46 protein-coding genes and 1 rRNA gene (1 of these 47 running past the window's edge) are annotated in these 57671 nt (G+C 69.1%); 27 read left to right on the top strand and 20 right to left on the bottom strand.

Annotation, left to right across the window (positions count from 1 at the left end):
- The 4 genes from AB0H76_RS28165 to AB0H76_RS28180 form a co-directional block, all read right to left on the bottom strand.
- A 16S ribosomal RNA gene (locus AB0H76_RS28165) occupies nt 1-313 on the bottom strand; the annotation flags it as partial.
- 444 nt (nt 314-757) lie between these two features.
- Complete coding sequence (bioD, locus tag AB0H76_RS28170; protein WP_357329957.1) at nt 758-1447, bottom strand: dethiobiotin synthase; 690 nt, start codon at nt 1445-1447, stop codon at nt 758-760.
- The gene (locus AB0H76_RS28175; protein WP_357329959.1) at nt 1444-2598 is read right to left on the bottom strand and encodes an 8-amino-7-oxononanoate synthase; all 1155 of its coding nucleotides are present in this window, start codon (nt 2596-2598) and stop codon (nt 1444-1446) included. The genes bioD and AB0H76_RS28175 overlap by 4 nt, the downstream gene beginning before the upstream one ends.
- Nucleotides 2599-2648: 50 nt before the next feature.
- Nucleotides 2649-3935, bottom strand: a complete 1287-nt coding sequence (locus AB0H76_RS28180; protein ID WP_357329960.1) for an adenosylmethionine--8-amino-7-oxononanoate transaminase — start codon at nt 3933-3935, stop codon at nt 2649-2651.
- Between the two features lie 245 nt (nt 3936-4180).
- Between AB0H76_RS28180 and AB0H76_RS28185 the strand changes: the two genes are divergently transcribed.
- The 3 genes from AB0H76_RS28185 to treY are packed head-to-tail and all read left to right on the top strand — an operon-like array spanning nt 4181 to nt 9723.
- Nucleotides 4181-5131, top strand: a complete 951-nt coding sequence (locus AB0H76_RS28185) for a helix-turn-helix domain-containing GNAT family N-acetyltransferase (protein ID WP_357329962.1) — start codon at nt 4181-4183, stop codon at nt 5129-5131.
- Nucleotides 5132-5182: 51 nt separating this feature from the next.
- Complete coding sequence (gene glgX, locus AB0H76_RS28190) at nt 5183-7303, top strand: glycogen debranching protein GlgX (protein WP_357329964.1); 2121 nt, start codon at nt 5183-5185, stop codon at nt 7301-7303.
- 5 nt (nt 7304-7308) lie between these two features.
- On the top strand, nt 7309-9723 hold the full coding sequence (gene treY / locus AB0H76_RS28195; RefSeq protein WP_357329966.1) for a malto-oligosyltrehalose synthase: 2415 nt from the start codon (nt 7309-7311) through the stop codon (nt 9721-9723).
- Here treY and AB0H76_RS28200 read toward each other — a convergent pair.
- Complete coding sequence (locus AB0H76_RS28200) at nt 9613-10935, bottom strand: DUF2235 domain-containing protein (protein ID WP_357329968.1); 1323 nt, start codon at nt 10933-10935, stop codon at nt 9613-9615. The genes treY and AB0H76_RS28200 overlap by 111 nt on opposite strands.
- A gap of 255 nt (nt 10936-11190) precedes the next feature.
- Here AB0H76_RS28200 and AB0H76_RS28205 point away from each other — a divergent pair, with 255 nt between their 5' ends.
- On the top strand, nt 11191-13905 hold the full coding sequence (locus tag AB0H76_RS28205; RefSeq protein ID WP_357329970.1) for an AAA family ATPase: 2715 nt from the start codon (nt 11191-11193) through the stop codon (nt 13903-13905).
- A gap of 4 nt (nt 13906-13909) precedes the next feature.
- Here AB0H76_RS28205 and AB0H76_RS28210 read toward each other — a convergent pair whose 3' ends face one another.
- Nucleotides 13910-14140: a hypothetical protein gene (locus tag AB0H76_RS28210; RefSeq protein ID WP_357329972.1), complete on the bottom strand. Its 231-nt coding sequence runs from the start codon at nt 14138-14140 to the stop codon at nt 13910-13912.
- Nucleotides 14141-14247: 107 nt separating this feature from the next.
- Here AB0H76_RS28210 and AB0H76_RS28215 point away from each other — a divergent pair, with 107 nt between their 5' ends.
- Nucleotides 14248-14682 (top strand): nitroreductase family deazaflavin-dependent oxidoreductase, encoded by a 435-nt coding sequence (locus tag AB0H76_RS28215; RefSeq protein WP_357329974.1) that lies wholly within the window; start codon nt 14248-14250, stop codon nt 14680-14682.
- 65 nt (nt 14683-14747) lie between these two features.
- Nucleotides 14748-16103 (top strand): threonine ammonia-lyase IlvA, encoded by a 1356-nt coding sequence (gene ilvA, locus AB0H76_RS28220; RefSeq protein ID WP_357329976.1) that lies wholly within the window; start codon nt 14748-14750, stop codon nt 16101-16103.
- Nucleotides 16104-16149: 46 nt separating this feature from the next.
- Here the strand turns inward: ilvA and AB0H76_RS28225 are convergent, their stop codons facing one another.
- On the bottom strand, nt 16150-17403 hold the full coding sequence (locus tag AB0H76_RS28225; protein ID WP_357329978.1) for a serine hydrolase domain-containing protein: 1254 nt from the start codon (nt 17401-17403) through the stop codon (nt 16150-16152).
- Between the two features lie 74 nt (nt 17404-17477).
- Nucleotides 17478-19208 carry a malto-oligosyltrehalose trehalohydrolase gene (gene treZ, locus AB0H76_RS28230; RefSeq protein ID WP_357329979.1) on the bottom strand — a complete coding sequence of 577 codons (1731 nt, stop codon included), beginning with the start codon at nt 19206-19208 and terminating at the stop codon, nt 17478-17480.
- An 88-nt stretch (nt 19209-19296) separates the two neighbouring features.
- Between treZ and AB0H76_RS28235 the strand changes: the two genes are divergently transcribed.
- Entirely contained in the window at nt 19297-19911 is a 615-nt protein-coding gene (locus tag AB0H76_RS28235; RefSeq protein ID WP_357329981.1) for a class I SAM-dependent methyltransferase, read from the top strand.
- Here the strand turns inward: AB0H76_RS28235 and AB0H76_RS28240 are convergent.
- Nucleotides 19908-21353: an ABC transporter ATP-binding protein gene (locus AB0H76_RS28240; protein WP_357329983.1), complete on the bottom strand. Its 1446-nt coding sequence runs from the start codon at nt 21351-21353 to the stop codon at nt 19908-19910. The two genes, AB0H76_RS28235 and AB0H76_RS28240, sit on opposite strands and share 4 nt — an antisense overlap.
- A 66-nt stretch (nt 21354-21419) precedes the next feature.
- Entirely contained in the window at nt 21420-24968 is a 3549-nt protein-coding gene (gene dnaE, locus AB0H76_RS28245; protein ID WP_357329985.1) for a DNA polymerase III subunit alpha, read from the bottom strand.
- 324 nt (nt 24969-25292) lie between these two features.
- Here dnaE and AB0H76_RS28250 point away from each other — a divergent pair, with 324 nt between their 5' ends.
- The 7 genes from AB0H76_RS28250 (at nt 25293) to acs (ending at nt 33832) form a co-directional block, all read left to right on the top strand.
- Entirely contained in the window at nt 25293-26492 is a 1200-nt protein-coding gene (locus tag AB0H76_RS28250) for a histidine kinase (protein ID WP_357329987.1), read from the top strand.
- A gap of 69 nt (nt 26493-26561) precedes the next feature.
- Complete coding sequence (locus AB0H76_RS28255) at nt 26562-27371, top strand: LytTR family DNA-binding domain-containing protein (protein WP_357329989.1); 810 nt, start codon at nt 26562-26564, stop codon at nt 27369-27371.
- A 74-nt stretch (nt 27372-27445) separates the two neighbouring features.
- Nucleotides 27446-27790 (top strand): hypothetical protein, encoded by a 345-nt coding sequence (locus AB0H76_RS28260; RefSeq protein WP_357330900.1) that lies wholly within the window; start codon nt 27446-27448, stop codon nt 27788-27790.
- Nucleotides 27791-27877: 87 nt separating this feature from the next.
- Entirely contained in the window at nt 27878-29626 is a 1749-nt protein-coding gene (locus AB0H76_RS28265; protein WP_357329991.1) for a cation acetate symporter, read from the top strand.
- A 163-nt stretch (nt 29627-29789) separates the two neighbouring features.
- A complete protein-coding gene (locus AB0H76_RS28270) occupies nt 29790-30152 on the top strand; it encodes a DUF485 domain-containing protein (protein WP_357329993.1) in 363 nt (120 codons plus the stop codon).
- Complete coding sequence (locus AB0H76_RS28275; protein WP_357329995.1) at nt 30149-31792, top strand: cation acetate symporter; 1644 nt, start codon at nt 30149-30151, stop codon at nt 31790-31792. Before AB0H76_RS28270 ends, AB0H76_RS28275 begins: the two co-directional genes overlap by 4 nt.
- A gap of 111 nt (nt 31793-31903) precedes the next feature.
- The gene (gene acs / locus AB0H76_RS28280) at nt 31904-33832 is read left to right on the top strand and encodes an acetate--CoA ligase (protein WP_357329997.1); all 1929 of its coding nucleotides are present in this window, start codon (nt 31904-31906) and stop codon (nt 33830-33832) included.
- A gap of 51 nt (nt 33833-33883) precedes the next feature.
- On the opposite strand, the gene AB0H76_RS28285 is transcribed toward acs, so the two are convergent.
- Entirely contained in the window at nt 33884-35359 is a 1476-nt protein-coding gene (locus tag AB0H76_RS28285; RefSeq protein ID WP_357329999.1) for an MFS transporter, read from the bottom strand.
- Nucleotides 35360-35722: 363 nt separating this feature from the next.
- On the opposite strand from AB0H76_RS28285, the gene AB0H76_RS28290 reads away from it, so the two are divergent.
- From AB0H76_RS28290 to AB0H76_RS28305, 4 genes are all read left to right on the top strand, one after another.
- A complete protein-coding gene (locus tag AB0H76_RS28290) occupies nt 35723-37204 on the top strand; it encodes an MDR family MFS transporter (protein WP_357330001.1) in 1482 nt (493 codons plus the stop codon).
- A gap of 216 nt (nt 37205-37420) precedes the next feature.
- Nucleotides 37421-38071 (top strand): hypothetical protein, encoded by a 651-nt coding sequence (locus AB0H76_RS28295; RefSeq protein WP_357330003.1) that lies wholly within the window; start codon nt 37421-37423, stop codon nt 38069-38071.
- Nucleotides 38061-38636 carry a DUF6529 family protein gene (locus AB0H76_RS28300; protein WP_357330901.1) on the top strand — a complete coding sequence of 192 codons (576 nt, stop codon included), beginning with the start codon at nt 38061-38063 and terminating at the stop codon, nt 38634-38636. Before AB0H76_RS28295 ends, AB0H76_RS28300 begins: the two co-directional genes overlap by 11 nt.
- Nucleotides 38637-38652: 16 nt before the next feature.
- Complete coding sequence (locus AB0H76_RS28305; protein ID WP_357330005.1) at nt 38653-39081, top strand: Rieske (2Fe-2S) protein; 429 nt, start codon at nt 38653-38655, stop codon at nt 39079-39081.
- On the opposite strand, the gene AB0H76_RS28310 is transcribed toward AB0H76_RS28305, so the two are convergent.
- The 3 genes from AB0H76_RS28310 to AB0H76_RS28320 all read right to left on the bottom strand — a co-directional run bounded on the left by AB0H76_RS28310 (nt 39078) and on the right by AB0H76_RS28320 (nt 41261).
- Complete coding sequence (locus tag AB0H76_RS28310) at nt 39078-39545, bottom strand: VOC family protein (protein WP_357330008.1); 468 nt, start codon at nt 39543-39545, stop codon at nt 39078-39080. The two genes, AB0H76_RS28305 and AB0H76_RS28310, sit on opposite strands and share 4 nt — an antisense overlap.
- 85 nt (nt 39546-39630) lie before the next feature.
- Nucleotides 39631-40323, bottom strand: a complete 693-nt coding sequence (locus AB0H76_RS28315) for a hypothetical protein (protein WP_357330010.1) — start codon at nt 40321-40323, stop codon at nt 39631-39633.
- Nucleotides 40320-41261 (bottom strand): hypothetical protein, encoded by a 942-nt coding sequence (locus tag AB0H76_RS28320; RefSeq protein ID WP_357330902.1) that lies wholly within the window; start codon nt 41259-41261, stop codon nt 40320-40322. Before AB0H76_RS28320 ends, AB0H76_RS28315 begins: the two co-directional genes overlap by 4 nt.
- A gap of 115 nt (nt 41262-41376) precedes the next feature.
- On the opposite strand from AB0H76_RS28320, the gene lspA reads away from it, so the two are divergent.
- From lspA to AB0H76_RS28335, 3 genes are read left to right on the top strand one after another with little or no spacing between them, the layout of a single operon-like run.
- Nucleotides 41377-41997: a signal peptidase II gene (gene lspA / locus AB0H76_RS28325; RefSeq protein WP_357330012.1), complete on the top strand. Its 621-nt coding sequence runs from the start codon at nt 41377-41379 to the stop codon at nt 41995-41997.
- Complete coding sequence (locus tag AB0H76_RS28330) at nt 41994-42920, top strand: RluA family pseudouridine synthase (protein WP_357330014.1); 927 nt, start codon at nt 41994-41996, stop codon at nt 42918-42920. Before lspA ends, AB0H76_RS28330 begins: the two co-directional genes overlap by 4 nt.
- Entirely contained in the window at nt 42913-43632 is a 720-nt protein-coding gene (locus tag AB0H76_RS28335; RefSeq protein ID WP_357330016.1) for a hypothetical protein, read from the top strand. The genes AB0H76_RS28330 and AB0H76_RS28335 overlap by 8 nt, the downstream gene beginning before the upstream one ends.
- A 121-nt stretch (nt 43633-43753) precedes the next feature.
- Here AB0H76_RS28335 and AB0H76_RS28340 read toward each other — a convergent pair whose 3' ends face one another.
- Nucleotides 43754-45805 (bottom strand): MMPL family transporter, encoded by a 2052-nt coding sequence (locus AB0H76_RS28340; RefSeq protein WP_357330018.1) that lies wholly within the window; start codon nt 45803-45805, stop codon nt 43754-43756.
- Between the two features lie 139 nt (nt 45806-45944).
- Between AB0H76_RS28340 and AB0H76_RS28345 the strand changes: the two genes are divergently transcribed.
- Both AB0H76_RS28345 and AB0H76_RS28350 read left to right on the top strand, forming a co-directional pair.
- Nucleotides 45945-47198, top strand: a complete 1254-nt coding sequence (locus AB0H76_RS28345) for a histidine kinase (RefSeq protein WP_357330020.1) — start codon at nt 45945-45947, stop codon at nt 47196-47198.
- A complete protein-coding gene (locus AB0H76_RS28350) occupies nt 47195-47851 on the top strand; it encodes a response regulator transcription factor (protein ID WP_357330022.1) in 657 nt (218 codons plus the stop codon). The genes AB0H76_RS28345 and AB0H76_RS28350 overlap by 4 nt, the downstream gene beginning before the upstream one ends.
- Before the next feature lie 42 nt (nt 47852-47893).
- Here the strand turns inward: AB0H76_RS28350 and AB0H76_RS28355 are convergent, their stop codons facing one another.
- Both AB0H76_RS28355 and AB0H76_RS28360 read right to left on the bottom strand, forming a co-directional pair.
- Complete coding sequence (locus tag AB0H76_RS28355; protein WP_357330024.1) at nt 47894-48712, bottom strand: PhzF family phenazine biosynthesis protein; 819 nt, start codon at nt 48710-48712, stop codon at nt 47894-47896.
- An 84-nt stretch (nt 48713-48796) separates the two neighbouring features.
- Complete coding sequence (locus AB0H76_RS28360) at nt 48797-51223, bottom strand: cation-translocating P-type ATPase (RefSeq protein WP_357330026.1); 2427 nt, start codon at nt 51221-51223, stop codon at nt 48797-48799.
- A gap of 106 nt (nt 51224-51329) precedes the next feature.
- Between AB0H76_RS28360 and rarD the strand changes: the two genes are divergently transcribed.
- Nucleotides 51330-52232, top strand: a complete 903-nt coding sequence (gene rarD / locus AB0H76_RS28365) for an EamA family transporter RarD (protein ID WP_357330028.1) — start codon at nt 51330-51332, stop codon at nt 52230-52232.
- Here rarD and AB0H76_RS28370 read toward each other — a convergent pair.
- Entirely contained in the window at nt 52229-53041 is an 813-nt protein-coding gene (locus AB0H76_RS28370) for a TIGR02452 family protein (protein ID WP_357330030.1), read from the bottom strand. The genes rarD and AB0H76_RS28370 overlap by 4 nt on opposite strands.
- A 188-nt stretch (nt 53042-53229) precedes the next feature.
- Between AB0H76_RS28370 and AB0H76_RS28375 the strand changes: the two genes are divergently transcribed.
- Both AB0H76_RS28375 and AB0H76_RS28380 read left to right on the top strand, forming a co-directional pair.
- Nucleotides 53230-53811, top strand: coding sequence for a CDP-alcohol phosphatidyltransferase family protein (locus AB0H76_RS28375; protein ID WP_357330032.1), 582 nt, complete (start codon nt 53230-53232; stop codon nt 53809-53811).
- A complete protein-coding gene (locus AB0H76_RS28380) occupies nt 53808-54980 on the top strand; it encodes a VOC family protein (RefSeq protein WP_357330034.1) in 1173 nt (390 codons plus the stop codon). Before AB0H76_RS28375 ends, AB0H76_RS28380 begins: the two co-directional genes overlap by 4 nt.
- 14 nt (nt 54981-54994) lie before the next feature.
- Here the strand turns inward: AB0H76_RS28380 and AB0H76_RS28385 are convergent, their stop codons facing one another.
- Complete coding sequence (locus tag AB0H76_RS28385) at nt 54995-55681, bottom strand: TetR/AcrR family transcriptional regulator (RefSeq protein ID WP_357330036.1); 687 nt, start codon at nt 55679-55681, stop codon at nt 54995-54997.
- A 95-nt stretch (nt 55682-55776) separates the two neighbouring features.
- Here AB0H76_RS28385 and AB0H76_RS28390 point away from each other — a divergent pair, with 95 nt between their 5' ends.
- On the top strand, nt 55777-56952 hold the full coding sequence (locus tag AB0H76_RS28390) for a serine hydrolase (protein ID WP_357330038.1): 1176 nt from the start codon (nt 55777-55779) through the stop codon (nt 56950-56952).
- Here AB0H76_RS28390 and AB0H76_RS28395 read toward each other — a convergent pair whose 3' ends face one another.
- A protein-coding gene (locus tag AB0H76_RS28395) for a glycosyltransferase family 39 protein (protein WP_357330040.1) crosses the window boundary here: on the bottom strand, nt 56953-57671 show its 3' portion. 841 nt of this gene lie beyond the right edge of the window; 719 of the gene's 1560 nt are visible here — the last part of the coding sequence; its start codon lies off the right edge, out of view; the stop codon is at nt 56953-56955.

Raw genomic sequence — 57671 nt, forward strand, 5'->3', positions numbered from 1 at the left:
TCCCAGTGTGGCCGGTCACCCTCTCAGGTCGGCTACCCGTCGTCGCCTTGGTAGGCCATTACCCCACCAACAAGCTGATAGGCCGCGGGCCCATCTCGCACCGATAAATCTTTCCACCACCGAACATGCATTCAATGGTCATATCCGGTATTAGACCCAGTTTCCCAGGCTTATCCCGAAGTGCAAGGCAGATCACCCACGTGTTACTCACCCGTTCGCCGCTCGTGTACCCCGAAGGGCCTTACCGCTCGACTTGCATGTGTTAAGCACGCCGCTAGCGTTCGTCCTGAGCCAGAATCAAACTCTCCGTTGAAGACTCTCAACCAACTCTCGAAAGAGCTAATCGGAAGAATAAACTAGAGTCCGAAAACCTAGCAAAGCCAAACACCAGCAAAAGTTTGCTGATATTTCAATGTCCAACCATCCCAACCGGGGGGTATGAAATGGCTGGCACCAATAAATTATTGGCACTGACATTCATCGACACACTATTGAGTTCTCAAAGAACACACGCACACACATCCGCCACTCGATCTCTCGGGGGTTTCAGTGAGGCAACTTTAAACAGCTTAGCTCAGCCTTCAACCCAGAACCAAATCCGGGCATCCAGTCGAGCTAGTGCGATCTGCCAGGCGCTCCTCGTACTACCTCGTTTCCCAGGCCCTTGGGCTCTAGGTCGGTGTCCGCGTCGCTCTGACTCGATAAAAGTTACGTGCCGGTGGACGCGAAGTCAAATCCGCTGGTCAGGGCACCTGTTTTAGTGAACGGCAGACAAGGTCCGGTCCACGAAGCCCGGTTGGAACCACTCCGGAGCCGTTGCGGTGAACCGTGCCCGGTCCCAACGGCCCGCGCCGGCCGGGACGGCGCCGACGAGATCGACTCCGGTCACCCGCGGCAGATCGGTCCGATTGCACTCGGCCGCCAGATCCGGTGCGTCCGGCCAGGATCCGATGACCAGCCCCGCGCAGGGAACCCCGGCCGAGGCCAGCATCCGAGTGGTGAGCTCACTGTGGTTGAGGGTGCCGAGGCCGGCGGCCGCGACCAGGAGCACCGGTGCGCCGAGTGCGCGCGCTACCTCGAGCAGCGTGAAGTCGCCGATCCGGACGAGCAGTCCCCCGGCGCCTTCGACCAGGGTGAGGTCGGCGTCACCGAGCGCCTTCACGCCGGTCACCGTCTCCTCCAGCGTGAGCAACGGCTGACCGCACCGACGGGCGGCCGTATCCGGCGCGAGCGGTTCGGGGTAGCGGGCGAATTCGACCAGCCGGCTGACACCGCTGAGCCGCTCGATCTCGGCCAGATCCCCGGGTTCACCCGGCGCGACACCGGTTTGCGCGGGCTTGCAGACCGCTACGGACAGTCCCGCGGCCGTCGCGGTCGCCGCGAGCGCGGCCGTCACGATGGTCTTGCCGACGTCGGTCGACGTGCCGGTGACCAGGAGGACGGTCATGCCGACACCGCTTCCAGGCCACGCGCCGCGGCCAGGACCTCGCCGAGCACGGCCGCGATCACGTCGAGTTCCGCCGCGGTCAGGTTGGCGCGGGCGGTGAGCCGCAGCCGGGAGGTGCCCTCCGGCACCGACGGCGGGCGGAAGCAGCCGACGTCGAGGCCACGGGCACGGCAGGCCTGGGCCGCGTCGAAAGCGACCTGTGCCTTACCCAGTACCACCGAGACCACGGCCGACGACGGTGCCGAAACCCCGGCGATGCGTGCGATATCGGCCGCGCGCTCCAGCACTCGGGCGGCCATCTCGGGTTCGCGCCGCAGCAGTCCCAGCGCGGCCCGCGCCGCGCCGACTGCCGCGGGCGCGAGACCGGTATCGAAGATGAACGTGCGCGCCGCGTCGATCAGGTGCGCGCGAACCCGCTCGCTGGACAGCACCGCCCCGCCTTGCGCGGCAAGCGCTTTGGACAGGGTCGCCGTGATGACCAGGTCGGGTTCGCCCGCCAGCCCCACCTCCTGCACCAAGCCGCGACCACCGTCGCCGCGCACGCCGATGCCGTGGGCTTCGTCGACGATCAGTACCGCGCCATTGGCCCGGGTAACCCGATGCAGCTCCGCCAGCGGAGCCAAGTCGCCGTCGGCGCTGAACACCGAATCGGTCAGCATCAGCGCCCGCTCCTCGGTGCGTTCCGCCAGCAGGCGGTCGACCGCGTCGACGTCGCAGTGCGCCGCGATCTCGACGCGGGCCCGCGACAACCGGCACGCGTCGACAAGCGAAGCGTGACTACCGGAATCGGAGACCACCAAGGCCCCGCGCCCCGCGAGCGCGGTGACGATCCCGAGGTTGGCGGTGTACCCGGAGGAGAAGACGAGCCCGGACTCCGCGCCGACGAACTCGGCCAGTTCCTTTTCGAGCTGCTCGTGCTCGGCGGTGCTGCCGGTCACCAGGCGCGAACCGGTCGATCCCGCGCCCCAGCGCCGCACGGAGTCGATCGCTCCCTCGACTACGTCGGGGTGGCGTACCAGCCCGAGGTAGTCATTGGATGCCAGATCGATCGACGGCGACAACGGGGGCCGCGGTCGCAGTTCCCGGCGCAGCCCAGCGCTCACCCGCGCGTCTGCGCGCTCGTCCAACCAGCTCAGCGGATCGGTAGTCACAGCTAGACACCTTACTTGAACGGCGTTCAGGTTGGCAGCCCGAACGGAAATCAGGCGGTAGGACCAGCTTGCGCGTCGACCGCGGCCAGCATCCCCGCGCAGAGCGCCGCGATGTCCTCGGTACTACTGATGAACGGCGGCATCGCGTAGATGTTGTTGCGGAACGGCCGGATCCAGACGCCTGCGGCGACCGCGGCGTCGGTGGCGGAGCGCATGTCGACCGGCTGTTCCAGTTCGATGACGCCGATCGCGCCGAGTACTCGCACCTCGTGGACGCCGGGCCGGTCACGTGCGGGAGCGAGGCCGGCGCGCAGTTCGGATTCGAGGCGGCCGACCTCGGCCCGCCAATCGCGTTGCAGCAGTAGTTCGATCGAGGCGACCGCGACGGCGCAGGCCAGCGGATTGCCCATGAAGGTGGGGCCGTGCATCAGGCCGCCGTGGCCGGCGCTGATGGTCTCGGCGATCTGCGAGGTGCACAGGGCGGCGGCCAGGGTCAGGTAGCCGCCGGTGATCGCCTTGCCGACGCACATCACGTCCGGACTGACCCCGGCGTGGTCGGCGGCGAAGAATTCGCCGGTGCGGCCGAAGCCGGTGGCGATCTCGTCGAAGATCAGCAGCACGCCGTGCTTGTCGCAGAGTGTGCGCAGGTCGGTGAGGTAGCGCGGGTCGTGCCAGCGCATCCCGCCCGCGCCCTGCACGACCGGTTCGACGATGACGGCGGCCAGTTCGTCGGCGTGCTCAGCGAACGCGCGCTCCAGCTCGGCCACGTACCCGGGCTGGTAGTAGGCGGGCGGCATGGGCACGAAGACCTGCTCGGCCAGCACGTCGGTCCACAGCGCGTGCATGCCGCCGTCGGGGTCGCAGACGCTCATCGGGCTGAAGGTGTCGCCGTGGTAGCCGCCGCGCCAGGTCAGCAGGCGGCGCTTGCCGGGCTTGCCGAGCGCGCGCCAGTACTGCAGGCACATCTTCACCGCGACCTCGACCGAGACCGAGCCCGAATCGCAGAGGAACACCTTGTCCAGGCCGGCGGGCGTGAGTTCGACGAGCAGTTCGGCCAGCCGCGCGGCGGGTTCGTGGGTGAGGCCGCCGAACATCACGTGACTCATCCGCTGGGACTGTTCGACCAGCGCCGCGTCCAGCACCGGGTGCCGGTAGCCGTGCACCGCGGCCCACCAGGAGCTCATCCCGTCGATCAGCTCGCGGCCGTCGGCCAGGGTGAGGCGCGTGCCCGAAGCGCTCGCGACCACCAGCGGTTCGGTCGTCGCGGGAAAGCCGCCGTACGGGTGCCAGACATGCTTGGCGTCGATGGCGGTGATCTCATCAGGGGTCAGTGCCACAGGAATCCTCGCGGTGCAAGTGACCCGCCCCGGCCTCCCGAGACGGCTTGAACGCCGTTCAAGTTACCACCGGAGCTCCGGGAACACGAGCGCGCCCGGCGGCTCCGGCGACCGGAATCGCGTGAAATATCAAGCCGCCCGGTCGAATTCGCGGGCCAGCCGCGAGGTCGAACACCTGGATTATCCAACGAGCTCTCCGTTCGCCGTTTATTCTTTGACCGAGTCAAACATCTGGGAGCCACACCATGACCGTCACCACGGGAGCCTCGGCCGCCGATATCGCCGCCGTGCGAGCCTTCAACCGCCGCTACACCGAGGTGATCGGCGTACTGCGTGAGGGTCTGGTCGACACCGAGTATTCCCTCACCGAGGCCCGAATCCTGTTCGAACTGGCTACATCCGGCTCGACCGAGGCCCTGCGACTGCGCAAGAACCTGGGCCTGGACCCCGGCTACCTGAGCCGCATCCTGACCCGGTTCAAGAAGCGGGGACTGATCGAGAGCAGTCGCTCGAGCAGCGACGCGCGCCGCCAGGAAGTGCGGCTCACCGACCGGGGCCGCGCCGAGTTCGCGATGCTGAACCAGCGTTCCGGCACCGACGTGCGCCGGCTGCTCGAACCGCACCTGCCCGCGGACCGCGCGAAACTGATCCGCGCCATGTCCACGATCCAGCAGATCCTGGACCGGTCCGAGGCACCGGCCGAGGCTCCCCCGCTCACGATCCGCGCACCGAAGCCGGGCGACTACGGCTGGGTGATCCAGCGCAACGCCGCCCTGTACGCGGCCGAGTACGGCTTCGACACCAGCTACGAGACGCTGGTCACCAAGATCGTGGCCGACTTCCTCGACGCACACGACGAGCAGCGCGAGCGCGCCTGGATCGCCGAGGCCGGCGGCACCCCGGTGGGCGCGGTGTTCTGCGTCGCCGACGACGCCGGCACCGCGCGGCTGCGGCTGCTGCTCGTCGAACCTTCCGCCCGCGGCCTGGGCGTCGGCTCGGCGCTGGTCCAGACCTGCCTGCGTTTCGCCACCGCGGCCGGGTACACCGAGATGGTGCTGTGGACCAACGACATCCTGACCGCCGCCCGCCAGATCTATCAGCGCGCGGGATTCGAGCTGGTCGAATCGGCGCCGCACCACAGCTTCGGCCACGACCTGATCGGCCAGACCTGGCGACGCGCCCTCGGCCCGAAGTGACGGCAACCACCCCGCACAACGACCGCTACCGCTCCAGATAGGGTCGAAGATATGTCCCAGCCCGACGCAGTTCCCGGTGAGGTGGCACCGCTGGGTGTCTGGCCGGGCACCGCGTATCCCCTAGGCGCCACCTTCGACGGCGCGGGCACCAATTTCTCGGTGTTCTCCGAAGTCGCCGACGCGGTCGAGCTGTGCTTGATCGCCAAGGACGGCACCGAGACACGGGTGCCCCTCGACGAGGTCGACACCTACGTCTGGCATGCCTATCTGCCGACCATCGGTCCCGGCCAGCGGTACGGGTTCCGGGTGCACGGCCCCTACGACCCGGACCGCGGCCTGCGCTGCGATCCGAGCAAATTGCTGCTCGATCCGTACGGCAAGGCGTTCGACGGCGAGTTCGGCAACGATCCGTCGCTGCACACCTACGGCCTGGATTCGCTGGGGCACACCATGACCGGCGTGGTGATCAACCCGTTCTTCGATTGGGGCGCGGACCGCCCGCCGAATCGGCCGTACCACGAGACGGTGCTCTACGAGGCGCACGTCAAGGGCATGACGATGACGCATCCCGACATTCCCGAGGAGCTGCGCGGCACCTACGCGGCCATCGCGCACCCCGCGATCGTGGCGCACCTGAAGGCGCTGGGCGTCACCGCGATCGAGCTGATGCCGGTGCACCAGTTCCTGCACGACCGGATCCTGCTCGATCAGGGGCTGCGAAACTACTGGGGCTACAACAGTTTCGGCTACCTCGCACCGCACAACGAGTATGCGGCCAGCCCGCGCGGCGGCGCGGCCGTCACCGAATTCAAGGCGATGGTGCGCGATCTGCACGCCGCGGGCATCGAGGTGATCCTCGACGTGGTCTACAACCACACCGCCGAGGGCAATCACTTCGGGCCGACCATCGGCTTCCGCGGCATCGACAACGGCGCCTACTACCGGCTCGACGAGAAGAACCCCGAGCACTACGTCGACTACACCGGCACCGGCAACAGCCTGAATGTGCGCCATCCGCACACCTTGCAGCTGATCATGGACTCGCTGCGGTACTGGGTGCTGGACATGCACGTCGACGGGTTCCGCTTCGATCTGGCCGCCACACTCGCCCGCGAACTGCACGACGTGGACCGGCTGTCGACGTTCTTCGATCTGGTGCAGCAGGATCCGGTGGTCAGCCAGGTCAAGCTGATCGCCGAGCCGTGGGACGTCGGCGAGGGCGGCTATCAGGTCGGCAACTTCCCCGGGCAGTGGACCGAGTGGAACGGCAAGTACCGCGACACGGTCCGCGACTACTGGCGCGGTGAGCCGGCGACGCTGGGCGAGTTCGCCTCCCGGCTGACCGGCTCCTCGGATCTCTACGAGGCGACCGGGCGCCGCCCCAGCGCCAGCATCAACTTCATCACCGCGCACGACGGCTTCACGCTGCGGGACCTGGTGTCCTACAACGAGAAACACAACGCGGCCAACGGCGAGGACAACCGCGACGGCGAAAGCCACAACCGCTCCTGGAACTGCGGCGTCGAGGGCCCGACCGAGGACGCGGAGATTCTGGCGTTGCGCGCCAAGCAGTCGCGGAATCTGCTGGCCACGCTGGTGCTCAGTCAGGGCACCCCGATGCTGGCGCACGGCGACGAACTGGGCCGCACGCAGCACGGCAACAACAACGTCTACTGCCAGGACTCGGAACTGGCCTGGATGGATTGGTCACTGGCGCAGACGAATGCGGAGTTGCTGGAGTTCACCCGGCGGGTGATCGCGCTGCGGACCGAGCATCCGGTGTTCCGGCGCCGCCGCTTCCTATCCGGCCGGCCCGCGCAATCCGGGGACGACGTGCACGACATCGCCTGGCTCACACCGGGGGCCGAGGAGATGACCGCCGCGGACTGGGAAAGCGGCTACGCCAGGGCTTTGACCGTGTACTTGAACGGCCAGGGCATCCGGGAGCCGGGCCCACGCGGGGAACGCATTACCGACGACTCCTTCCTGCTGTGCTTCAATGCCCACGACCACGACGTCGACTTCGTCATCCCCGGCGCCGACTACGGCGCCGAATGGTCTGTCGCACTGGATTGTTCGGTGCCCGACGGATACACCGAGGCCACCTATCCGGCGGCCGCCACGCTCGCCGTCCCTGCCCGCTGCTTGCTCGTCCTCGCCCGGCCCGCATAACGCCTATGACCAACAACACCGATCCGCTGCAACGCCCGCACAACCGGGCCCGGCCGACCTCGGTCCGCAGCACCTACCGGCTCCAACTGCGGCCGGACGCGCTGACCTTCGCCGACGCCCGGGCGATCGCGGAATACCTGCAGCAGCTGGGTATCTCGCACCTGTACCTGTCGCCGATCCTGACCGCGGCGCACGGTTCCACGCACGGGTACGACGTCACCGACCCGACCACCGTCTCGGCGGCACTCGGCGGGCCGCTCGGTTTCAAGGCCCTGGCCGACGAGGTGCGCAGCCGCGGCATGGGTTTGATCGTGGATCTGGTGCCCAACCATGTCGGCGTCGCCGATCCGCGGCAGAACCCGTGGTGGTGGAACGTGCTGCGCAGCGGCCGCGACTCGAAGTTCGCGCACTACTTCGATATCGACTGGAGCGCGGGCAACGGCGCGGGCGGGCGGCTGGCGCTGCCGGTGCTGCAGAGCGAGAACGATCCGGCCAAGCTGACGGTGGACCGCACCGGGTCCGAACCCATGCTGGCGCTGGGCGAGCTGCGCTTCCCGATCGCACCGGACACCGACGGCGACAACGCCCTGCGCATTCACGACAAGCAGCACTACCGCCTGGTCAGCTGGAAGTCGGGGCTGTGCACCTATCGCCGGTTCTTCGCGGTCAGCAGCCTGGCCGCGCTGCGGCAGGAGGATCCGGACGTCTTCGAGGCCACCCACCGCGAACTCGCGGCCTGGTGCGAGCACGATCTGATCGACGGCGTGCGGGTCGACCATCCGGACGGATTGGCTTATCCGAGTGCGTATCTGGCCCGGCTGCGGCAGCTGATCGGCCCGCACCGACTGCTGCTGGTGGAGAAGATCCTGGCCAACCGAGAACCGCTGGATCCCACGCTGCCGGTGGACGGCACCACCGGTTACGACGCACTGGCCGGGCTCGGCGGCGTGCTGATCGACCCGGCGGGCGAGCAGGCGCTGACCGAGCTGTCACGCCGCGTCGCGGGCCACGGCAGCGACCGCGCCTGGTTCGGCGAGACCGAGCACCGCATCAAACGCGCTGTCGCGGAGACGATTCTGGCGCCCGAGCTACGCCGGCTGGTGGAGGCGATCAAACGCGATGCGGGCGTGCCGGATTCGGACACCCTGGCGCTGACCAACGCCACCATCGAGGTGCTGGCCTTCATGCCGGTCTACCGGGTGGAGTACGCGCCGCTCGCGGGCATGACCGGTGCGATCATCGCCGAGGTCGAGCGGCGCAATACCGAACTCACCGCGCCGCTTTCGGTGCTGGTGGCCGCGCTGGGCGCCGACGGCGAGGCGGCGGTGCGGTTCGGTCAGGTGTGCGGCGCGATGACCGCCAAGGCGGTCGAGGACACCATGTTCTATCGGGCGGCCCGGCTGGTGTCGCTGCAGGAGGTGGGCGGCAATCCGGTGCGATTCGGCCACTCGCTCAACGAGTTCCACCTCGCCAACATCGACCGCGCGCAGCGCTGGCCGGCCGCCATGACCACGCTGTCCACCCACGACACCAAGCGTGGTGAGGACGTCCGGGCCCGAATCGGGCTGCTCTCGCAGGTCGGCGGCACCTGGTCCCGCGCGGTCGACTCCTGGCTGGAAATGGCGCCCGCGCCCGACGGCTCCACCGCACTGTTCCTGCTACAGAACATGTTCGGCGTGTGGCCCGCCGACGGCCGCCCGGCCTCCTCGGTGCCGGGCCTGCGCGAGCGGCTGCACCAGTTCGCGGAGAAAGCGGTGCGCGAGGCGGGCACCGCGTCCTGCTGGGAGGACCCCGACGCCGACTTCGAGACGGCGGTGCACAGTTGGATCGACACGGTCATCGACGGCCCGGTCGGCGCCGAACTCAGCGATCTGACCCACGACCTGGCCCCGCACGCCTGGTCGGATTCGCTGGCGCAGAAGCTGCTCCAGCTGTGCGGGCCCGGCATCCCGGACCTCTACCAGGGCTGCGAACTCTGGGAGGACTCGCTCGTCGACCCGGACAACCGGCGCCCGGTCGACTTCTCGGCCCGCACCGGCATGCTGCAATCGCTCACCGGTACACCGGGATTGGACACCAGCGGGGCGGCCAAGATGTGGATCGTGGCCTACGCGCTGTGGCTGCGCCGGGAACGCCCGGAGTGCTTCGTCGGCGGCACCTATCAGCCGCTGTTCGCGACCGGCGAGCAGGCGCGCCGGCTGGTGGCCTACACCCGCGGGCGGGTGGGCGAGCCGGCCGAGGTGCTGGTCGCGGCCACCCGGCATTCGGTCGGCCTGGCCGACAGCGGCTGGGCCGACACCACGCTGGAGCTACCGCAGGGCACCTGGACCGACCGGCTCACCGGCCACACCTTCGCGGGCCGGACCCGGCTCGAGAAGGTATTCGCTCGACTGCCCGTCGCCCTGCTGGTCCGCTCCTGACAGCGCGCAGTCCGGCGTGACCGTGGTCGCGTCGGTGGCCGGGATCTTCTCCACCAGCTCCGCCGGGAACGCGCCGCCCAGATCGTTCTGCCACTGCCGCAGGTTGTAGGGCTCGTAGCCGGCGGACTCGTCGACCGAGGAGGCCAGCAGGACGCCGTGGTCGTTGTTGACCCGCAGCCGGCGCCACGAGTTCCAGTAGAACCGGGGTGGAATCTTGCCGCGCGGGCCGAGCCCGCTGATCACGCCGCGCAGCGTGCGCAGGGCGTTGAGCACCAGGTAGGCCGGGCCCAGCGAGTTGTGCCGCAGCAGGTGCTTCTCCTTGCCCGCGCAACGCTCGGAGAGCTCGTCGAGGCGGATCCGGTCGAAGGCCAGGCCTTCGGCCTCGGCCTCACCGACCATCCAGCGCAGGGTGATGTCGGACAGGCCGCACTCGGCGTATCCGCCGCCGATATCGCTGTGCACGCCCTCGAACCAGACCTGCTTGACCCGGTCGTTCCCGCTGCGCTTTATACGGCGGTATTTCCGCTCCAATTCGACCGGCACCTGCCACAGGCATGGCTCGAAGTTGCGCCGCCGCTCGTCGATGGCCAGCGCCTGGCGCGCGCACAGCACCCGCTCGGAGAGATCGGTGTTGTGGAAGCGGTGCCGCCACGCGGTCAGCCCGGGGACGCCGAGCGCGCCGACGGTGTCGAAGACGCCGATGAAGTCGATGTCGAAGGGCGGGTGGCTGTGCTCGGCGCGGAAATCGCGCCAGTCCGGCTCGGTCGGCGGCTTGCGCCACCACCGCACCCGGCTCTTGCCGCGCCGCCGGTACATCTCGAAACCCTTCGGGTAGAAGCCGCCGATCATCGACTCGGGAGTCATGATGCCCATCCGGTCGATCAATCCGACCAGGCTGCGGGCGGTGTAGGCGCCGCGGCTGAAGCCGAAGACGAAGATCTCGTCGCCGGGCTCCCAGTTGACCGCGACCTGCCAGTAGGCGGCGGACAGATTGGCCTCCAGGCCCAGCCCGAACGCGCCGCCGAAGAGCCGATCGGCGGTGAATCCCCGTGCGCCGGGGCCGGATACGTAGATGACGTGCTGGCGGACTTGCTCACCATCCGGACCCGGCGCGTGCGGCCGGACCGACTGCGCGATCTTGATGATGTTCGAGACCGTCTCGCTGTTCTCGGCTTTCCACGTGCCGTCACAGCACACGACCAGGCGTTTCATAGGTAAATCGTCCCCTCTGATCCCCTTCGAAACCTGCGTACCCGACTACCCGAATCATCGGAAGTCTCGCAGCGTTCGTTAATGACTTACCGAAAAAAACTCGGCAAAGCCAGGGCTTTCCGGAAATCGACCGAGTAGTGACACACGACGAACCGGTCGGCTCGCCGACGACCGAGCCGGAATCGACGGCGTGTGGACGGTCCGGCCGACCGGGAGGCGCACGTCAACGGGGCATGACACCGCTACGGTGTGGACATGCTCCACGGACGCGAAGCCGAACAGGCCGAGATCGATCGGCTGCTCATCGGAGCACGCGAAGGCCGCAGTGGCGCGTTGATCGTGCGCGGCGAGCCCGGGATCGGCAAGACCGCGCTGCTGGATCACGCCGCCGCCCAGGGCATCCCGACGGTGCGCAGCTCCGGCATCGAGTCCGAGGCCGAACTGCCCTTCGCGGCGCTGCACCTGCTGCTGCGCCCGGGCCTGGCCCTGACCGAGACCCTGCCCGCCCGGCAGCGCGGCGCCCTCGCGGCCGCGTTCGGCCTGGGCGACGGCGCGCCCGCCGACCGCATGCTGGTCGGGCTCGCGGTGCTCTCGCTGCTGGCCGAGGAGTCCACCGACGGGCCGCTGCTGTGCCTGATCGACGACGCGCACTGGCTGGACCGGGCCTCCGCGGAGACGCTGCTGTTCGTGGCGCGCCGCCTCGACGCCGAAGGGGTGGTGGTCATCTTCGCCACCCGGGCGGGCGAGCGCGACTTCCCCGCGCCGGGACTGCCGGAACTGCCGCTGACCGGCCTGCGCCAGGACGCGGCGGCCGCGCTGGTGGACAGCCGGGCCCCGGATCTCGCGCCCGCCGTGCGCTATCGGCTGCTGACCGAGGCCTACGGGAATCCGCTGGCGCTGCTGGAACTTCCGGCGGTGCTGGTGGCGGAGGCGCCCGGCGCCGGGCCGAATCCACTGCCGCTGACCCAGCGTCTGCAAGTCGCCTTCCACGGGCAGGTCAGCCGATTGCCCGCCGCCACTCGCACCCTGCTGCTGGTGGCCGCCGCGGCCGGCAGTGACGAGCTCGCCACCGTGCTGCGGGCGGGTACAGCGCTCGGCAGCGGCCTGGCCGATCTGCAACCGGCCGCCGACGCCGGGCTGGTGCGCACCGACGGGCAGACCCTGGGCTTCCGGCATCCGCTGCTGCGCTCGGCGGTGTATCAGGGCGCGCCGCTGGCCCAGCGCCTGGCCGCGCACGCGGCCCTGGCCGAAACCCTCACCGCGCCGGAGGATGCCGACCTGCGCGCCTGGCAGCTCGCCGCCGCGGCCACCGGACCGGACGAGAACACCGCCACCGCACTGGAACACAGCGCGGACCGGGCCCGCCGCCGCACCGGTTACTCCGGTGCGGTCACCGCCTACGAACGCGCCGCCGGGCTCAGCACCGACTCCGGCGGGCGGGTACGCCGCCTGGTCGCGGCGGCCGAAACCGCCACCGAGGCGGGGCAATTGGGGCGCGCGGGGGATCTGGCCGAACGTGCCGCCGCCATACTTCCGCCAGCACGCGATATCAGTGACGTTCAGGCACCGCTTTTGTTGCGCGCCCGCCTCGATCTCGTCCGCGCGACAGCGGATTTCGGTGCGGGCAAACCATTGTCGGCGCATCGCCGGTTGCTCGAGGCCGCGACGGCGGTGCGTGGCGCGGAGCCCGTGCGCGCGGCCCGCATGCTGGCCCAGGCGGTGCATGCCGCCTGGTATCTGGGTGCCGAGGAACTCGCGGAGGTCGCCGCGCACCTGAACGCCCTGGCACTGCCCGACACCGAGCCGCTGGCCCACATCACCCGCTACACCACGGCCGCGATCGACGGCCGGTACACCACCGATCTGCGCGAGGCCGCCGCGCTGGCCCGGAGCGCCGGGGCGGACAGTCCGCGGGATCTGGTGCAGATGTGCGGTGCGGGTCTGGTGGTCGGTCAGGACGATCAGGTCACCGAGCTGGCCCGCGAGCTGATCGCCGAGTGCCGCGACCAGGGCCGTCTCGGGCTGCTGCCGACGCTGCTGTTCTTCCGGGCCGAGGCGGAGATCTATCTCGGCAGGCCCACCGAGGCGCGGCTCGCGGCGACCGAGGGGCTGCGGATCGCCCAGGACATCGGGCAGGCGCACTGGGTCAGCCAGCAGTCGGCGTGCCTGGCCTATCTGGCGGCGCTGGCGGGTGACGAGCAGCAGTGCCGCGCGCTGGTGGAGCAGGCGCTGGCCGGGGAACTCGGCGGCGCGGACGCACCCGGCGCGACCTGGACCTACGCGGCACTCGGCCTGCTCGACCTCGGTCAGGGCAAGGTGGACAGCGCGCTGGCCCGGTTCGAACTGCTCGCCGTTGAGCCCGCCGCGCATCACGTGATCGGCCTGCGCACCCTGCCCGATCTCGTCGAAGCGGCTGTCCGACTGGGGAATTCGGAGCGGGCCGGTGACGCGTTGACCCGCCTCGAAGCATGGTCCGACCGATCTGCGCAGCCCTGGGTCGGCGCGCTTGTCCAGCGGTGCCGGGCGCTGACCGGTGCCGATACCGAAGCGGAACAGCACTTTCACGCCGCGCTCGAACTGGGCGGACGCCCCTTCGAGCACGCGCGCACCCAGCTGCTCTTCGGCGAATGGCTGCGGCGCACCCGCCGAAAGGTCGACGCGCGCAATCAATTACAGCCTGCGGTCGAAACATTCGACCGGCTCGGCGCGACCCCCTGGGCCGAGCGCGCCCGAACCGAACTCGCCGCCCTCGGCGTCGGCGCGACGGCCCGCCCGGCCGCCGGGATCCTGGCCGCGCTCACACCCCAGGAGTTGCAGATCGTGCGGCTCGCGGCGCAGGGCATGTCGAACCGGGATATCGCGGCGCAGCTGTTCTTGAGCCCGCGCACCGTGGGCCATCACCTGTACAAGGCGTATCCGAAGCTGGGTGTGGTGTCGCGCGGCGAGTTGCCCGCGCTGGCGCTGGACTGAGAGGTCAGTGCGCGGCGAGTACGCGATCGGCACCGCGCGGCACGCTCGAACGCCGCGAACCGAGCGCCCAGCGGCCGGCCGCTACCGCGGCGCCGACCAGCACCGCCACCTGCAGCGAGCCGAGGACCAGGGCCAAGATCAGACCGGCCACCAGGCCCGCGGCGAGTGCCTCGAGCTTGAACACCGGCCACGCGGAACCCGCGATATCGACCGTGTGGGGGTAGACCGTCTTCATGTCTTCAGGATATACGGACAGTGAAGTTCGGTCCACCGAACATTTAACGATGTGGGCAACCAGACAATCGCGGGAACACCATCGGCCCCGGAGACGTTTTCCCGGTTATGCCACTTACAGGAGATTACGCACCGAGCACCTCCGATTGGGCCCGTGAGCAGGCCGAGACCTACGAGAACTCCGGCGGCACGGACGGCACGGCACTACAGGGCAAACCCGTCATCCTGCTGACCACCAAGGGCGCCAAGACCGGCCTGCTGCGCAAGACCCCGCTGATGCGGGTCGAGCACGACGGCGAATACGCCGTGGTGGCCTCCCTGGGCGGCGCGCCCAAGCATCCGGTCTGGTACTTCAACATCAAGGCCAACCCGCAGGTCGAACTGCGCGACGGCACCACCAACAAGGACTACATCGCGCGCGAGGTCACCGGCGACGAGAAGGCCCAGTGGTGGAAGCGCGCCGTGGCGGTCTGGCCGGAATACGCCAACTACCAGAAGAAGACCACCCGCGAGATTCCGGTTTTCGTGCTTACGCCCCAGTAACCGCGTCAACCTGTTCTCCCCACCCGCCGCGTCCGCCCGACGCGGCGGGTGGCAGCATATTTCGGGTGTCTAATCCGCTCGAGGTGATCGACGATCTGTCCAGTTCTCGTCCTGCGCTCAGCGCGGACGAGATCGACGCGGCCGCCAAGCGAATTTCCGACATTATCGAGCCGACCCCGCTGCAGTTCAGTGCCCGGCTATCGGCGCTGTCCGGCGCGCAGGTCTACCTCAAGCGGGAAGACCTGACCGCGGTGCGCTCCTACAAGCTGCGCGGCGCCTACAACCTGATCGTGCAGCTCACCGCCGCCGAACGCGCCGCCGGCGTGGTCGCGGCCAGCGCGGGCAATCACGCGCAGGGCGTGGCCTTCGCCTGCCAGGCGATGGGCATCCGGGGCCGCATCTACGTCCCGACCACCACGCCCAAGCAGAAGCGCGACCGGATCCGGGTGCACGGCGGGGAGTTCGTCGAACTCATCGCGATCGGCGAGACCTACGACGCCGCGGCCGCCGCGGCCGCCGACGACGTGGCGCGCACCGGCGCGACCATGGTGCCCCCGTTCGACGACCCGCGTACCGCCGCCGGGCAGGGCACCATCGCCGCCGAAGTCCTCGAACAGCTCGGTGCCGCACCGGATCTCATGGTCGTGCCGGTGGGCGGCGGCGGCTGCCTGGCCGGCGTCGGCACCTACCTGCGCGAGCGCGCGCCGCACACCGCGATCCTGGCCGCCGAGCCGGGCGGCGCCGCCTCGATGACCGCGGCGCTGGTCGCGGGCGGCCCGGTGACGCTGCCGGAGATCGATCCGTTCGTCGACGGGGCCGCGGTGCGCCGCATCGGCGAGCTGCCGTACGCGGCGGTCACCGGTTTCGGTGGGCGGGCCCGCTCGCACGCCTCGCTCCCCCTGCTGACCAGTACCGAAACCGCTACCGGCGCAGGATCTTTCCGGGTGATGCAGGTCGACGAGGGCGCGATCTGCACCGCGATGCTCGACCTGTACCAGAACGAGGGCATCATCGCCGAGCCCGCCGGCGCGCTGGCGGTCGCGGCGCTGGCCGAGGTCGAGGTGGCGCCCGGGTCGACGGTGGTGTGCCTGGTCTCCGGCGGCAACAACGACGTGTCCCGCTACGGCGAGATCATCGAACGCTCGCTGGTACACCGGGGTCTGAAGCACTACTTCCTGGTGGACTTCCCGCAGGAGCCGGGCGCGCTGCGGCGCTTCCTCAACGAGGTGCTCGGCCCGGACGACGACATCACCCTGTTCGAATACGTCAAGCGCAACAACCGGGAGACCGGGGCGGCGCTGGTCGGCATCGAACTGGGCGCGCCGGAGGGGCTGGTCGCGCTGCTGGAGCGGATGCGGGAGTCACCGATTCAGCACGAGCGGCTGGAACCGGGTTCGCCGGCCTACCGCTACCTGACCTGACGTAACGCCGCTCGGCCCGCTGCCACTCGGGCCGAGCGGCCGGGTATCAGGCTGCGGCCTCGCGCGGCGGCTGCACGACGGCGACCCGTCGGCTCCCGCGCAAGCAGTTCATGGTCAGCGGCAACAGCCACATGGCCGACACCTGGTCCAGGCCCATCTGCGGCAGAGTGAGCCGGTTGTGCACGAAGCCGACCGACAGGCCGAGGCGCGGTTCCACCCAGCCGAACGAGCCGCCGAGCCCGATGTGGCCGAAGCCGCCGCGCGCGCCCGCCGTGGGCAGCGAGTGGTAGCCGAGGTGCCACATCATCGGCAGGTAGAACAGCGTGCGGTCGACCTTGTAGCTGCGGATCCGGCGGATCGACTTGACCGTGTGCGGGGACAGGAACTGCTGCCCGTCGGGCGCGCGGCCCTCGGCCAGCGCGCCGTAGAGCGTGGCCAGGCCGGACGCGGTGCACACGCCGTTGCCCGCCGCGAGCTCGGTGGCCAGGATCGGCGGGAATTCGCCCGCCAGAATGCTTTCCATGCCGGGCATGAACAACGCGCGCGCCGCCGCGCCCGCCGCGCCGGGGAAGCCGTGCGAACGGCCGAGCAGCAGCGCGCCGAGCGGAGCGCCGAGCAGCGCGAGCTGATTGCCGGCCAGCGGCGCGTAGGTGGTCCGGGACTCGGCGGGCGGGCGGCCGAGATGGATGCCGTCGGTGCCCAGTGGCTCGGCGACCTCGGTGCGGAACAGCGTGGCCATGCTCTGCCCGGTGACCGCGCGGGCCAGGCCCGCCAGCAGCCAGCCCAGGGTGAGCGCGTGATAGGCCGGGGAGCCCAGCAGGTGATCGGGTTTCGCCGCCGCTAGTCGCTGTTCCATCAGCTCGTGATCGAGGACCTCGGTGGCCTGGGTGGCCAGCGTGCTGATTCCGGACAGGCCCGCGCTGTGCGTGAGCACCTGCGCGACAGTGATGGCGCCCTTGCCGTTGGCGGCGAATTCGGGCCAGTACTCGGCGACCGGGGCGTGATAATCGATGAGCCCGCGATCGGCCAGGCGGTGGATGACCGTGGCCGCGATGCCCTTGGTGGCGGAGAAGATGATCGAGCCCGTGTCCCCGGTCCAGGGCTGCCCGGCGGCCGAACCGGTGGAGATGTCGACCAGGGTTTCGCCGTGGCGCCGCACGACCAGCCCGGCGCCCGCGTCGCGGCGATGTCCGAAGGTACGGGCGAAGGCCTTGACCAGCGGACCGAATTCGGCGGCGGCCGAACCGCCCACACCCGCCGGGAGGGCCGATAGTTCTCCGGACGAAGCCACGTTGCTCATTACTCAACGGTAATGGCGGAGATCATGTCCGGCAATGTCCGTCTCGGACAGTTATTGTCTTGAGCGGTAACAATTTACGAACATGCCGTCCGGTCGGTTTCTATGATGGCGAAGGAATGCGGTGCGAGCAGCGTGTGCGCCGGGCCGCGGCCGACCGGCCGCCAGGACAGCAATTCGGCGCCGGACAGTGGGAACTCGGACGGTTCGGCCGACAGGTTGCACAGCAGGTGGAGCGGCCCGCGGTGCACGATCACCCGGCCTGCGGCCTCGTCTACCTCGACCCGCACCCGCGGCAGCCAGGGGTCGGTGATCTCGGGCCTGGTGCGGCGCAGCGCGATCAGCGCGCGATAGCAGGCCAGGAGCTCGGAGTTCACGGCTTCCCGCCAGTCCAGTTTCGAGCGCAGGAAAGTCTGTGGGTCCTGTGGATCGGGCACGTCCTCGGAGGACCAGCCGTGCTCGGCGAATTCGGCCTTGCGGCCGGTGGCGGTGGCCGCGCCGATCACCGGATCGGTGTGGGAGGTGAAGAACTGGAACGGGGTGCGCGCGCCCCACTCCTCCCCCATGAACAGCATCGGGGTGTACGGCGAGAAGAGCACCAGCGCCGCCTTGACCGCGAGTTGACCGTCGGTGAGGTAGGCGCTCGGGCGATCGCCGAGGGCACGGTTGCCGATCTGGTCGTGATTGCAGGTGTAGGCCAGTAAAGCGCTGGCGGGGAACAGATCTCGATCGATCGGGCGGCCGTGCCTGCGGGCGCGGAAGCTGGAATACGTTCCGGCGTGGAAGAAGCCGTGCGTGTAGGTCTGCGCGAGGGTGGCCAGGGCGCCGAAATCGGCGTAGTAGCCCTGCCTTTCGCCGGAGACGGCGGTGTGGATGGCGTGGTGCAGGTCGTCGTTCCACTGTCCGGTCAGTCCGTAACCGCCGGCCGCGCGCGGGGTGATCAGGCGGGGATCGTTGAGGTCGCTCTCGGCGATCAGGGTCAGCGGGCGGCGCAGGTGTGCGGCCAGAGTCGCTGTCTCGGTGGCCAATTCGGTGAGCAGATGGGTGGCGGTCCGATCGACGAGGGCGTGCACCGCGTCGAGGCGGAGCGCGTCGATATGGAAGTCGCGGAACCAGCACAGGGCGTTGTCGATGATGAAGCGGCGCACGGGATCCGAGTCCGGGCCGTCCAGGTTGAGGCTCTGACCCCAGGTGTTGCGGCCGTCGGTCAGGTACGGGCCGAAGCGCGGCAGGTAGTTGCCGGATGGGCCGAGGTGGTTGTAGACGACGTCGAGCGCCACCGCCAATCCCCGGACGTGGCAGGCGTTCACGAACCGTTGCAGGCCGTCCGGGCCGCCGTAGGGTTCGTGCACCGCGTACCAGAGCACGCCGTCGTAGCCCCAGTTGTGGGTGCCGTCGACGGCGTTGACCGGCATCAGCTCGACCGTCGTGATACCGAGGTCGACCAGGTGATCGAGGCGTTCGATGGCCGCGTCGAAGGTGCCCTCGGTGGTGAACGTGCCGATGTGCAGCTCGTAGAACACCGCGCCCGGCAGTGGCCTGCCGGTCCATCCGGCGTCGGTCCAGGCCGCCGGATCGAGGGCGTGCACCGCCGAGGGCGCGTGCACGCCCTCGGGCTGGCGGGGCGACCGCGGGTCCGGCAGCACCGTCTCGTCCGCGTCGAGCAGAAAGCCGTAGCGCTGGCCCGGCGCCGCCGCGATCTCGGCACGCCACCATCCGCCCGCGTGCGCGGTCATCGGGTGGGTCTCCCCCGCCACCCGCACCCGGACCAGCTCGGCCGCGGGCGCCCACACCTCGAACCCAGTCACCGCGTCAGCATCGCACGGCCGCGCCGGTCCGGCCGATCTCAGGGTCTTCCCCCTGGCACCGGCCGCGCCGGACTGGGACAGTGGGGACGTGGGAATCTACAGCGATCAGATCGTGCCGCGACTCGTCGAGGTGGCCTGCGGCATGGGAATCAACGATCCGCAGCGCGAGCGCGCCTGCGCGGGACTGCACGGGCGCGTGGTGGAGATCGGGTTCGGCTCCGGCTTAAACGTGCCGTTCTACCCGGCCGCCGTCGAGTCGATCAGCGCCGTCGAACCCGCCGACCTCGGCTGGAAGCTGGCCGGAAAGCGCCTCGCGCGCGCCACCGTCCCGATCGAGCGGGCCGGGCTCGACGGCCAGTCACTCCCCTTCGGCGACAACAGCTTCGACTCGGCCCTGTCGACCTGGACCCTGTGCACCATCCCCGACGTCGCCACCGCCCTCACCGAAGTGCGCCGAGTCCTGGCCCCCGGCGGCACCTTCCACTTCGTCGAACACGGCCTCGCCCCCGACGCGAGCGTCCGCAAGTGGCAGCACCGCCTCAACCCGATCCAGAAGGCCTGCGCCGGCGGCTGCAACCTGAACCGGCCGATCCGCGAGCTGATCGAGAAGGCGGGCTTCCAGATCCGCGAGGCCGACGAGTTCTACGCCGACGGCCCCAAACCCGTCGCCGCCCTGACCCTGGGCGTCGCGGTCGCGCCCTAGCGCCCGACCGCCAGGACCGCTTCCCGCGCCGCTGAGCTGCCGAGCGGCACCGCGAGGTCGGACGGCTGAATCAGGCCGGTGCGGTGCGTGATCGCGATGATCGTCGTGTCGCGCGCATGCGCCCGCAGCTGGGTGAAGATGCCGCGCTCGGTAGCCTCGTCCAGCGCCGAACTCGGCTCATCGAGCAACAGCAGCCGCGGCCGGCCGATGAGGGCGCGCGCCAACGCGATGCGCTGCCGCTCGCCGCCGCTGAGCAGCGCTCCGCGTTCCCCGATTCCGAAGTCCAGGCCGGCGTCGAGACTCGCCAGCTTCGGCCCGAATTCGACCGACTCGAGCGCGGCCACGATCTCCCGATCCGGGAATGTCCGCCCGAACAGCACGTTCTCGCGGATACTCGCGTTCATCATCATCGGATCCTGCGGAACGTAACCGATCGCGCGCCAATAGTCTTCCGACCGCAGCGTCGAGAGTTCCACGCCACCGACCGTGATCGACCCGGTGTAATTCCGGCGGGTGCCCAGCAGAATTTCCATCAGAGAGGACTTGCCGGCGCCCGAGGGACCGACGAGGAAATTCATCCGCCCCGTGGCGAAGATCGCCGATACCTCGGTGACCACCGGCGTGGAGCCGGGCTCGTAGCGGTAACCGACATCCTCGAGGATCACCTCGAGCGCACCGTCGCTCGGCAGCATCGCCGTCGCGTCCTCCGGCGGCGGCGGGTGCTCATCGAGAAGGTCCTGGAGCGGTGTGGCCATACTTTTCGCGATCACGAAGTCGCGCAAGGCCGAGGCGATCATCTCGAACGGCCGGTTCAGTTGCGTGAGCACCATCACCAGGACCACGAGTTCGGCCAGCCGGATGCCGCCGTCCTGCCACATCAGGAGTCCGAAGACGATCAGGTACTGCCCGAAGATCAGGACGCTCTGCAAGGAGCCGAACTTGATCCGCCGGTTGGAGAAGTCGTTCCAGGCCTGGCGCGACTCCCGGAAATAGCGGTCGTTCAGGCCGACTCCCCATTCGACACCCCGAAAGACCTTCAGCGACACCACGTTCCCGAGCATGTTGCCGAGCAGATTGGCGGACTCGTTGCCCTTGCGCTGCGCCTTGTCCAGATACTTGGCGGTGACGTCGTTGGCGCGCAACGTCAGCCACGTGGTGAGGACGCCGTAGCCGATCACCGCCGCGCCGACCGTCCAATCGACGTAACTGCCGACCACCACGAACGAGAGCGCGATATCGAGGGAACCCCCGATGAAGACGATCAGGACCAGCTGGACGTACATCTTGTTGGAGTGCTTGAAACTGTGCAGGACGGTGGCGATCCGAGCCGGATTGTGCGAATCCGACAGCGTGGTGTCCGCGCCCAGGATCCGCCGGATGACCACCGAATTCGCATGGTTCGCGACGCGCTGATCCACCGCGTTCACCAGGACCAGCCGCACGTCCTGCGTGAACCGGGCGAGGGCGATCGCTGCGGCGAACTCCCCCCGGCTGCTAGCCGATCGTTGTCATACCCCGAGGCAGCCCGGGCCCAGGAGTGCCTTCAAGTCGCCCATCAGCGCCGAGGACGGGGTGACGCGCAGGCTGTCGTCGAGTTTGAGCAGGGTGGTCTTCTCGCGGGAGCCGACGTGGCGCAGGTGGACGTCGGAGGTGCCGGGGTGGCGGGAGAGGACGCGCTTGAGTTCGCCGACCTTGTCTGGAGTGCACATGCGGGTGGTCAGGATGACCGAGAGCGGTTTGGCCACGCCGATCGAGGACAGGTCGGGGACGACCAGGTCGTTGGCGATCAGCGAGATGCGGTCGTCGCGGACCGAGACCCGGGCCTTGACCAGCACCACGGCGTCTTCGACCACGTCCATGCCGTAGACCGAGTACGACTGCGGGAAGAACAGCACTTCCACGCCGCCGGTGAGATCCTCCAGCTGGGCCGAGGCCCAGGCCAGGCCGTTCTTGTTGATCCGCCGGTTCACCGAGGCGAGGATGCCGCCGATGGTGACCTGGGCGCCGTCGGAGACGTCACCCTCCAGGATCGCCGGGATCTGGGTGTCGACCTGGGCGGCCAGCACGTGCTCGACGCCGTTGAGCGGATGGCCGGAGACGTAGAGGCCCAGCATTTCCCGCTCCAGGGCGAGCTTGTGCTTGGTTTCCCATTCGTCGTCGGGGACCGCGACATTGAACACCGAGGAGATCGACTCGTCGGCGTCCAAGCCGCCGAACAGGTCGAACTGACCGATCGCCTCGGCCTTCTTGGTGGTCATCACCGCGTCGATGGCGTCGGAGTGGATCAGCAGCAGGCCCTTGCGGGGATGCCCGAGCGAATCGAAAGCGCCCGCCTTGACCAGGGATTCGGTGACCTTCTTGGTGCAGGCCACCGCGTCGATCTTGTTCAGGTAATCGGAGAAGTCGGTGTACTTCGACTTCTCCTTGCGCGCCGACAGGATCGAGGCCACCACGTTCGCGCCGACATTGCGGACCGCGCCGAGACCGAAGCGGATATCGGTGCCGACCGAGGCGAAGTTCAGCTCGGACTCGTTGACATCGGGCGGCAGCACGGTGATGCCGAGGCGGCGGCAGTCCGACAGGTAGACCGCCGCCTTGTCCTTGTCGTCACCGACGGAGGTGAGCAGGCCGGCCATGTACTCGGCCGGGTAGTTGGCCTTGAGGTAGGCGGTCCAGAACGAGACCAGGCCGTACCCGGCGGCGTGCGACTTGTTGAACGCGTAGCCGGCGAACGGAAGGATGGTGTCCCACAGGGCCTTCACCGCGGCCTCGGAGAAGCCGTTGTTCATCATGCCCTCGCGGAAACCCTTGTACTCGGCCTCCAGCACCTCGAGCTTCTTCTTACCCATGGCCTTACGCAGCGCGTCGGCCTTACCCATCGAGTAGGAGGCGACCTTCTGCGCGATGAACATGATCTGTTCCTGGTAGACGATCAGACCATAGGTTTCGGACAGGATGTCCTTGAGCGGCTCCTCCAGCTCCGGATGGATCGGGCTGATCGGCTGGCGATTGTTCTTGCGGTCGGCGTAGTCGTTGTGGGCGTTCATGCCCATCGGACCGGGGCGGTACAGCGCGAGCACGGCGACGATGTCGTTGAAGCCGGTCGGCTGCATGCGGCGCAGCAGGTCGCGCATGGGGCCGCCGTCGAGCTGGAAGACGCCCAGCGTGTCACCGCGGGACAGCAATTCGTAGGTGGCCGGATCGTCCAGGGGGAGATTGTCCAGGTCGAGATCGAGGCTGCGGTTGGCTTTGACGTTGTCCAGGGTGTCACCGATGACGGTGAGGTTGCGCAGACCCAGGAAGTCCATCTTCAGCAGGCCGATGGCCTCACACGACGGGTAATCCCAGCCGGTGATGATGGCGCCGTCCTGGGCACGCTTCCAGATCGGGATCGTGTCCATCAGCGGCTCGGAGGACATGATGACCGCGCAGGCGTGCACGCCCGCGTTGCGGATCAGGCCTTCCAGGCCGCGCGCCGTCTCGTAGATCTTGGCGACATCGGGGTTGTTGCCGATGAGCTCGCGGACCTCGGCGGCTTCCTTGTAGCGCTCGTGATCCGGATCGGTGATGCCGGCCACCGAGATGTCCTTGGCCATGATCGGCGGCGGCAGCGCCTTGGAGATCTGGTCGGCGATGGCGAAGCCGGGCTGGCCGAACAGGACGCGCGCGGAGTCCTTGATGGCGGCCTTGGTCTTGATGGTGCCGAAGGTGATCACCTGGGCGACCCGGTCGCTGCCCCACTTCTCGGTGGCGTAGCGGACCATCTCGCCGCGGCGGCGATCGTCGAAGTCGATATCGATATCGGGGGCGGACGGGCGTTCCGGATTCAGGAACCGCTCGAACAGCAGGCCGTGCGGGATCGGGTCGATATTGGTGATGCCCAGCGCGTAGGCGACCAGCGAACCGGCGGCCGAACCACGACCGGGGCCCACCCGGATGCCGACCTCTTTGGCGTGCTCGACGAGGTCACCGACGACGAGGAAGTAGGCTGGGAAGCCCTTCTGCTTGATGACGTCGAGTTCGAAGTAGGCGCGGGAGAAGTACTCCTCGGGCACCCCGTTCGGGAACCGGCGATCCAGGCCGCGCTCGACTTCCTTGCGCAGCCAGGAATCCTGATCCTCGCCCGCGGGCACGGGGAAGACCGGCATGCGGTCCTTGAACGCCCACACGTCGTCGTAGGACTGGATGCGCTCGCCGATGGCGACCGTGTTGTCGCAGGCGCCGGGCACTTCCGCGTCCCAGATCGCCCGCATCTCCTCGGCGGACTTCAGGTAGTAGCCGTCACCGTCGAACTTGAAGCGGGTCGGATCCGAGAGCGTCTTGCCGGTCTGGATGCACAGCAGCGCTTCGTGGTTGGTCGACTGATCCTTGGTGACGTAGTGGCAGTCGTTGGTGGCCAGCGCCGGGATGTCCAGCTGCTTACCGACATTGATCAGGCCCTCGCGGACCCGGCGCTCGATGGACAGACCGTGGTCCATCACCTCGAGGAAGAAATTGTCCTTACCGAAGATCTCCTGCCACTTCGCGGCGGCCTCGAGGGCTTCGCGTTCGTGGCCCAGGCGCAGGCGGGTCTGCACCTCGCCCGAGGGGCAGCCGGTGGTGGCGATGATGCCCTCGGCGTACTGGGCGATGATCTCCTCGTCCATTCGCGCCCACTTGCCGAGCTGCCCCTCCAGGGAGGCCAGGCTGGAGAGCTTGAACAGGTTGCGCAAACCGGTGGCGTTCTCGGCCACCATCGTCATATGCGTGTACGCGCCCGAGCCGGAGACGTCGTCGCCCTTCTGGCCCGGATCACCCCAGAGCACGCGCTTGGTGTCGAATCGGGAGGCCGGCGCGATGTAGGCCTCGATACCGATGATCGGGGTGATGCCGGCGCTCTTGGCGGAGTTGTAGAACTCCGAGGCGCCGTACATATTTCCGTGGTCGGTCATGCCGACCGCCGTCATCCCCAGCCGTTTCGCCTCCGCGAACAGCGGAGAAATCTTGGCGGCACCGTCGAGCATGGAGTACTCGGTGTGGTTGTGCAGGTGAACGAACGATCCGGACGAGGCGGCCAAGACGGTCCTTCCCTCCTTAGGGTGCTCGGGCATGAACGGCTGAAATTTGGCGGTCAGGAGTGAACGACGGGATCGACGGTCAAGGGTGACCGCTGGGAGTCTATGCAAAATCTTCGGGTCCCTGCCAGGGGTCCGACCGCTCGGCGACACAGCGTGTTGGAGATCACCAGCACTCCGCCAGTACACGGCCGGAAACCGCTACCTCAATGACCGAAAGCCGCTACGCGACGCTCCGGCGACACGTGTTGCGACCATAATTCGAGACATGGATGCACCGCTCCCGCGCCACCCGGGTGACCACCCGTTCAGCACCGCGAGCCACCGGTGACGACCGCGGTTGTCGCCGTGACGGTTTCGGCCGTGCTGCTGGCCTGCGCGCTGCTGGTCTGGTCGCGGACCCGCCGGGTGGTCACGACGCCCCAGGAGCGCGCGGTGTATTCCGCGCTGCACACCGCCTCGCTGGCGGCGCGCCCGTTGCGCGGCGGGCTGACCGATCGGTCGGCGCAGGAGGCGGCGCCGCATCTGCGCGAACTCACCGGCGGCGAGGCGCTCGGCATGGCCGACGCGGACGGGACGCTGCTGGCCTGGGACGGTGCGCACGCCGAACTCGCCGAGTACTTCACCGATGCCGCCAAGCGCGCGGTCGCGACCGAGCGGCCGGTGCTGGTGCCGGGTCCCGGGCGGGCCGAGCACAGCGGGCGCACCCTGATCGCGCAACCGTTGCTGATCGAGAACGCGGGCGTGGCGGGGGCGCTGGGCGTGGTGACGACCGGTCAGCCCGGGCCCGGGCGGCTGGGCGCGGTCGCCGAGGTGGCCCGATACGCCTGCGCACAGCTGGAATTGGCGGAGCTGGACGCGTCGCGGGCGCGGCTGGACCGGGCCGAGGTGCGGGCACTGCGGGCGCAGATCAGCCCGCACTTCATCTACAACGCGCTGAACACCATCGCCTCGTTCGTGCGCACCGATCCCGATCGGGCCCGGGAGCTGATTCTCGAATTCGCCGACTTCACCCGCTACTCCTTCCGCGCGGCGGGCGAATTCACGGTGCTGGCCGACGAACTGCGCAATATCGAGCGGTACCTGGCGCTGGAACGCGCGCGTTTCGGCGACGCCCTGCAGGTGCGGTTGCAGATCGCGCCCGAGGTGCTGGGCGTGGTGCTGCCGTTCCTGGCGTTGCAACCGCTGGTGGAGAACGCGGTGCGGCACGGGCTCGGCGGGTCGGGCGGGCGCGGCACCGTCAGCATCGTCGCCACCGACGCGGGCACCGACTGCGTGATCAGCGTCGAGGACGACGGCGCCGGCATGGATCCGGATCTGCTGCGCTCGGGCGCGCTGGACGCGATCGAAACCGGTTCGGGCCCGGCGCGATCCGGGGAAGCCGCGCACGTCGGCCTGGCCAACGTGGACGACCGGCTGCGCGCCGCGTTCGGCAACGACTACGGCCTGATCGTGGACACCGCCCCCGGCGCGGGCACCAAGGTCAGTCTGCGTGTGCCGAAATTCCGGGCGGGTATCCAAGCCTGAGGAACCGCCGCCGACCGCGGGTGTGAGGTCCGCGACGGGCGCTCGGGCACCCTTTACGATGGAGCGATTGTGACACCGACCACGGACAGTGCGGCGGGCACCTTGCGCGTGCTGGCCGTGGATGACGAGAAGCCCGCTCTGGACGAGCTGGTGTACCTGTTGCGCGCGCAGCCCGGGGTCGGAGAGATCCACGAGGCGGCCGACGCGACCTCGGCGCTGCGGGAGTTGCGGGCGCATCCGGTCGACGCGGTCTTCCTGGACATCAATATGCCCGGGCTGGACGGCATGGAACTGGCCGGCATCCTGTCGGAATTCGCCAATCCGCCCGCGGTGGTGTTCGTGACCGCGCACGACGATCGTGCGGTAGCCGCGTTCGATCTGGGTGCCACCGATTACCTGTTGAAGCCGCTGCGCGAGGCGCGGCTGGCCGAGGCCGTGCGCCGCATCGCCGGAAACCGCGGCGCGGCAGCGGAATCGAGCACGCCCGCACCGGAGCAGCCGCGTACCGATCCGAACGAGGTCATCCCGGTCGAGTTGGGCGGGGTCACCACGCTCGTGCCGCGCTCCAGCGTCAGCTGGGTGGAGGCCGACGGCGATTACGCGCGGCTGCACACCAGCGATGGTTCGCACCTGGTGCGGATTCCGTTGTCCGCGCTCGAATCCCGCTGGGAGGACGCCGGTTTCCTGCGCGTACACCGGTCCTACCTGGTCGCGCTGCGCTTGGTGACCGGACTGCGCACGGTCGGCACCGGCACCGTGGTGTGTCTGCGCGCCGAGGGCAATGCCGCTGCCGTCGAACTCCCGGTCAGTCGCCGCCAGGTCCGCGAACTCAAGCAGCGCCTGATCAACGGCCCACGCCAGACGTGGACTCAGCGATGACCGACCATCCGCAGCGGCGAGATCAGGCGGACGCCGATCCCACCGGCCATTCGCCGGCTCGGGGGCAACGGCCGGTGCGTCAGCGGGTAGTGCTGGCCGAGCGGCGCGGCGCGCGGCGTATTCACACGCGGCTGGAGGTCGAGGAGCAGACGGAAATCGGCGAGGCGCTGATCGGTGGTCTCATCCGGGCCCAGCTCGGCCTCGCGCTGCGCATGGCACTGATATCGGTCCTCGTATTGTGTTCGCTGCCGCTGCTTTTCCGGATCGAGGCGATCGACGCCCTGCACATCCTCGGCATCCGCCTCCCCTGGCTGCTCCTCGGTTTCGCCGTCTATCCCGCCCTGTACGCCGTCGGCCGGCTCTACCGGCATCTCGCCGAACGCAACGAACACGACTTTCTCGAACTGGCCGAGGACTGAGGTGCGAACGCCCATTCGCTGCGCGCCGCCGCGACATCGCGCCGCGCCGATGCCGCGTGGCATCGAAACCTGGGCAGCACGGCCGTGATGGGGACAGCGCCGGTGTTGACGGTGTGCGCCTTGGCCTTCGCCGCGCTCGCGACGGTGGCGATCGGGGCCTACGGGGTGCGGATGGCGCGGACCACGTCGGACTTCCTGGTGGCCTCGCGCAGTGTCGGGCCGCGATGGAACGCGGCGGCGATCTCGGGTGAATACCTCTCGGCTGCTTCGTTTCTCGGGGTCGCGGGCCTGATCGCCAAGTACGGGGCCGATGCGCTGTGGTATCCGGTGGGGTTCACGGCCGGGTATCTGGGGTTGTTGCTGTTCGTGGCGGCGCCGTTGCGGCGGTCGGGGGCGTATACGGTGCCGGACTTCGCGGAGTTCCGGTTGGGGTCGGTGCGGTTGCGGCGGCTGGCGGCGGTGGTCGTGGTGCTGGTGTGCGGGGTGTATTTGATTCCGCAATTCCAGGGCGCGGGGCTGACCCTGCGGATCCTGCTCGGGGTGCCGAGCTGGGTGGGGGCGCTGGCGGTGGGGGCGATCGTGATCGCGAACGTCGCCGGGGGCGGGATGCGGTCGATCACGCTGGTGCAGGCGTTCCAGTACTGGTTGAAGTTGACGGCGGTGGCGTTGCCGGCGCTGGTGCTGCTCGGGCACTTCCTGAGCGAGGACCGGCCGCTGGGGTCGCCCGCGCCCCCGGTGGTCACCGTGCGCACGACGGTGGATGTGAGCACCGATGTGGTGGTGCAGGTGGCCGCGTCGCAACAGGTTTCGATCGACGGGCGGCTGGACGGGCAGTCGCTGGACGCGACGGTGGTGCTGGCGCCGGGTACCCACGAGCTCGGGGCCGGGACCAAACTGATTCTCGAGGCGGGCTCGGCGGTGCCGGTGGTGAGCGGTGCCCCGACCGACGGGTCGACGTGGCTGACCCCGGGCGGCGGCTTCGGCGGCGGCCATCCGACCTATCAGGTGTACTCCCTGATCATCGCCACATTCCTCGGCACCATGGGGCTGCCGCACGTGCTCGTGCGGTTCTATACGAATCCGGACGGGCGGGCCGCCCGCGCGACGGCGCTGACGGTGATCGGTTTGGTCGGCCTGTTCTATCTGAGCCCGATTCTGCTGGGCGTCTTCGCGCGGCTCTATGTTCCGCAGCTGCTGATCACGGGCACCTCGGACGCGGCGGTGGTGCTGCTGCCGAGTTCGGTGCTCAGCGGCTTGCCGGGACAGCTGCTGGCCGCGCTCGCCGCCGCCGGTGCGATCGCGGCGTTCCTGTCCACCTCCTCCGGGCTGCTGGTCAGCATCGCGGGCGTGCTCAGTACCGACATGCTGCGCGGGCGGATCCGGGATTTCCGGATCGCGGCGTTGACGGCCGGCCTGGTGCCGCTGGTGCTTTCGGTGACGGTCACCTCGCTCGACCTGTCTCGCACGGTGGCGCTTGCCTTCTCGGTCGCGGCCTCGACGCTCTGCCCGCTGCTCGTCCTCGGGATCTGGTGGCGTGGCCTGACCGCCACCGGCGCGGCAGTGGGTCTGGTCACCGGCGGGCTCTTATCCGGCGGCGCCACCGTGGTTTCGGTGACCGGCGGCATCTCCGGCGCGGTTGCCGGTGGGTGGCCGGCCGCGATTCTCGGCTATCCCGCAGCGATCAGCGTGCCGCTGGCGTTCCTCTCGATGATCCTGGTGAGCAAGGCAACCCGCGGACTGAGCCCGCGCGCGGTCGGCCGGGTGTTCGTGCGCATGCACGCCCCCGAGCGCCTCGGCATGGGCGCCGATCGGGAACGCCGGCTGCACTCGAACTGACCGGGAGCGGCACACCGCCGATCTACCGTTCGTCGCGGCCGCCCGACCGTTCGGCGCAGAAATCCCCGCCTTCACAGAGTGAGCTGGGCCACACCACGAATCGGTCCGGGCGCTCCGGTTACCGTTCAGCGCAGTAAGCCACGTCACAGCGAGGATCCACCTGATGACCAGTATCGATCTCGACAAGGGCGGCGCCGAGCCGCCCCGGGTGCCGAGTGCGGAGGAATTCGCCGAGGTCCAATCGAGTCCCCAATTCCAGGAATTGCGCAGCCGCCTGCGGCGCTTCGTGTTCCCGATGACCGCGCTGTTCCTGCTCTGGTACGTGAGCTATGTGCTGCTCGGGGCCTATGCCCACGACTTCATGGCGACCAAGGTGTTCGGCAACATCAACACCGGTCTGCTGCTCGGCCTGGGCCAGTTCGTGTCCACCTTCGTGATCACCGGGCTCTACGTCCGGTTCGCCAACAAGGAACTGGATCCGCGCGCCGCCGCCATCCGCAACTACCTGGAGGGCGAGAAGGCATGAGCTCCGCCGCTACGCAGTATCTGGCCGCCGAGACCGTCGGTGAGCCGCTGGCGAATATCGCCATCTTCGGCCTGTTCGTCGTGTTCACCATGGTCGTGGTGATCCGGGCCAGCCGCAACACCCGCACCGCCGCCGACTACTTCACCGGCGGGCGCGGCTTCTCCGGGCCGCAGAACGGCATCGCCATCGCGGGCGACTACCTCTCCGCCGCAAGCTTTCTCGGCATCGCCGGCGCCATCGCGGTGTACGGCTACGACGGGTTCCTGTACTCCATCGGATTCCTGGTGGCCTGGCTGGTAGCGCTGCTGCTGGTCGCCGAAATGCTGCGCAACACCGGCAAATTCACCATGGCCGACGTGCTGAGCTTCCGGCTCAAGCAGGGCCCGGTGCGCACCGCCGCCGCACTCACCACGCTGACCGTCTCGCTGTTCTACCTGCTCGCGCAGATGGCCGGCGCCGGTGGCCTGGTGGCGCTGCTGCTCGACATCTCCAGCAAGTCCGGCCAGGCCCTGGTGATCGCGGTCGTCGGCGTGCTGATGATCGTGTACGTGCTGGTCGGTGGCATGAAGGGCACCACCTGGGTGCAGATCATCAAGGCGGTGCTGCTGATCGCGGGCGCCGCGGTCATGACGATCATGGTGTTCGCCAAGTTCGGCTTCAACCTCTCCGACATCCTCGGCGCGGCCCAGGACAAGGTTTCCGAGTCGACGAACAAGGCCGTCGCCGCGCGCGACGTGCTCGCCCCCGGTGCGCAGTACGGCGGCACCTCGATGTCGAAGCTGAACTTCCTGTCGCTGGGTCTGGCGCTGGTGCTGGGCACCGCGGGTCTGCCGCACGTGCTGATGCGCTTCTACACGGTGCCGACCGCGAAAGAGGCCCGGCGCTCGGTGGTCTGGGCAATCGGCCTGATCGGCGCCTTCTACCTGTTCACCCTGGTGCTGGGCTACGGCGCGGCCGCCATCGTCGGACCGGACCGGATCCTGGCCGCCGCGGGCGGGCAGAACTCGGCGGCTCCGCTGCTGGCCTTCGAACTCGGCGGCGTCATCCTGCTCGGCATCATCTCCGCGGTCGCCTTCGCGACGATCCTCGCGGTGGTCGCCGGCCTGACCATCACCGCCTCGGCCTCCTTCGCCCACGACATCTACGCCGGTGTCATCAAGCGCAGCAATGTCGACGAGGTCAAGCAGGTACGGGTATCGCGGATCACCGCGGTGATCATCGGCATCCTGGCCATCGGCCTCGGCATCCTGGCCAACGGCCAGAACATCGCCTTCCTGGTGGCGCTCGCCTTCGCGGTCGCGGCGGCGGCGAACCTGCCGACCATCCTGTACTCGCTGTTCTGGAAGCGCTTCAACACCACCGGCGCCCTGTTCAGCATGTACGGCGGCCTGATCTCGACGATCGTGCTGATCGTGTTCTCGCCCGCGGTGTCGGGCAACAAGACCGCGATGCTCTCCAACCACGACTTCGACTACTTCCCGCTGTCGAATCCCGGAATCGTCTCCATCCCCCTGGCTTTCGCGCTCGGCGTGATCGGCACCTTCGTCGGTGGCCGCAAGCCGGAGAGCCAGGCCCTGGCCGCGGAGATGGAAGTTCGTTCGCTGACCGGTGTCGGTGCTGAAAAGGCGATCGTGCACTGACCGCCGGCAGCGAATAAAAAGCCGCAACGGCGCGGCGTTTCGGTTGGGCCCCGGCGGAGGCCGGGGCCCAACTGCTCTACCTCCCTTGACTGTTCGATAGGAGTTCTTCCAGTGACCAGCGCAACCGACCACGCCACCGCGGCCTTCGAGCCCACCGCGGAGTTCGCCGCGGCCGCCAATGCCGGTGCAGCCCTGCATGACTCGGCCGCGGCCGACCGGCTGGAGTTCTGGGCCGAGCAGGCCCGGCGGTTGCACTGGGAGCAGCCGTGGTCGCAGGTACTGGACTGGTCGGACGCGCCGGTGGCGAAATGGTTCGTCGACGGCAAACTCAACGTCGCCTACAACTGTGTGGACCGGCACGTCTTGGACGGGCACGGCGATCAGGTCGCCATCCACTGGGAGGGCGAGCCGGGCGACTCCCGCGACCTCACCTACAGCGAGCTACTCGCCGAAGTATCCAGGGCCGCGAACTATTTCACCGAACTCGGGCTGCGCGCCGGGGACCGGGTCGCGATCTACATGCCGATGGTGCCGGAAGCGATCATCGCCATGCTGGCCTGCGCGCGCCTCGGCCTGACGCACTCGGTGGTGTTCGCGGGCTTCTCCCCCACCGCGCTGCGCCAGCGCGTCGACGACGCCCAGGCCCGGCTGATCATCACCACCGACGGCCAGTGGCGGCGCGGGACCGCGGCGCCACTGAAGTCCGCCGTGGACGAGGCCCTCGGCGCGGACCGGACGACGGTCGAGCACGTGCTCGTGGTGCGCCGCACCGGAATCGAGGTGCCGTGGACCGAGGGCCGCGATCTGTGGTGGCACGACACCGTGACCGACGCCTCGCCGGACCATCAGGCGCAGGCCTTCGATGCCGAGCACCCGCTGTTCATCCTCTACACCTCCGGCACCACCGGAAAGCCCAAGGGCATCCTGCACACCACCGGCGGCTACCTGACCCAGGCCTCCTACACCCACCACAACGTCTTCGATCACAAAGCCGGACACGACGTCTACTGGTGCACCGCCGACATCGGCTGGGTCACCGGCCACAGCTACATCGTGTACGGACCGCTGTCGAACCGGACGACGCAGGTCGTCTACGAGGGCACCCCGAACTCGCCCGACGAGCATCGGCACTTCCAGATCATCGAGAAGTACGGCGTCAGCATCTATTACACGGCACCGACGCTGGTTCGCACCTTCATGAAGTGGGGCAAGGAGATTCCGGCCGCCCACGACCTCTCCTCGCTGCGCCTGCTCGGCTCGGTCGGTGAACCGATCAACCCCGAAGCCTGGCGCTGGTATCGGGAAGTCATCGGCGGCAACAAGACCCCGATCGTGGACACCTGGTGGCAGACCGAAACCGGCGCCATCATGATCTCGCCGCTGCCCGGCGTCACCGCCACCAAGCCCGGCGCCGCGATGGCCGCGCTGCCCGGCATCAGCGCCGCGGTGGTCGACGACGACGGCGCCGTGCTGGCGGACGGCGCCGGATTACTGGTCCTCGACGAGCCCTGGCCCGCCATGCTGCGCGGCATCTGGGGCGACATGGACCGCTTCCGCGAAACCTACTGGGACCGATTCGCCCAGCAGGGCTGGTACTTCGCCGGCGACGGCGCCAAACTCGACGCCGACGGGGACCTGTGGGTCCTGGGCCGCGTGGACGACGTCATGAACGTCTCCGGCCACCGCATCTCCACCGCCGAAGTCGAATCCGCCCTGGTCGGCCACTCCGGTGTCGCCGAGGCCGCCGTCGTCGGGGCCACCGACGCCACCACCGGCCAGGCCATCGTCGCCTTCGTCATCCTCACCGCCGAGGCGCGGAACACCGGCGACGCCCTCGTCGCGGACCTGAAAGCCGAAGTCTCCCGGGCGATCAGCCCGATCGCCCGGCCCCGCGAGATCCACGTCGTCCCGGAACTGCCCAAGACCCGCAGCGGCAAGATCATGCGACGCCTGCTGCGCGACGTCGCCGAGGGCCGGGAACTGGGCGACACCTCGACCCTGGTCGATCCGAAGGTCTTCGAGGCCATCGCCAAGAGCTGACCGGCACAGCACGGGACCCGGCCGAATGAGGGGGCCGGGTCCCGTGCTGCGTCAGCCCGCGAGGACCGTTTCGCCTTCGGCGGGGACCGGGACGGTGTTGGGCATGATGATCGCCATCAGGACGGCGCCCGCCAGCAGGAAGCCGCCGGCCCACCAGAAGCTGGTGATGTAGCTGTGGACCTGGGCGTCGGCGAGATTCACCGGGGTCGGGGTCTTGCCGACCATGTAGTTGGTCGCGGCGGTGGCGGCGAAGGTGGACAGCAGCGCGGTGCCGATGGAGCCGCCGACCTGCTGGGAGGTGTTGACCATCGCGGAGGCGACGCCCGCGTCGGTGTGGTGCACGTTGGAGGTGGCGCAGGCGAAGGCGGTCGACATTGCGGCGCCGACGCCGAGGCCCATCAGCAGCAGGCCGGGCATGACGTGGGTGAAGTAGTTGCTGTGCAGGTCGATCCGGGTCAGCCAAACCATCGCCACGGCGGCGACGAGGAAGCCGATGGCCGAGACCAGTTTCGGGCCGAAGCGCGGCAGCAGCAGGGTCGGGCCGGTGGTGGAGGCCAGGATCATGCCGACGACCATCGGCATGTAGGCCACGCCCGTGACCATCGGCGTGTACTTCAGGATCAGCTGCATGTAGTAGGTCAGGAACAGGAACACCGCGAACATGCCGATACCGGCCACGAAGACCGCGAGGTAGGCGCCGCCGCGGTGCCGGTCCAGCACGATCCGCATCGGCAGCAGGGGCTGCGCCACCCGGGTCTCGATGAAGACGAACGCCACCAGCAGGATGAAACCGACGACCAGGCACCACACGGTGGTCGCGCTGCCCCAGCCGTGGTCGGCGGCGTGCGAGAAGCCGTAGACGATGCCGAACAGACCGGCCGTCGCGGTGATCGTGCCGGGCAGGTCGAGCGAGGCCTTGCCGTGCGACACATGCCGCGCCAGCAGCAGCAACGCGCCCACCAGCGCCACCCCGGCGAAAGCCAGGTTCACGAACAGCGCCCAGCGCCACGAGCCCCACTCGGTCAGCGCGCCGCCGAGCAGCAGGCCGATCGCCGCGCCCGCGCCCGCGACGGCCGCGAAGATGCCGAAGGCCTTGGCCTTCTCCTTGGGTTCGGTGAAGGTCACCGTGAGCAGGGCCAGCGCGGCGGGTGCGAGCATGGCGCCGAAGACGCCCTGGGCGACGCGCGCGCCGACCAGCATGTGGAAGCTCGAGGCCGCGCCGCCGACGGCGGAGGCGACCGCGAAGCCGATCAGACCGGTGATGAACATCAGCCGCCGGCCGACCAGGTCGCTGAGCCGCCCGCCGAGCAGCAGTAGGCTGCCGAAGGCCAGGGTGTAGCCGGTGATCACCCACTGGCGGTTGGCGTCGGAGAAGCCGAGGTCCTTCTGCGCGTCCGGCAGGGCGATGTTCACCACCGTCGCGTCCAGCACCACCATCAGCTGCGCGATGGCCAGGACCCCCAGCACCCACCACCGTTTGTCCCGGGTGCCGGGCTGGACTGCTGATTCCTCGACAACGCTCGACATGACCACCTCGAGGGGCTCGCCGGATGATGTGCGGAACGGATAACTCCCAAACGGTACCGACCGGTTTGTAGTGCGTCCATGCCCCTGCGCAGTGCTTGTCGCGGGGACGTGACGGGGCTCACGACGGCCGGTAAACATCCGGGAAAGTCACAGGTGATCAGGGGTTTATCTCGGCTATCACCGCGCTGAGCCGGGGAAATTCGGGTGAAACGTGTCGGTGCCCGCAGGAATACTGATCCGCGACCGATGAGTTGTTCGAAGCGATCCCGTCAGATCCCGTGTGGCATCCGGAACGTGTTCGTGCGACTCGGCATCGGCCCACCCCCTCGACTTTCCGCTCACGTACACCCGGAGGTAGCCCGCATGCGCGCCGACATATCCGCCCCGTCAACGGGCGGAAAAACGCCGACGGTCATCAGACTCCTGGTGCTCGCCACCTTCGTGGTGATCCTCAACGAAACCATCATGATCAACGCGATCCCGAGCCTGATGCACGACTTCGAGGTCGATGAGCAGGCCGCGCAGTGGGTCTCCACCGTCTTCATGCTGACCATGGCCGCGGTCATCCCGGTCACCGGCTGGTTCCTGCAGCGCGTCACCACCCGCCGGGCCTACGCCATCGCGATGGGCGTCTTCCTGGCCGGCACCGCGCTGTCCGCGATCGCGCCGACCTTCGAGGTGCTGCTGCTCGGGCGGGTCGTCCAGGCCGGCGGCACCGCGGTGATGATGCCGCTGCTGATGACCACCCTGATGACGGTGGTGGCCGAGCAGGATCGCGGCAAGGTGATGGGCAACGTCACCCTGGCCATCTCGGTGGCCCCGGCGATGGGCCCGGTCATCTCCGGTCTGGTGTTGCAGTGGGCGTCGTGGCGGTGGCTGTTCGTGCTGGTGCTGCCGATCGCCGGCGCGGTCACCTACCTGGGTTTCCGCAAGCTCGAGGACATCGGCGAACCGCAGACCGGCGATATCGACTGGGCCAGTGTGGCATTCGCGGCACTGGGCTTCGGCGCCCTGGTCTACGGCCTGAGCAAGTTCTCGCCCGACAATGTCGCCTCCCCGGTGCTGCTGGTGGTCGCCGGCATCGCGCTGGTCGCGGTGTTCGCGCTCCGGCAGATCCAGTTGCAGCGCAACGGTTCGCCGCTGATGGATCTGCGGGTCCTGCTGGCCGGCACCTACACCAAGAGCCTGATCCTGATGTCGATCGCCTTCCTGGCGATGCTGGGCTCGATGATGCTGCTGCCGCTCTACCTGCAGAACCTGCGCGGCCTCTCGGCGCTGGAGACCGGTCTGCTGGTCATGCCCGGCGGCCTGGCGATGGGCCTGCTCGGCCCGACCGTCGGCAAGATCTTCGACCGCTTCGGCGGCCGTGTCCTGGTGATCCCCGGCTCGATCGGCATCACCGCCGCGCTGGCCGGTTTCACCCAGATCTCGCTGACCATGCCGTACTGGCAGCTGCTGGCGCTGCACATCTTGCTGATGGTCTCGCTGGCCGCGGCGTTCACCCCGGTGTTCACGCTGGGTCTGGGCGCGCTGCCGCCGCACCTGTACTCGCACGGCAGCTCCATGCTCGGCACGCTGCAGCAGGTCTCCGCGGCCTTCGGCACGGCGCTGGTGATCACGGTCATGGCGACCCGCACCAAGACCCTGGTCGAGGGCGGCACCGAGCCGATCGCCGCACAACTCGACGGCATGCGGCTGGCCTTCGGCTTCTCCGCGGTGCTGTCGGTGGTCGTGATCGTCATGGCGGTGCTGCTGCCGGCCCGCGCCGCAGCCGGCGCGCACGGTCACGGCGGCCCGGTCGAGGTCGAGGACGAGGCCCCCGCACCGGAATTGGTCAAGGACTGATCCGAACGACTGGTCGAGCCCCGCACCGAAAGGTGCGGGGCTCTTCCCGTCTCGCGGGGGCGACGCGCGTCGGCGAAGCGCAACACGCCGTAGCAGCCCCGCCGCGAATGTCCGTTTGAACCATCGGCGCCCACTGCCACGTACACAATGCGAAACAGGTGGATTCGGCACGCTGAGGGCCGGATGCAGCTGTCCGGCAACGACAGTGGAGCTCCTATGAAACGTCTCGGGCCGTGGCTGACCTTGGCGGCGGTGGCCGTGCTCGGTCTGGTCCTGCTGGTCGTCAATATGTCCAAGGACACCGAACCCTCGACCGCGCAGCCGAATTCCGGCCCCGCCACCTCCAGTGTCACCGCCGCGCCGACCACGACGGCGCCGAAGGCGACGCCGTTCCCGGCCGCCGCCGACTACGTCGCCACCATTCCGCTCGCCGCGGGCGGCACCATGACCCTGGAGATCACCGTCGAGGGTGAGAAGGCGATCGCCTACGCCTGCGACGGCAAGACCATCGAGTCCTGGCTGCAAGGCCCGGCGACCAACGGCACGCTCAAGCTGACCGGCAAGAACGACGCCACCCTGACCGGCAACTTCGACGGCAAGGCGGTGAACGGCAACCTCTCGATCGGCGGCAAGCAGTGGGAGTTCTCGGCGCTGCCGGTCACGCCGCCCGCCGGGTTGTACGTCTACAACGAGGGCGGGGTCCGGCAGAGCTGGATCGTCGACGGGACCGGTGCCGTCACCGGCGTGCAGCGCGGCGCGGACGGCGCCACCACACCCGCGGCGCCACTGAACTCCGACGCGACCGCGGTCGTGAACGGCAAGAAGATAACCGCGACCAAGGTTAGTGGTGGTGACAGTGTCGGCTGATCCGAACGCGCCAACCGTCCGGCGGGTGCGGCCCGCGGGCCCGGCGGCCATCGTGCTCCCGCTGCTGGTGGGTGCGGCGGTCGCGGTGCTGCTCGGGGTGTACGCGAAAGTCCATGAGCCGCGGTTCTTCTCGGTGAACGTGGCCGGGTTCTCCAGCCCGACGGCGGTGAAGACCTGGCTGGCCACGCTGGCGTTCGTGCTGGCGCTGTTCCAGCTGTTCTCCGCGGCCGCGCTCTACGGCAAGATCCGCCCGCTGGCCCAGGCCTCCTGGACCGGGCCCGCCCACGTCTGGTCGGGGCGCCTCGCGGTGCTGGCCAGCGTCCCGGTCGCGGTGCACTGCCTCTACGCCCTCGGCTACCAGGATTCGACCACCCGGGTCCTGCTGCATTCGCTGTTCGGCTGCTTCTTCTACGGCGCGTTCGTCGCGAAGATGCTGCTGCTCACCCGGAAAGGCCTGCCCGGCTGGGTGATTCCGCTCGCGGGCGGCGTGGTGTTCAGCGGGCTGACCTTCGTCTGGCTGACCTCGGCGCTGTGGTTCTTCCTCAACAACGGCCTGACCTTCTAACCGAAAGATCACACCTATGACCAGCACTGATGTGAACCGCCGCGCGGTCGTGGCCGGGGCGGGCGCCCTGGCGACCGTCGCGACGCTGGCCGCCTGCACCACCTACGGCAAGGACGACTCCCCCGCGCCGGCGACCACCGAGCCCGCGCAGCCGGGGGCGGCCGGGCCGAGTGGCCTGGCCAAGACCGCCGACATTCCGGTCGGCGGCGGCAAGATCATCGGCAGCACCGTGGTGACGCAGCCCAGCGCGGGCACCTTCGTCGGGCTGGACACCACTTGCACGCATGCCGGCTGCAAGGTCAGCGAGATCGCCGGCGGCACCATCAACTGCGCCTGCCACGGCAGCAAGTTCAACCTGGACGGCACCGTGGCGAACGGCCCCGCGACCCGCCCGCTGAAGTCGAAAAGCGTCCGGGTGGAGGGTGATTCGATCGTCGAGGGCTAGGCGTCGCCGAAGGCCTGCGCCATCCGGCGGTCCATCTCCTCGGGCGGCACGTCCTCGACGTGGGTGGCCACGGTCCAGCGGTGGCCCCACGGATCCTCGAACGCGCCGCTGCGATCGCCGTAGAACTGGGTGGTCAAGGGCGTGAGTTCGATGGCCCCGGCCTGCAGGGCGGCGGCGAACGCGGCGTCGACATCGGCGACGTAGACGTAGATGTTGACGGGTGTGCCGCCGACCGTCTTCGGGTCGAGGAAGTTCATTTCCGGCTCCGGGTCGCCCAGCATGATCAGCGAGTCGCCCAGCGTCAGCTCGCAGTGCGCGATCTTGCCGTCCGGGCGGGGCATGCGCATCCGCTCCGAGGCGCCGAACACGTGCTTGTAGAAGTCGATCGCGGCGGCGGCGCCGTCGACCGCCAGACCCGGCGACACCGCCGGGTAGCCATCGGGAACAGGCTTGACATCGGACATGAGAGACCTCCGGTCGAGTCAATGATGGGAACAGCTGCGAGCCTATTCCCGAGCCCGGGCGAAATGGCCGGTTCGACCCGATGATCTAGCTCAGGCGGCGCACCTGGGCGGCGGTCACCGCGGTGAGCACGCCCGGATCGACGGCGTCCAGCCCGGTCACCGCCACCTGCGCGAGCGTATTGCCCACCTGCACCAGCGACACCAGCGTCACCAGGGTGATGCCGTCGCTGGAGGTGCGCAGCTGGAAGGAGGTGATGGCGTCCCCGGCGGGCGGCTGCTCGAGCCCGCCCAGGCGGAAGTCGATGCGGGTCTTGTCCGCGTCGGTACCGGAGTAGGCGGTGCAGCCACGCAGGGTCTGCTGGACGGCGGCGAACGCGGGGCCGATCTGGTCGGTGGGGTAGCTCGCGGCGTCGATGTCGATGCTGGAGAAGTTGGGCCCGTTGTAGCCGATGAAGTTCCAGGCGCGTGCCTGCGGGCGCTGTTCGCCGAGCGGGGTCATCACCTGCTCGCACCCGGCCGGGTCGGTCGGCGGCGGGTCACCCAGCGGGAGGTCCGCGGAGCGCGAGGTCCCGGACGGGGTGAAACCGGCGGGCAGATCGGCGGGGTCGAGCAGCCGGGCCAGCAGGACGTCGGAGTTGTCGATCGGGGTGCCCGGGGCGGGGGCCGCGGCGACGACCGGGCCGAAGGCGGGCGGGGCCGGGGTGTCCTCGGTGGTGTCCGAGCCGCAACCGGCCGCCAGGGCGGCGCCTACCAGGACCAGGCCGAACCCCTTGTTCACTCGGTCCACGAGACCTGCGTGGTGATCGTCTGCTGCAGATTGCTCTGGCTGTGCGGATCGCTGTAGGCCTGATGACCACCGACGGAGATCATCCCCGACACCGGCAGCGGCAAGCCGAGATCGACGGTGATGGTGCCCTGCCCCTGCATCACATAGTCCTGGATGTCGAGGGTGCCCGTGTTGTTGGGCAGCGACCACACCTTCGACTTCGGCACCTGGGTGACGTTCAGATCGATGACGAGCCGGTTGCCGTCGCGCTCGGTGAGGGTCGCGGTGGTCACCTGATCGAGGGTGACGCCGCCGTCGACCTCCTGGTGCACCGTCCACACCGCGCCCTGCCCGACGGGCTCGTCCGGGAACATGATGGACCGGTAGACCGCTTGGTAGAAGGCCTGTTCCAGCGCGGCGCGCGCGGCGTTGGAGGTATCGGGCGAGGGCGCGAGGCGCAGCGCGGTGATGGCGCCGTCGTCGCTGAACTCGAAACCGGCGTGCGAGCCGTCGGCGGCGGTGAGCGCCTTGTTCAGCGCCGGATCGGTGCTGGTAACCGAGCCGAGGGTCAGATCGCAGCCGTCGGAATTCGTTTGCGCCGTCATCGGAATGGTCAGCGGCGCGGTCGAGAAATCGCGCATCGGCTGATCGTTGATCTGCTGCTGGATCCGGTGCTCGGTACGCAAGGTCACCTGCTGGGTGGTGCCCGCCGCGTAGCTGGGACGCAGCATCGCGCGCGGCTCCTCGCCCGCGGAGATCAGCGTGGCCGCGGCCTCGGAAATCGGGACGGTGACTTCCTTCCCGATGCCGAGCGGTTCGGTGCCGTCGGAAACGGCCGCCGTGTCACCGTCGTCGGCGCAACCGACAGTGAACGCCGAAAGCCCGAGCGCGAGCACCACGAGCAGCACACCCGAGCGAGCGACCCGGGGGGCGTGGGGGGAAGACAACACCGTCACAACCGACAGCGTACGACCGCTTCCTGAGTGGCGGCTTTGAGCTATCGGAATAAGTGGCCGAACACGCCTGCGCGGAGGCCGCGGTGTATCGGGTATAGGGGACTGAGAGATGATGATCGTCGTGAGTGACGACCGGCCGCCCGAGGACAACCTGCCACCGAACGACGAGACGACGCTGCCCGTGCCCGAACCCGACCCCGCGCCGCGGCGGTTGCGCACCCTGCTACTGATCGCCGTCGTGCTGCTGGGGCTGGATCTGCTCACCAAGACCATCGCGGTCGCGAATTTGACCCCGGGTGACCCGTACTACCTGATCGGCGACTGGGCGCGGTTCTCGCTGGTCCGCAACCCGGGCGCGGCGTTCTCCATGGCCACGGGCATGACCTGGCTGCTGACGCTGGTCGCGGCCGGTGTGGTGATCGGCGTCATCCGGATCGGGCGCACGCTGCGCTCGCTGTGGTGGACCATCGGGCTGGGCATGGTGCTGGGCGGTGCGCTCGGCAATCTGACCGACCGCCTGTTCCGCGCGCCGGGCCCGCTGCAGGGCCACGTCGTCGACTTCGTCGCGATCGGCTGGTGGCCGGTGTTCAACGTGGCCGACTCGGCGATCGTGTGCGGTGCGATCCTGCTGGTCGTCTTGACAGTCTTCGGCTTCGAACCCGACGGGACCCGGCACGGCCACGAGGACCAGGAAGTGCCCGAGACCACGAGCGAGGAGAAGACCGTATGAGGGAGACCAGGTCTATGCCCGTGCCGGACGGGCTCGACGGAATGCGGGTGGACGCGGGCCTGTCCCGGCTGCTCGGGCTCTCGCGCACCGCGGTCGCCGCACTCACCTCGGACGGCTCGGTGCAACTCGACGGCGTGGCCGCGGGCAAGTCGGATCGCCTGGTCGGCGGCGCCTGGCTGGAGGTCGAGTTCCCGGAACCCAAGCGCGAGTTGGCCATCGAGGTCGCGCCGGTGGACGGGATGCGCATTCTCTACGCCGACGACGACATCGTGGCGGTGGACAAGCCGGTCGGCGTGGCCGCGCACACCGGTGTCGGCTGGAGCGGCCCGACCGTGGTGGGCGGGCTGGCCGCGGCCGGCTACCGGATCTCCACCTCGGGCGCGCATGAACGCCAGGGCATCGTGCACCGGCTCGACGTCGGCACCTCCGGGGTGATGCTCGTCGCGCAGTCCGAGCACGCGTACACGGTGCTGAAGCGGGCGTTCAAGGAACGGACCGTGGAGAAGCGGTATCACGCGCTGGTGCAAGGCCATCCGGATCCGTCCAGCGGCACCATCGACGCGCCGATCGGGCGGGCGCGGGGCAACGACTGGAAGTTCGCGGTCACCGCGGACGGGCGGCCCAGCGTCACGCACTACGACACGATCGAGGCGTTCCAGGCCGCGAGCCTGCTCGACGTCCACCTGGAAACCGGTCGCACGCACCAGATCCGGGTGCACTTCTCGGCGATCCGGCACCCCTGCTGCGGTGACCTCACCTACGGCGCGGATCCCCGCCTGGCCGACCGGCTCGGGCTGGAACGGCAGTGGCTGCACGCGAAGACGCTGGGCTTCCACCACCCGGCCGACGGCCGGTGGCTGGAGATCGAGTCCGAATACCCGGATGACCTGAAGAACGCGCTGGACGTCCTGCGCAATGCCTGAAAGACCCCGCACGGCAGACACTTCGGAGCCGCGGTCCGCGCTGCGCCGCGGGCTGCTGTCCGGGGTGGTCGCCGTCGGGGCCGCGGCGTTGATCGTCACGCTGGGCGCGCTGAATCCGCCGCGGCCGCTCGGTGTCGGCACCGATCGGCTGGGGCCGGAGCAGGGTGAGACGGTCGCCGATTACCTGGCGCGGGCTACGGCCTCGCTCGGCGGTGCCGATACCGCCGAGCATTGGGCGCTGGTGTCGTTCCGCCGGGAGCTCGCACCCGCCGAGATCCCGGCGCACAGTGCCGGATTACGCATCGGCCAAGTGCTGCACCGGGTTCCGCTGCCCCGGGTGCAGACGCCGCTCGTGACCGTCGGGGTGCCCGCGGGCGATGCGGTCGCCGTCGCCTCGGCCGGCAACGCGGCCTGGCAGTTGCAAGCTCAGCTCGATCACGACCGCGGGCTGGGCGTGGTCGACGACCGCACCCTGCGCGTCACCGAGATCTCCATCGCCCGCCTGCGCGCGGGCTGCGCGTGCACCGTCGGCCTGGTCGTCCGGGCCACCCTCCCCCAGTTGCGGAATCTGGTCCCCGCCACCGACATCCGCGCCGTCGAGGCGCTACCGGCCGACGCGGTCGACGGCCGCTTCGCCGTCACCCCGCTGCTCCCGGAAGCCGAGGGCGTCATCGGCCCGGTCCCCGACGACGGCCCGCTCCCCAGCCGGTAACCCACAAGATCACCCGGAACTGGTGGCGGTCGCTTCTCGCGCGATGCCGCCGACAGTTCCGGGTTCTCTTGGTTCTCACTCGATGCGATCGACGTGCCAGGGGATTTCGATACCGCCCTGCCTACAGCGGGAGCAGTTCGGGGTGGCGGGATGTGGCGGACGGGGTGGGTTCCGGCAGCCGGGAGGGCCACCAGACGCGGCCACCCGCGATCAGGGTGAGCGCGGGGACCAGGATGGAGCGGACGAGCAGAGTGTCCAGCAGGACGCCGAACGCGACCGCGAAGCCGACCTGGGCCAGGGACACCAGCGGCAGGGTGACCAGCACCGCGAAGGTGGCGGCCAGGACGATGCCCGCGGAGGTGATGACGCCGCCCGTGACCGCGAGGCTGCGCAGCATCCCGGCGCGGGTGCCGTGCTCGACGGCTTCCTCCCGGGCCCGGCTGACCAGGAAGATGTTGTAGTCGACGCCGAGCGCGACCAGGAACAGGAACGCCAGCAGGATCAAGCCGGAGTCCAGGCCTTGGAAGCCGAAGAGGTGCTCGAAGAGGAAAACGCTGGCGCCCAAGGCGGATCCGAAGGACAGCACCACGGTGAGCACCAGCCCGACCGGGGCGGCGATGGAGCGCAGCAGCAGGCCCAGCACGATCGTCACCACCAGCAGCACCAGCGGGATCACCACCCAGCGGTCACGATCCGAGGCCGCGGCAATGTCGAGATTCGAGGCGCTGGGGCCGCCGACGACCGTGCCGGGCGCGAGGCCGGGCAGTGCGATGCGGAGCCGTTCGATCGTGGCGTATTCGGCCGGGGAGTCCGCCGGATCCCTGGGTATGGCGGTGATCTCGGCGAATTCCGGCCCGGTCCGGCCCGCTTCGGCCGCGCCGACGCCCGGGTCGGCTTCGATGGCGCGCAGCACCGCGTCCCGGGAACCGTTGGGCGCCATGACGAGTAGTGGCGTACCGGCCCGGTCCGGGAAGTGCGCGGCGAGTGTCGCTGCCCCCGAGACGGATTCGGGTGTCTGGACGAACTGATTTGCCCGCGACAGCGACGCCGTGTTGCCGAGCAGGCCCAGGCTCAGCAGGCCCAGCACCGCGACCGAGGCGAGCGCCGATACCACCGGCCGGCGCGCGATCCTCGCGCCGATGCGATCCCAGAGCGTCGCCCGCGGCGCGATCTCGGTGCGCACGTGCGGGATTCGCGGCCAGAAGATCCAGCGTCCGCACACCACCAGCAGGGCCGGGAACAGCGTCACCAGGACCAGCAGCGTGCACACGATTCCGGCCGCACCGACCGGGCCCATTCCGGCGGCGTTGTTCATGTCCGCGGCCAGCAGGCAGAGCAGGCCCAGGCTGACCGTCGCCGCCGACGCGGCGATCGCGGGCACCGAGGTGCGCAGCGCCGCCCGCATCGCACCCGCTACCTCCTGGCGACGATGCAGCTCCTCGCGATAGCGGGCCACGATGAGCAGCGCGTAATCGGTGCCGACGCCGAACACCAGGATGGTCAGCACCGCCGCGCTCTGATCGTTGACGGTGACGTCGAACTGCTTCGCCAGCCCGTACACCGCCGCCATCGAGGCGATGTTCGCGCCCGCCACCGAGAGCAGCGGCACCAGCCACAGCAGGGGGCTGCGATAGGTGAGCAGCAGGATCACCGTCACCACGAGCGCGGTGACCAGCAGCAGGCGTTCGTCGATGCCTTCGAACGCGCCCTCGAAATCCGCCTGTAGCGCACCGGGTCCGGTGACCTCGGCGCGCAGACCCGCCGGGCGGTCGGCGACCAGCGCGCGCAATTCCTCGATGTATCCGGCGGTCTCGCCGTGCGAGGCGTCGACCAGCACCGGATACATCAGGGCCCGGCCGTCCGCGGCGGTCAGTGGTTGCGGTGGCCCGCCCTCGGCGCCGAACTTCGCGCGCAGTGTCGCGTAGTGGGCGGTGGCCGTGGCCCGGTCGGCGTCGGTCACCGGGGCGTCTCGCTCGTACACCACGAGAAAGACGTTCGAGGTGCCGCCGGGCAGCGTCGTCTCCAGTTCGGCGGCCCGGGTGGACTGCGCGGCGGCGGGCAGGTAGTCGGTTTCCCGGTCGGACTTCACATCGTCGAGGCTGCCGGCGAACGGCGTGAGCGCGGCGAGTACCGCGATCCACAATCCGATCAGCAGCCACGCCCTGGTCTTCATCCCCATCACTGTCTCCTTGTTCCGGACATGAGAGCAGCGTCGCGGGAATCCGGACCGGAAACGTCCGCCCGCGGAACGCTGTTGGGGATACTCCGCGCGGAGTACGCGCCGGGCACCGCGCTGCCGGACAATGGCTGGAATGGGGACCGAGCGAAGACGAGCGCGCCAGTGGTGGGGCGACGGCGTGCTGACGGTGCTGCTGCTGATCGCCGAACTGACTGCCGCCCAGCTGATCACGATCGTGCGCGAGTTGACGGTGTTCGGCGCGGTGCTGCTGGCGCTGGGCACGCTGCCGCTGATCGCCCGCACCTACGCCCCGGTGCCCGTGCTCATAGCCCACCTGGTGGTGGCGATTCCCTACCACGCCAGCGAGTTTCCGCACGAGGCGATCGTGCCGGCGACCATCGTCGCGCTCTATACCGTGGCCCGGTACGGCAATCGGCGCCGGACGACCGTCATGGTCGTCGCGGTGATCGCCTTCGGTTTGGCCGGGATCATCACCTCCGGCGAAGGGGACGAGAACGTCGCGCTCGAGGCTTTCGGCGCGATCGGATGGATCGTGCTGGCGTGCGTGGCCGGCGAAGCGGTCCGCCTGCACCGGGCCTACATCGCCGAGGTGCTCGACCGGGCCGAACGCGCCGAACGCACCCGCGACGAGGAGGCCCGTCGGCAGGTCGCCGAGGAGCGCCTGCGCATCGCCCGCGACCTGCACGATCTGCTGGCGCACACGATCACCGTCATCCAGGTGCAGGCCGGGGTGGCCGCGCATCTGCTCACCGAACGCCGCGCCGACCCGGCCACCGTGCTGGGCGCGCTGGACACCATCACCGGCGCCTGCGCCGACGCGCGCGCCGAACTCACGGCGACGGTGGGTGTACTGCGGGCGCCGCCGGGCGAATCCCGCGCCGCCCTGCCGAGCCTGGCCCAGGTGCCCGCGCTCGTCGCGCTCGCCGAATCCGCCGGTCTGCGCGTGCGTTTCGAGACCACCGGCGACGTCCACACCCTCGCGGCCACCGTCGAAATGGTGGGTTACCGGATCATCCAGGAGGCGCTCACCAATGTGTCCAAACACACCGCGGCCACCGAGGTGACCCTGCTCCTCGACTATCGGCCGGAGGCCCTGCTCATCACCGTCACCGACAACGGTCGCGGACTCGGCACGGGCACACCCGGATTCGGGGTCCGCGGGATGATCGAGCGGGCCGAGGCGATCGGCGGGTATGCGCACGCGCACGGCTCCGGTGCCGGATTCGTGGTCACCGCGGGTCTCCCCGCAAAGGGGCCCGGCGGCACGGCTCCTACCGGCGGCGACAACACCGCGGCGCGGCTGCGCGCCGATGTCACTCGGACAGCGGCGGTGCCGAGCGCCGCGGCCGCGGGTGATGCTCGGTGATCCGGGTGGTGCTGGCCGACGATCAGGCCCTGGTGCGCGGGGCGTTCGCCATGCTGGTCGAGTCCGCGGTGGACATGCAGGTGGTCGGCGAGGCCGGGACCGGCCGGGCGGCAGTCGAATTGGCGCGCAGTGAGCGGGCGGATGTCGTGGTGATGGATATCCGGATGCCCGATCTCGACGGGATCGCCGCGACCACGGCGATCGCCGCCGACGAGGATCTGGCGGGGGTGCGGGTGCTGGTGCTCACCACCTACGACACCGACGACAATGTGCTGGCCGCGCTGCGCGCGGGAGCCAGCGGGTTCCTCATCAAGGACACCAAGCCGGCCGCGCTGCTGGCAGCCATTCGCACCGTCGCCGCGGGTGAGGCACTGTTGTCGCCGCGTGCCACCGCGACCGTGATCGCCCGGGTCCGCGCGGTTCCCGATCCGGCACCGCGGCCGAACCTGGGTGCGCTCACCGAGCGCGAACTCGATGTCCTCGTGCTCGTCGCCAAAGGGCTGACCAACGCCGAGATCGCGGAAACCCTGGTGGTGAGCCCGCTTACGGTGAAGACGCACGTCAGCCGGATCCTGGCGAAGCTGCTGGCCCGCGACCGCGTGCAACTGGTCATCGCCGCCTACGAAGCAGGCCTGGTCACCCGCACGAGCTGAGCGGGATGCGGCGCACGGGACGCGCGCGCCGCATCCACCAGGTCAATCCGGAAGGGTGACCACCCCGTCGAGATACCGGCGGCAGCGACCGTAGAGGAACACGCGATCGCCGTGCAGCTCACCGCGCAACGAGCCACCGCGCTGGGAGAGCTGACGGGCGGTGAGGCTGTCACGGCCGAGTTCCCGGCACCACAGCGGGACGAGCTGGGCGTGGGCCGAGCCGGTCACCGGATCCTCGGGGACGCCGAGGGCCGGGCCGAAGACGCGCGAGACGATGTCGGAGCTGTCCCCGAGCGCGGTGATGACGGCGTCGAAGCGCAACGGCGGGAAAGCGGCGAAATCCGGTGTGGCGGCGCGGACCTCCGCTTCCGAGCCGAGCACCAGGATCTCGTCGAAGCCGGTGTAGGCGCGCACCGGGCGCACGCCGAGCGCGGCCACCAGCGCCGGATCCGGCTCCACCTCGGTGGATTGCAGGGCGGGCAGGTCCAGCACGTACTCGTCGTCGTCGGTGCGCTCGACGCGCAGCCAGCCGCTGCGGGTGTAGAAGTTCACCTCGTCCAGGCCGGGATACATGTCTTCCAGGATCTGGGCGGCGCTGGCCAGGGTGGCGTGGCCGCACAGGTTCACCTCCACGGTGGGGGTGAACCAGCGCAGGTGGAAGGCGGGCCCGTCGCCCGGCGGCGGCCCGGCCTCCGGGGGTAAGTGCGAGGTATAGAAAGCCGTGTCGGCCAGGTTGTTCTCCCGCGCCAAGTCGAGCAGCAACTTGTCAGGCAACCAACCCGGCAACGGCATGACAGCGGCCGGGTTGCCCGAGAACGGTGCGTCCGCGAACGCGTCGATCTGGTGCAGCAATACCTCCATAAGCGCTGAAGGTACTCCAACCCCCAATCACCCTTGCGCACAAGGCTTCTCGTGGGCGCGGCGGGACGAATGTCCAGTAGGCGATCAGGGCCCCGCCGGCGTCGGATGCGTTTGCCCGCCACGCAGTTTCGCGGTCACCCACCAGGCCAGCTCGACCAGAACGATACCGATCGCACCCAGGACGAAGGCGGCCGTGGTGAGCCGCACGTTCGACGGGTCGAGCTTGAAGAACTCGCGGGTGAACGGCATCGTGAACAGGAAGACGTAGGCCAGCACCGACGCGCCGATCAGCACCAGCTTCCACCACACGTAGGGCCGTGCCACCAGCGCCAGCACCCACACCGCGATCATGATCAGCGTGATCAGCGCCGTCGTACTCGCCTGCACCCGTTCGGTTTCGGACGCGTCCGGGCCCTCGTAGGCGATCAGGTAGGCGATGAAGGTGGCCACGCCGATCACCACGCCGGACGGGATCGCCAGCCGCATCACCCGTGCGACGAACCCGGTGCGGGCGCGCTCGTTGTTCGGGGCGAGCGAGAGGATGAAGGCCGGGATGCCGATGGTGAACCAGGCCGCGATCGTGACGTGCCGCGGCAGGAACGGATAGCCGAGCGGCTCGTAGCCGAAGATCTGCGAGCCGATACCGGCCACGCCGACCAGGAACGCCAGCAGCACCGAGTAGACGGTCTTGGTGAGGAACAGATTCGAGACGCGCTCGATATTGCCGATCACCCGCCGGCCCTCGCCGACGACATAGGGCAGAGTGGCGAACTTGTTGTCCAGCAACACGATCTGCGCCACCGCGCGGGTCGCCGGGCTGCCCGCGCCCATGGCCACGCCGATATCGGCGTCCTTGAGCGCCAGCACGTCGTTCACGCCGTCACCGGTCATCGCGACGGTGTGGCCGCGGGACTGCAACGCGCCCACCATGGCGCGCTTCTGGTCCGGGCGGACCCGGCCGAAGGTGGTGTGCTCGTCGAGGGCGTCCGCCAGCTCCTTCTGGCCCTCCGGCAACTTTCGAGCGTCGATGGCGTCGGCGCCGCCGGGCAGATCCAGCGACGCGGCCACCGCACCCACCGAAACGGCGTTGTCGCCGGAGATCACCTTCACCGAGACGTTCTGGTCGGCGAAGTATTCCAAGGTTTCGCGAGCGTCGGGCCGGACCTTCTGCTCCAGCACCACCAGCGCGGCGGGCCGGACCGTGCCCGGCGCGTCCGGGGCGTCGACCGGGCGGTCGCTGCGGCCGAGCAGCAGGATGCGCAGGCCGGAGGAACCGAGTTCCTCGGCTTGGCGAGCATCGTCGGAGCCGGAATCGAGCAGCACGTCCGGCGCGCCGAGCAGCCAGTCGCCGTGCTCGCCATAGGACTGGCCGCTCCACTTCTTCGCCGAGGAGAACGGCGCGTTGGCGGTCTGCTGCCAGCCCGGCCCGTCCGGCAGCGCTTCGCCGATCGCCTGCACACTGGCGTTCGGGCGCGGGTCGTTGGCGGCGATCGCGGCCAGCGCCTTGCGCACCTCGTCCTCGTCGATCGCGCCGTCGCCGTTGGTATCGAGCATCTTGATGTCGGACAGGCGCATGCCGTTCTCGGTGAGCGTGCCGGTCTTGTCCGCGCACACCACATCCACGCGGGCCAGACCCTCGATCGCGGGCAACTCCTGCACCAGGCACTGGCGCCGGCCCAGGCGCACCACGCCGACGGCGAAGGCGATGGAGGTCATCAGCACCAGGCCCTCGGGCACCATCGGCACCAGCGCCGCCACCATGCCGGTGACCGCGGGCCGCCAGGACTCACCGCTGGAGAACAACTGGTTGTAGATGATCAGCAGACCGGCCGGGATCAGCAGGTAGGTGATGAACTTCAGGATCTTGTCGATACCGCTGCGCAGCTCGGAGTGCACCAGGGTGAACTTGCTCGCCTCGTCGGCCAGCTTGGCCGCGTAGGCGTCCTTGCCGACCTTGGTGGCGCGGTAGGCGCCGCTGCCCGAGACCACGTAGCTGCCGGACATGACGGTCGCGCCCTGCGCCTTGTCGACCGGGTCGGCCTCGCCGGTGAGCAGCGACTCGTCGACCTCGAGCTGGGCGGATTCCACGACCTCGCCGTCGACCACGATCTGATCGCCGGGGCCGAGTTCGATCAGGTCGTCGAGTACCACCTCGCGCGGCGGGATCTCGGTGGCCTTGCCGTCGCGGCGCACCGTCGGCTTGGCCTGGCTGACGATCGCGAGCTGGTCCAGGGTGCGTTTGGCGCGCACCTCCTGGATGATGCCGACCGCGCTGTTGGCCACGATGAGCAGGCCGAACATGCCGTCGATCAGGGACCCGGTGGCCAGCACCAGCACGAAGAGCACGCTGAGGATGGCGTTGATCCGGGTGAAGACGTTCGCGCGCACAATGTCGCGCACCGAGCGGCTGGCCCGGTCCGGAACATCGTTGGTGCGCCCGTCGCGGCGGCGGTCTTCCACCTCCGCCGCGGTGAGTCCGGTGGCATCGGTTGCCTGCGCGGTGATCGACATGCCCGCCAGCCTAAGGCGTGTCGTGATTCGACCGGCTTCATGCCGCGCGGAGCGAGTCGACGGATTATGGGATGACCACGCGTCGGCGGCGCAGTAGCGTGATCTGGTGCGGCGAATCGGATCGGCTCCAGGGGTGGCGTTCGGGGCCGGCGCGTATCTGATCTGGGGCTTGTTCCCGGCGTTCTTCGGCCTGCTCGCCTTCGCCGACCCGGTCGAGGTGGTGGCGCAGCGCATCGTGTGGACGCTGGTCGTGGTGCTGCTGGTGCTGGCCGTGGCCGGGCGGTTGCGCGGGCTGGCCGCTATCGACGCCAAGACCTGGCGGCTCGCGGCCGTCGCGTCGTTCGCGCTGTCACTGAACTGGGGTGTGTACGTCTACGGCGTGCTGAGCGGGCACGTGGTCGAGTGCGCGCTCGGGTATTTCATCAACCCGCTGGTGACGGTGGCGTTCGGCGTCGTGCTCTTCCGGGAGCGCCTGACCCGGGCGCAGTGGTCGGCCCTGGCCCTCGGCGCGCTCGCCGTGGTGGTGCTCACCGTCGACTACGGCCGCCCGCCCTACATCGCGCTGATCCTGGCCTGTTCCTTCGCCACCTACGGGCTGGTGAAGAAGGTCATCCGCTTGGACGCGCTGCACGGCATCGCCGCCGAGGGCATCGTGGCGGCGCCCTTCGCCGTGGCCTTCATCGCCTACCTGACGCTGTCCGGGCGCACCGAATTCGTCTCCAGCCCCGCCCATACCGGCCTGCTGCTGGCCACCGGCCCGGTCACCCTGGTGCCGCTGCTGCTGTTCGCCATCGCCGCGCAGCGGGTCCCGCTCTCCACCATGGGCCTGCTCCAATACCTCACGCCGGCACTGCAAATGGCCTGGGGTGTCGCGGTCATGCACGAACCGATGCCCGCGTCCCGCTGGGCCGGGTTCGCCCTCATCTGGGCCGCCCTCGCGATCTTCACCACCGACGCGTTGCGCCGGGCCCGCAACACCCGCCGCGCCGTGGGCGCGGAGACGCCCTAGCCCCCGAAACAGGCTTCGAACGCGGTGCGATTCGCCGTCACCGGCTCGCGGCCCCACACCGCGAACACCACGCGCTCGAACGCGGCCCCGTGCACCCGCAGGGCGGCGTCGAAAGCCGCCGCCACCTCCGCCGGATCGTTGCGGAAGACACCGCACCCCCACGCGCCCAGCACCAGCTCCCGCACGCCGTGCCGGGCCGCGACCGCCAGCACCCGGGCGGCGCGCTCGTGCAACTCGGTGCGCACCGGCACCGGGCGCCCCGACTGTTTGCGCAGCTCACCCGCGTTGGGTGCGGGCGAGGTCAGGAACGCCACCGGATACGGGTCGGCGATCAGCGCGCCGTCCTCGTCGCGGATCACCGGCACGGCGGGCGAGAAGATCACCCGGTGGCTGTAGCGCAGATCCTTCGAACCCCGATGCGCCGCATAATAATCCGGCGCCTCCAGCAGACACCGATACAGCAGTGCGCTGCGGCACAGATCTTCTTCCTGCGCCCGCGCGCCCCGCAGATATCCGCCGCCGGGATTCCGTGCGGACGCGAAATTCAGCACCCCGACCGAACTTCCCCCGTCCCGATACAACCGCCGCGCCGCCTGCACACTCCCCTCCCCCGTAACCTCGACCGCTCCCCGGAACGCCCCCTGTTCACCCCCACTGACGTCAGCCTCGGGCGCATAGGACACCGTCCCCACCCGCGCCGCCGCCAGCAACACCCCGATCTCGACCTCGACGCCCCGCGCCGTCCGATACCCCCCACGATCAGCGATCTGCTCGTTCTCCGTGGCGATTTCTCTTGGACTACTGCTCATTTCGATGACGCTACGGGGCCCGCCGACAGATTTCACTCCATTTTTGGTCCCTGCAACCAAATCGCCGTTCCCGGCACTACTGACGGCTTCCGATCTCGGCTAAAACGGCGGTGCGGCCGAGCCTCGTCATTACGCTGCGACTGCATGCCACGACCAGAGTTTCGGGGCGCAACAGGGCGGAGAATCCGATGACCTCACCTACTGCCACCACCACGGTCCGGACCATTGCGGGGCAACAGCATCGGGCCGATCTGCCGATGCTGCTCACCTGGGCGCGGATTCCGCTGGCGATCGGGGTCGCGGGGTGTGTGCTGGTGGATCAGCGGCTGCTCGGGGCCGCGTCTCTCACGCTGTTCGTGCTGGTCGATCTGCTCGACGGCAGCGCGGCCCGTCGTTCGGCGCACGGCGACGACGCGCAACGCCGGGGCTTGGACAGCCTCATCGACCGCACCACCGTGGTGGTGGTGTTCCTGGCGGCCGCGATCCATTCGGCCTGGTTCCTCGTCCCGGCGCTACTGGTCGGCGCGTGCAGTCTGGCAGCACTACCGGTGGCGCTAGGTTCCTACCGGCGCAGCGATATCGTCTTGAAAGCTCCGGTCCTGCATCGGATCTGGTCGCTGAGCCTGTTCGCCTCGGGACTGCTGTGGTTCGCCGGCGCGAGCGTGGCGGCGACGCTGACCGCGATCGCCGGTAGCGCACTGTGCGTTGCCTGCACGGTTCACCTGATCGAGGAGCATCTGAGGATCGCCAGGAGCGCCGGCAGCACATGAGCACGCATACCAAAACCGGTCGGCCCCGCAGGGATCTGGATCCGCGCAGCACGGCACACTTCATCGCGTTCTCGGATATTTTCGTCGTCGCGGTCGTGGCGTGGTCACTGTATGGCGTGAGCACCAGCGTCGGGTACTGGGAGTTCCCGCTCTGCGTGGTCTCCGCCGGGGCCGCACTGCTGGTGCTACGCATGGTGTTGCTGTACGCGATCACGGGCGGCTGGCTGATCTTCTTGGGCAAGACCGGCATCCTGGTCTGCGAGTTCGGCTTCTGGGTCGCGCGTCTTATCAACAACCGGCTGCCGGAATGGGAAGGGTCGGAACGACTCTCGAAATGGGCGGTGAACGAACGCGGCGCGAAGCGACTGCGTGAGCCGCGCACCCGAACGGTGAGTGTGTTCTGGTACACCCTGCTCGGCCTCGGCATCGGGGCACAGACGTTCATCGTGGCCGGATCCAACGGGATTCCAGGCTCACCGTTCACCGGGATTCTCATCGCGACCTTCGTCTTCGGCCAGTTCCGGGCTCCGACCCGGTGGGGCATCGTCATTCTCGCCGGGATCGGTCTCGCGGCCTGCGGGGCCGCCCGGCTGATCTTCTGGCTGTTGCACGCACGTTATGCCGAGCAGTTCGGCGAGATTCACTACGTCGACGCAGATGTCCTCATCCCACTGGCGTTCATCGCCTTCATGAGCACCGGGGTCAACCTGCTGACCTTCGAACCCGAACCCCGGCCGCCCTTGCTGGACCGCGTAGGTCTCGTGGTCGAAGACTTACCGGCCGCGATCGAATTCTTTCTCGAGCTCGGGCTGAAGCCGGACAACCCGACGCCGGTGCGCGGCGATTGGGCGGACCGAGTCCTCGGGCTCACCGACCTCCAGGTCACCGGCACGACCATGCGAACCCCGGACGGCCACGGCAAACTCGAACTGACACAGTTCATCGCACCGCCGGCGGTCGCGAGCCAACCGGGCCGCGCGCCGGTGCACACGCTGGGCCTCCGGTCTGTCACCTTCGCCGTGCACAACCTCGAGGAGGTCCTCGAGCGCCTGCGCGCCAAAGGCGCAGACCCCGTCGGCGAGATCGGCCAGTTCGAACAGAGCTACCGCCTCTGCTACATCCGCGGTCCCGAGGGCATCCTCGTCGCCCTGACCGAAAAACTCGGCTGACGGTCGAACGACCCTCAAACCCGTTGGGCGCGAAGTTCTATGGCGTCCAGGAACAACCCGAGTGCGATCTCGAACTGGTCCTCCTTGTCGACCTCCGCGAGGTGGGGGGCGACGGCGGCGATGTTGGGGTATTGGTCCGGGGGGAGGGCCAGGTATTCGCGGCCCCAGGCTTCGCGGTCACCGGCGAGAGCTTCGGGGGGCAGGGTGAGCAGAGTGGCTTCCATCGCCGAGTAGGACAGCGCCACCTCGACCAGGGCGCGGTAACAGGAGGCGGCTTCACGCCCGCGCAGGCCGGCGCGTAGCAGGGCGCCGATGACGATCTCTGCGCCGACGAATTCGGATTCGCGGCGCCCGGTGCGGCCGGAGACGGCGAGGGCGACGTGGGGGTGGGCACGGCAGGCCAGGCGGATGCGCTGGGCGAGTTCGGTGAGGGTGGCACGCCAGTCGTCGCTGACCGTGATGCCGGACAGCGCCTCGGCCATCAGGCGATCCGCCAGGGCCAGCATCAGTTCGTCTTTGTTCCGGAAGTGCCGCAGCACCGCGGTGTGGTCGGCGCCGAGTTCGGTGCCCAGGCGCCGGAAGGTGAGCGCCTCGGAGCCGTCACGCTCGATGATCCCCATCGCCACCTCGACGATGCGATCGGGAGTCAGATGCCCGCGCGCGCGGCGCTTTCTAGCAGGGGCGGGCGTGGAGTCCGGCACCGCGCAAGCATACCGGCAGCAATAGTCACCACTGTTGACACCACTGGTGATCGATGATTGCATTCCGGCAGCTCACGCGGAACGGAGATCGAAAGATGAAGCGCACCTTGATCGTCGCGGTATCGGCGGCGGTACTGTCCGGGCTGGGCATTGTTCCGGCGCATGCGCAGCCGGGCGCACTGCCCCTGCCGCTACTACCCCATATCCCCTTCTATCGGACCGACCCGCTGGCGGCGTCGGACCGACCCGAACCGCTGATCACGGGAGAACTCCGGGAACTCGACGCGACCTATGTCCATCAGGGGCAGACCCGGACCGTCCGCGACTTCCTGCGGCGGTCCTCGACGCGCGGCTTCCTGGTCCTGCGGGACAACCAGATCCTGGACGAGCGCTACTTCGCCGGCTACTCCGCGACCAGCCTGTTCAACTCGTGGTCGGTCGGCAAGTCGATCACCTCCGCCGCGGTCGGCGTGGCGGTGGCCGAGGGCCGCATCGCCTCGATCGATGATCCGGTGACCACGTACGTGCCCGAGCTGGCGCGCAGCGGCTACGCCGGCGTCAGCATCCGCGACGTCCTGCACATGGCTTCGGGCACGGTTTACGACGAAACCGATTACGCCGACCCGACCAAGGGCTCCACCGCCACCACCCTCCGCATGGTCGCCGGCACCTCGCTCCCGGATCAGGCGCGGGCCATCCAGCGCGAACGGCCCGCGGGCACGGCCTGGAACTACGACTCCATGGACACCTTCGTGCTGGGCTGGGTAGTCACGAAGGCGACCGGCCTGCCGCTGGCGGACTATGTGCGGGAACGGATCTGGCGACCGGCGGGCATGCAGTCCGCGGGCCTGCTCGGCAAGGACTACCAGGGCAACGCGATCAGCTACTGCTGCTATCACGCCACCGTCCGCGACTTCGCCCGCTTCGGCCTGCTGTACCTGCGCCACGGCGAGGCCGGGGGCCGGCAGGTCGTGCCCCGGGTGTGGGTCCAGGATTCCACCCACACGGTCGAGCCCTACCTGCGCCCCGGCGGCCTGCGCCCGGACAAGCCCGAAGCGGCGGAGAACGCCTACGGCTACGGCTATCAGTGGTGGCTCGGCGACGGTGACCGCGGCGACTACACCGCGGTCGGCATCCTCGGCCAATTCATCTACGTCGCACCACGATCCGGCATCGTGATCGTCAAGACCAGCGAGGATCTGAACTCCGAGGAGCACATGGGCGAGGCGCTGCACGCCTTTCGCGCCCTCGCCGACGCGGCGGCGAAGTGATCAGTTGCCGTGTTCGATGCGCAGCGACATCAGCTCCGGCCAGGTCTGTGACCAGGGGTGAATCGGGTTGGTGCAGTACCAGATCCGGATGCCGTAGTTGACGCCCTGGAAGCCGGTGGGGTCGTCCAGGCGGGCGAGTGGGGTGGCGGTGGTGAAGTGGGTGGCCAGGGTTGGGGCGAGGCTGTCGCCGCCGAGGTAGAGGATTCGGGTGGCGGTGTCGGGGGGTGGGCCGAAGTAGCCGTAGCCGCGGCTGGGGCTGTAGATCGGGGGGAGGTCGGTGCGGGCGAGCACGTCCAGCGCGCTGGCCTGCCAGTAGTTCTGGGTCATGATGACGGTCGCGGCGCGGTCGGCCGCGGGCAGCGCGGCCAGTGCGTCCTCGACGGTTTCGACGAGTTGCGGCCAGCCGTGCAGCCCGAAGAACTGGGCCCGAACCGCCATGTCGCCGTTGCGGATCACCGGAGTGCGCAACCAGGACTGCGGCAGCGGGAGCAGGCACACGGCCGCCACGACCACCGCCACGCCGATCGCGAGATAGGCCGACAGCAGTCGTTTGACCCAGCCGCGGAACTCGTCGCCGGCGAGCTGCGCCGCGGCCGCCGCGTAGAAGATCGCGAAGCCGTCGCCCAGGTAGTACGGGCGGATGCCGACGACCAGCACGCCGATCAGCGGCACGACGCCCAGCGGCAGCAGGAAGCGATAGGTCCGCAGCCGCTCGGACC

This window comes from Nocardia sp. NPDC050712 (assembly GCF_040654295.1).
GTDB lineage: Bacteria > Actinomycetota > Actinomycetes > Mycobacteriales > Mycobacteriaceae > Nocardia.

What these genes read in the sequence shown, in the direction of transcription:
- AB0H76_RS28295 (WP_357330003.1), top strand. Translation starts at nt 37,421, where the DNA reads ATGAAACGTCTCGGGCCGTGGCTGACCTTGGCGGCGGTGGCCGTGCTC.
- AB0H76_RS28360 (WP_357330026.1), bottom strand. Translation starts at nt 51,223, where the DNA reads ATGTCGATCACCGCGCAGGCAACCGATGCCACCGGACTCACCGCGGCG.
- AB0H76_RS28215 (WP_357329974.1), top strand. Translation starts at nt 14,248, where the DNA reads ATGCCACTTACAGGAGATTACGCACCGAGCACCTCCGATTGGGCCCGT.
- AB0H76_RS28200 (WP_357329968.1), bottom strand. Translation starts at nt 10,935, where the DNA reads ATGAAACGCCTGGTCGTGTGCTGTGACGGCACGTGGAAAGCCGAGAAC.
- bioD (WP_357329957.1), bottom strand. Translation starts at nt 1,447, where the DNA reads ATGACCGTCCTCCTGGTCACCGGCACGTCGACCGACGTCGGCAAGACC.
- treY (WP_357329966.1), top strand. Translation starts at nt 7,309, where the DNA reads ATGACCAACAACACCGATCCGCTGCAACGCCCGCACAACCGGGCCCGG.
- AB0H76_RS28205 (WP_357329970.1), top strand. Translation starts at nt 11,191, where the DNA reads ATGCTCCACGGACGCGAAGCCGAACAGGCCGAGATCGATCGGCTGCTC.
- AB0H76_RS28310 (WP_357330008.1), bottom strand. Translation starts at nt 39,545, where the DNA reads ATGTCCGATGTCAAGCCTGTTCCCGATGGCTACCCGGCGGTGTCGCCG.
- AB0H76_RS28345 (WP_357330020.1), top strand. Translation starts at nt 45,945, where the DNA reads ATGGGGACCGAGCGAAGACGAGCGCGCCAGTGGTGGGGCGACGGCGTG.
- AB0H76_RS28270 (WP_357329993.1), top strand. Translation starts at nt 29,790, where the DNA reads ATGACCAGTATCGATCTCGACAAGGGCGGCGCCGAGCCGCCCCGGGTG.
- AB0H76_RS28390 (WP_357330038.1), top strand. Translation starts at nt 55,777, where the DNA reads ATGAAGCGCACCTTGATCGTCGCGGTATCGGCGGCGGTACTGTCCGGG.
- AB0H76_RS28375 (WP_357330032.1), top strand. Translation starts at nt 53,230, where the DNA reads ATGACCTCACCTACTGCCACCACCACGGTCCGGACCATTGCGGGGCAA.
- AB0H76_RS28185 (WP_357329962.1), top strand. Translation starts at nt 4,181, where the DNA reads ATGACCGTCACCACGGGAGCCTCGGCCGCCGATATCGCCGCCGTGCGA.
- glgX (WP_357329964.1), top strand. Translation starts at nt 5,183, where the DNA reads ATGTCCCAGCCCGACGCAGTTCCCGGTGAGGTGGCACCGCTGGGTGTC.
- AB0H76_RS28285 (WP_357329999.1), bottom strand. Translation starts at nt 35,359, where the DNA reads ATGTCGAGCGTTGTCGAGGAATCAGCAGTCCAGCCCGGCACCCGGGAC.
- AB0H76_RS28330 (WP_357330014.1), top strand. Translation starts at nt 41,994, where the DNA reads ATGAGGGAGACCAGGTCTATGCCCGTGCCGGACGGGCTCGACGGAATG.
- AB0H76_RS28265 (WP_357329991.1), top strand. Translation starts at nt 27,878, where the DNA reads ATGGGGACAGCGCCGGTGTTGACGGTGTGCGCCTTGGCCTTCGCCGCG.
- AB0H76_RS28380 (WP_357330034.1), top strand. Translation starts at nt 53,808, where the DNA reads ATGAGCACGCATACCAAAACCGGTCGGCCCCGCAGGGATCTGGATCCG.
- AB0H76_RS28275 (WP_357329995.1), top strand. Translation starts at nt 30,149, where the DNA reads ATGAGCTCCGCCGCTACGCAGTATCTGGCCGCCGAGACCGTCGGTGAG.
- lspA (WP_357330012.1), top strand. Translation starts at nt 41,377, where the DNA reads ATGATGATCGTCGTGAGTGACGACCGGCCGCCCGAGGACAACCTGCCA.
- AB0H76_RS28305 (WP_357330005.1), top strand. Translation starts at nt 38,653, where the DNA reads ATGACCAGCACTGATGTGAACCGCCGCGCGGTCGTGGCCGGGGCGGGC.
- AB0H76_RS28210 (WP_357329972.1), bottom strand. Translation starts at nt 14,140, where the DNA reads ATGAAGACGGTCTACCCCCACACGGTCGATATCGCGGGTTCCGCGTGG.
- AB0H76_RS28290 (WP_357330001.1), top strand. Translation starts at nt 35,723, where the DNA reads ATGCGCGCCGACATATCCGCCCCGTCAACGGGCGGAAAAACGCCGACG.
- AB0H76_RS28355 (WP_357330024.1), bottom strand. Translation starts at nt 48,712, where the DNA reads ATGGAGGTATTGCTGCACCAGATCGACGCGTTCGCGGACGCACCGTTC.
- AB0H76_RS28340 (WP_357330018.1), bottom strand. Translation starts at nt 45,805, where the DNA reads ATGAAGACCAGGGCGTGGCTGCTGATCGGATTGTGGATCGCGGTACTC.
- AB0H76_RS28335 (WP_357330016.1), top strand. Translation starts at nt 42,913, where the DNA reads ATGCCTGAAAGACCCCGCACGGCAGACACTTCGGAGCCGCGGTCCGCG.
- AB0H76_RS28225 (WP_357329978.1), bottom strand. Translation starts at nt 17,403, where the DNA reads ATGAGCAACGTGGCTTCGTCCGGAGAACTATCGGCCCTCCCGGCGGGT.
- AB0H76_RS28370 (WP_357330030.1), bottom strand. Translation starts at nt 53,041, where the DNA reads ATGAGCAGTAGTCCAAGAGAAATCGCCACGGAGAACGAGCAGATCGCT.